The organism is Methylobacterium isbiliense (genome assembly GCF_022179325.1).
Lineage (GTDB): Bacteria > Pseudomonadota > Alphaproteobacteria > Rhizobiales > Beijerinckiaceae > Methylobacterium > Methylobacterium isbiliense.
The window spans coordinates 1-50,343 of sequence record NZ_BPQQ01000049.1 but is presented as its reverse complement, the minus strand read 5'-3'; the positions used below and the strand labels follow the sequence as shown (position 1 = coordinate 50,343).

Below are 50,343 nucleotides of genomic sequence, written 5' to 3'. Positions count from 1 at the left end.
GGCATCGACCAGACGCTCGCCCTCACCCACCCGGATCCACCAAACTCGCCGATGAACCACTCACAGGGGGGCGGATCAGAACCATATCCGCCTAAAATACAGTGCCTGCTGTGCATGCATCGCTCGCTGGATGCGCTGACTTCTCGTCATCAAGTCTCAATGCATAGAAAACGACCGTTTTTCATACACTTAGAGCTGTAAGGATTGCGTGTCACCAAATCAAAAACGGGCGTCAGCGGTCCCGTCCCTTCTGTCACGTCGGTATCGCGCGCGTAAGGGCGGCTTACGGAACCAGCTTCCGATCCTGTTATCTCACCGATGCTCATAACTCACCAGTTGTGAGCGACCGACCGGCCGACGCGCAGCCGTCCTCTCCCCAGCCCATAACTCAGGACCGGACCCCAGCCCCTCGCCCGGTCGGTATATTATGAGTGCTGGACCGCTTACCGGGCGGCGGGATCGTCCCCTGCCGGGTGGCGGTCTACCTTCTCACCGTCACCGAACACCTCGACCACTGGCGCGAGCAGGGCCAGCGCGATGCGCAGTGGGTCAGCAGCGAGGCGGCGGCCGAACTCGTCCAGAAACCAGATCTGGCTGCGCTGATCCGCGATCTCGCGCGCACGACCAATACGGCGGATCTCCCCATTCCGGAACCATGACAGCAACATCGTCGCGCTAGCTTTACGAAAGTAACGATCTGTTCATAATCAGCCAGCTGCCCGACGCCTTGCACAAATTCTGAATGAAACCACGCACGTGCAGTTCTCTTGGTTCATGATGTGCAACCCTATGGTGTAGATCGGCTGCTAATCGGGTTCTGAACGCTGGAGTCATCGACAGGTCACTCTTAATTAAGGTCTTGTGCTTACAGTTATACATATGGTCCAAAACGTGCGGCCTCGCAGCCGGAGACGTGTTTTGATCACTACCTGAGCCTCCGAGAACAGGTTCGATCCCTGTACCCGCGTGCTCGCGCAACCAGCCGAGGCGCTGCGAGCCATGGTGAGCAAGCTCACCGGATCACCGCGAACCGCCGGCTTATCAGCTCGTGACAACCGCTGCTGCTGACGCAAGGCAGAGCACATTCAGGAACGGCCGCCATGTTCGGGATATCGAAGCGGAGCACGGACCTCAGGGCGAAGTTCGACGCGCTCAGCCGCTCACTCGCCACCATCGAGTTCGCCCCTGACGGCACCATCCTCGACGCCAACGACAACTTCCTGGCCGCGATGGGCTATGCTCGCGATGAGATCCTCGGCCAGCATCACCGGATGTTCGTAGCTGCGGACGAGGCGGCCAGCCCCGCCTACGCGGAGTTCTGGTCCTCCCTGCGCGCCGGCCGCTTCCAGGCCGCCGAGTACCGGCGGCTGGCCAGGGGTGGGCGCGAGGTCTGGATCCAGGCCACCTACAACCCCGTCCTCGACAGCGCCGGCCGCGTCATCAAGGTCGTCAAGTTCGCCACCGACGTCACCGCCCAGAAGCAGCGTACCGCCGAGTACGAGGCCCAGATCTTCGCCATCAACAAGGCCCAGGCCGTCATTCACTTCAACCTCGACGGCACCATCCTGGATGCCAACGAGAACTTCCTGCACACGGTCGGCTACCCACTCGACGCCATCCGCGGTCAGCACCACCGCATGTTCGTCGACCCGGCCTACGCGGCGAGCCACGAGTACGCCGAGTTCTGGCAGCGGCTCAATCGTGGGGAGTTTCATGCCGGCGAGTACCGGCGCCTAGGGCAGGGCGGCCGGGAGATCTGGCTGCAGGCCAGCTACAACCCCGTGTTCGACGCGGCCGGCCGGCCGTGCAAGGTGGTCAAGTACGCCACCGACATCACCGCCCAGAAGCTGCATACCGCCGATGTCAACGGCCAGATCCAGGCGATCGGGCGTTCGCAGGCGGTGATCGCGTTTGCGGTGGATGGCACCATCCTGGATGCCAACGAGAACTTCCTGCAGGCGGTCGGCTACCACCTGGACGAGATCAAGGGACGCCATCACCGCATGTTCGTCGAGGCGGAGCACGCCGCCAGCCGCGAGTACCAGGCCTTCTGGGCCGACCTGGGCGCCGGCGAGTACAAGGCCGGGGTGTACCGGCGGCGCGGGCGGGACGGGCGCGAGATCTGGCTGCAGGCGACCTACAACCCGATCCTCGACATGAACGACACGCCGTTCAAGGTGGTGAAGTACGCCTCGGACATCACGGGCAGCATCCAGGCGCGGCTGGAAGCAACACGGGCAACGAAGCAGACGCTCGAGAACGTGCAGGCGGTCGCCTCCGCGGCCGAGGAGATGAGCGCCTCGATCTCGGAGATCAGCGGCAACATGGCCCAGTCCAAGGATGCGGTGGACGACATCCGCCACCGCACGCAGGACGCGGACCGCGCGACGGTGCAGCTGAAGCAGGCGGCGCAGGCGATGGACGGGGTGGTGCAGACCATCACCAAGGTGGCCGAGCAGATCAACCTCCTGGCGCTCAACGCGACCATCGAGTCGGCCCGGGCCGGCGATGCAGGCCGCGGCTTCGCGGTAGTGGCCACCGAGGTCAAGGCGCTGGCCAATCAGACCACCTCGGCCACCTCGCGCATCTCCGACCAGATCGTGGAGATGCAGCGGATGTCGGGCGATGTCGTCGGGCTGCTGGCGGCGATCAGCTCCACGGTCGCGACGGTGCAGGGGTATGTGACGGGCGTAGCCTCCGCCATCGAGGAGCAGAGCGCGGTGACGCAGGAGATTTCGGCCAGCATGCAGGCAGCTGCCGGGGATGTCGCGCGCATTGACCGCAGTCTAGGCCGGGTTGCCTGAACGGGCGCGCCGGCCCACACTCCGTCATGCAAGCCGCTCATCTTCTGAGTGGCCGCGGCCACTTGCTTCCTCAAAGATGGCGACGAGCACCATCCTCCTTCTGACCGACGCGCCGGAGCGCGGGAAGCGCCTCGCGCGCGACCTGGAACCGCTGGCGACTTGCCAGATCATCGACGTGTTGAACCTGGACGAAAGCCGCACGCAGGTACCCGGCCCTTCCGTTCGCTGCGTCGTGAGTGACGCGTCGCTGGCCAGCTCCGCCACAATCGGTGAACTCCGCTTCCACCTTGAGCGCCTGAAGGGCCGCAGCATTCCCTATCTCTGCCTGTTGCACGAGGACACACCGCGCAGCCGCATGCAGGCGATTGTCCTCGGCGCGACCGGGATCCTGCGGGCCGACGCGGCGCCCCAGCAGGTGCTCTCGGATCTCACCAAGCTGCTGCCACGCGAAGCGCCGCGTGGCGGCTGCCTGCCCCACGCCAACGCCGCACGATCCGTTCTCACGCGGATGTTCGAGATGGGTGGCCGTGGCCAGAGTATCGCGCCCGCCATCGTTGCCGCCGGCGCCCGAGAGGTCGAGCAGGCCGTGGTGCAGGCCGGTGTGCGCGAATGGCTCGACGTGGTCTGGCAGTTCGACGACGCCACCCACCAACACTGTCTGCTGGTGGCGGGCCTCGCCGCAGGGTTCGCGCGACAGCTCGGCTTCACACCCCCGGATTGCCAGCGCCTGACCCAGGCGGCGCTGCTGCACGACGTGGGCAAGTCGCGCGTGCCGCTGCACATCCTCAACAAGCCCGGGCCGCTGACGCCGGACGAGCAGAGGGTGATGCGCACGCACCCGGTGGCGGGTGTTACCCTGCTCGCGGGTGGCGATTTCGCGCCAGATCTGCTCGCAGTGGTGCGCTCCCATCATGAGTACCTGGACGGGTCCGGCTACCCGGACGGGCTGCGCGGTGGCGCGATCCCGGATCTCGTGCGGTTGGTGACGGTCTGCGACATTTTTGCCGCCCTGATCGAGCGGCGTCCCTACCGTGCGATGATGAGCGGAGATAAAGCCTACGCGCTCCTGACCGGCATGGGCGACAAGCTCGATCAAGCCTTGGTCGGCGCCTTCCGTCCGCTCGCTTCCGCATCGAGCTTCGCCGACAATTCTGCGCCAGCATAGGGCAATTTACGACTTCGACACCCTTCCTGCTTTAGTATTCGGCGGGAGCAAGCTCTCGACGAGACGGATGACCTTGAGCCCAGTTGTGCCCGGACGGCTGCATCGCTCATCGATGTCGGTTATCCCGGGTTTGGCTCACCCTTGCCGAGCGCGAAGCTTGCCATGATCCGGCTCTACGAATGCGTGGCGAACCAGCACGACCTGCGGCTCGTCGCAATCGCCGCCGTCATCTGCGCCTTAGGCACCTATTCGACCTTCGCCATGGGGCGTCAGGTCTTCTGCAACATCGCCCTGAAAGAGCGGCTGGCCTGGGCCGCCACAGGCATCCTCGCCACGAGCACGGCCATCTGGGCGACCCACTTCATCGCCATGCTCGCCTTCGAGCCGAGCCTGGCGTTCGGCTTCTCGGTCGGTCAGACCATCGCCTCCTTCCTCGTGGCGGTCCTGCTGGTCGGCTTGGGCGCCGGCACCGTCGTGGCACGGTCGGACCTGCCAGGGCGCATGGTCGGCGGCGCAGTCGTCGGTTTGGCGATCTCGGCCATGCATTATACCGGGATGGGCGCCTACCACGTCCAGGGCACCCTGCAGTGGGACCTCTCGACGGTCACGTGGTCGGTCCTTGTCGGCATGGCTCTCGCCAGCCTGTCGACCATCCTCGGCTTCAGCCCGAGGCGCAGGGTCCGGCGACTCGCCCCGGCGATCCTGCTCGCCGCGGTCTGCGGCACGCACTTCCTCGGCATGAGCGCGCTCACCGTCGTCTTCGACCCGCGGGTGGAGATCCCCGGCGGCAGCCTCGATGGCACGGTCCTGTCGATTATCGTTGCGAACGCCGCGCTCCTGATCGTCGGCCTCTCGCTGGCGGCTCTGCGACTGTGGCACGTCAACCGGCAGCGGCATGAGGCCGAGAGTCAGCGCTTGCGCGACCTCGCCGACATTGCGGTCGAAGGCCTGATGATCTGCGACGGCAACACCATCACCGGCATCAATCACAGCCTGGAGCGCGTTCTCGGATTGCCACGCGAAGCCCTGATCGGGTCTCCCCTGCAGCGGATCCTGCCGGGCCTCGCCGTCGAGCACATTCCGACGGCGCAGGAGGCTGACGCCGTGCTTCGGGGTGGCAACGAGGCTAGCATTCCGGTCCGGGTCATCGCCCAGACGATCACGATCCAGGCCAAGCCGCACACCGTGGTCGCCGTCCGCGATCAGCGCGAGCGGCTGCGCGCCGAGGCCGAGATGCATCGTCTCGCCCATCATGATGCCCTGACCGGGCTGGCCAACCGCCACCAGTTCAACGCGGCGCTGGACGCGCGCTTTGCCTCGCGCCGCGCTGAGGACGCGAGCTTCGCCCTGCTGATCCTCGACCTCGACCGCTTCAAGGTCGTCAACGACACGCTCGGCCACGGCATGGGTGACGAGTTGCTCCGGCGCGTCGCCAAGCGGCTCCTGTGCGCCCTGCGCGACGAGGATCTGGTCGCCCGCCTTGGCGGCGACGAATTCGCCATTCTCAAGGCCGGAGGCGTCGACCTGGCGGCAATCCAGGCGCTGGCGGAACGCGTGATCGACATCCTCGCGCGTCCGTTCCTCATCGATGGGCACATCCTGAACATCGGCACCAGCATCGGCATCGCGCTCGCCCCCACCGACGGCGACCGGGCGGAGGTGCTGATGGGCAACGCCGACATGGCCCTCTATGGCGCCAAGGAGGAGGGACGCGGCCGCTACCGGATGTTCGAGGCCAGCATGAACGCGCGCATCCAGGCGCGACGCTCGCTCGAGCTCGACCTCCGCCGCGCCATCGCCCGGCAGGAGTTCGAGCTGTACTACCAGCCGCAGGTCGACGCCCGGACCGGCGCCTTCGACGGCGCGGAGGCGCTGATCCGCTGGCATCATCCCGTGCGGGGCATGGTCTCGCCCGCCGAGTTCATCCCGATCGCGGAGGAGACCGGGCTGATCGGCAATCTCGGCGAGTGGGTGCTGCGCACCGCCTGTACCCAGGCGCTGTCCTGGCCGGAGCACCTGACGGTGGCTGTCAACCTCTCGCCGGTCCAGTTCCGCGACGGCCGGCTCGCCACCACGATCCGCAACATCCTGGCGGAGACGAACTTCCCGCCGGCCCGGTTGGAGCTGGAGATCACGGAAGGCTCGCTCCTGCAGAACGAGCAGCGCACGCTGGTCATCCTGCGGGAGTTGCGAGCGCTCGGCATCCGCATCTCGATGGACGACTTCGGCACCGGCTACTCGTCGCTCAGCTACCTGCGCCGCTTCCCCTTCGACAAGATCAAGATCGATCAGTCCTTCGTGCGGCGCACGCCCGACGACAAGGAGAGCGCCGCAATCGTGCGGGCGATCGCGATGCTGGGCGCGAGCCTCGGGATGAAGACGACGGCGGAGGGGGTCGAGACGGACGCGCAGTCGAGCTTCATCACCGGGGAAGGGTGCGACCAGATCCAGGGCTACCTGATCAGTAGGCCGGTGCCGGCGCGGCAGATCGAGGCACTGTTCACAAGGCCAGAGCCAGTCGCCTTGCGCGCCTAAGGAGATACGCCATGCCCCTTCACCGCCTGCTCTACAGGAGTGAGGTCGACCTCGTCGGTTCCGCAGCCGACGTGCAGCAGCAGATCGTGGAGATCGTTCGCAGCTCGGAGGCGCGGAACGCGGCGGACGGTCTGACAGGCGCCCTGCTGCACACGCGAGGCGTGTTCATCCAGGCGCTGGAAGGGCCGCTGAGCGCCATTGAGGCCACGTTTGAGCGGATCTGCTGCGACCTTCGCCACCGGCGTGTCGAGCTTCTCGAGCTAGCGCAAGCCGAGAAGCGGGCCTTTGCGGAGTGGTCGCTGGCGCGCATCTCGGCCGATGAGACGATGGAGCGGCTTTTCCCCTGCCTGCCGTCGACCGAAGATCAGGTCGTGGAAGCCACCTCCGCCCAGGCCACGGTCCGGCTGATGCGCGCGCTTCTGGTCACCTCACCCACGGAGGCCCCGGCACCGCAGACGCTGATCCGTGCGTGATGGACGCAGCTTCGTACTGGTGCGCGTATTTTGCGGGATCAAGTCGATTTATTGTGCGAGCAAGCTCGGACGCAAACGTTCTGAACCGTCCTGCGCGCCCGCCGGATCGAGAACGGTGAGGCTGGCCCCCAACGTGAGGAGTGCAATGCCAAAGGCCATGAGGCTGACGGCTTGGCGACGTGTGAAGCCCTGAACTCGAAGTCTGTGATAGATACGCATACGCTACTCGCGATCCAGAATGATCGTCGTGCGTCGGTGTCGAATGTGCGCACGAAGAGGGCAAAGAACAAAGCAGAGTAGCGAATTGAAGAGTGTGGCAGCGCGGCAGGTAGTCGGCGCTGCCCCGCTCCTCTCGTTGCGTTGGGGAAACCCTGCTCGGCTTGCGAGCATCATCGGACTCAACGGTTAAGGTGTGGTGTCACACACATGATGCTGTTCTTCATAGGCGGTCATCAACTCTCAGCCGTGAGCCGATCTGGGTTGCTTGCAGCTCTCCCGATCTGCGATTGGCTTGACCGGTCTAACGTGTCCAGAAAAGGACCGTTTTCCTAACAGCGTGCACGGGCGCCTCAGCTGACCTGCCTGACGCGAGAGCGCGACGCGGCTGTGGATGTCAGGAAAATGTGCCAGGAAAACAACTGCCAGGAATACGTGCCTCAGCTACTATCCTGACATGCTCGTCGGATATGCCCGCGTCTCCACCCAGGACCAGAACCTCGACCTCCAGCGCGATGCCCTCACTAAGGCCGGCTGCGAGCGCCTGTTCGAGGAGAAGAAGTCCGGCAAGGCCGGCAACAAGCGCCCCGCGTTCGAGGCGGCCCTCGCCTTCCTGCGCCCCGACGACGTGCTGGTGGTGTGGAAGCTCGATCGGCTCGGGCGCTCGCTTGTGGAGATGATGCGCACCATCGACGGCCTGCGTCGGCAAGAGATCCACTTCCGCTCGCTCACCGAGCAGTTCGACAGCCACACCGCTCATGGCCGCTTCGCCCTGCAGGTGCACGGCGCCATGGCCGAGTACTTCCTCGACCGCAACCGCGAGCGGACGATGGAGGGTCTGAAGGCCGCCCTGGCGCGCGGCCGCAAGGGTGGGCGGCCCAAGGCCTTGTCCGAGGCGGATCTCGAGGTCGGCCGCGCGCTCCTGGCCGCCGGCAACATCTCGGTGGCCGAGATCGCCAAGCGCCTCGGTGTCAGCCGCTTCACCTTTTACAGCTACTTTCCACAGGCGCGGACGCGCAGCCAAGCGGCGAGGAAGGGCTGAGAGGATGCCGATCCGGCGCGAGCACCGCGGCTTCTACCCGATCGACTGGCCCCAGCTCTCGGCGGTGATCCGCTTCCGCCGCGCGGGCGGGCGCTGCGAGGGCTGCGGGCGACCACACCTGCAGCGCGTCGTCTGTCTCTCGGATGGGAGATGGTGGGATGCGCAGGCCGGGACCTGGCGCAGTGGCCGGGGCCGGCCTCTGCGGCGCAGCCCGGCGGTCGACCTGCTGACGGAGGTGCGCACGACGCGCGTGGTGCTGGCAGCCGCGCACCGCAACCATGACACCTCCGACAACGCGGACGCCAACCTCACGGCGCTCTGCCAGCGCTGTCACATGCTGCACGACAGGCCGGAGCATCAGCGGCGGCGCTGGTTCACGCTGTTCCGCCGCAAGGCCTCGGGCGACCTCTTTCGCGGACCCTACCCCTCCTGATGCTTCGCCAAGCCCGCGATCCGCGGCGTCACCGAAGCCCCAGTCCAGTCCCCCACGTCTCTCCGCTGAGTTCGTCCGTCACCCTTGCGCCGGTCTCGGGGCGGTTCGGGCCGGCGTCCCACTGCTCGCGCCGGTCCTCGACCCGCGCCCTGCGCAGTCGATCGACGGCCGCGTCGATGGCCGTCCAGCCTTCCAGGGCGAGTTGCGGCCAGTGCGCGAGCACGATCTGCCGGTCGCGGAGCCGGGCGAGTTCGAAGAGAATTCCGCGCTCAGCTGGCCCCGGCTCGGCGGCCTCGCGTTCGCGCAGCTCCTTGTGGGCGATAGCCTCCCGCTTGATCTGCTCGTGGAGCTGCCGCCGGGTCTCGAAAGCTTCCTTTCGTTCGGCACGGGCTTGCGCGAGCGCGTCTGCTGCCGCCTGGGTCTCCGCCTCGCCCCGCGTCATCCCGCCCGTCACACGGGCGAGCGCGTCACGGACCCGCGCTCCGACACCGCGAGGCGCGGATGCCGACTTTTGCGCTTCCCGCAGGGTGGCCTGTGCGGCTCGTTCCGCGGCCGAGGCCGCATCGAGCCGCGCCTCGGCTTGGCGGCGCTCGACGTGCCGGCACGGCGGTGAGCTTCCGCCACGCAGTTCGGCGAGATCCTCCTCCAGAGCATCCCGCTCGCGCTCGATCAGATCCAGGCAGATCCGCGCGGCGTCCCAGGCGTGATCCTCGGCGTCGAGTCGACCCGGCTCGTCGGTGTGAGCTGAAGCGCCCCCGGCGCTCCCCTCACCATGCGTCGCAGGCAGCTGCGGTGGCACGGAGGGGCTGAAGGTGTGGCTATCCGCGCTGCCCGCCTGCCGCTCCGGCTCCGCCGCAGGCATGGCGGTGCAGTCCAGTTCGAGCTTCTCGACGGGCGCCGTCAGGCGCGCCGCGACCTCGGCCCGGCTCCGGCCGACGAGCCGGTCCACGGCGCCGACCACGTGACCGTCCTGGCGGACGAGCCAGACGCCGGGAGTGTCGCCCGGCAGCAGGTCGAGGGCGAACTGCTTCAGCGCCGCCTTGAACCCGGCACCCGTGTCGCTGCGCTCGTAGGCGGTCATCACCCGCGCCCGGACCTGCGGGGCGGAGATCCCGACGCGGGCGAGGCGCGCGCGGGTGGCGCTGGTGAGGCCCGAGCGGGGCAACGCATCCGGCGCGGGCCGGATCGCCTCGACGGCCGCGGCCACGTCGGCGCGGCCCATCGCGCGCAGGCGCCGGGCGACCGCGTCCGTGCGCCGGCTAGCCGTCAGCCGCTCCTCGAAGTCGAACTCGCAGGTGGCCCGGACCGCCTCGAGGCACGCGTAGAGATGGCTGGTGTTTAGAGCCCGACCATGCGGGCCGACATGCGCCACGACGAGGTGACGATGCGTGTCGCCGCTCTCGCCCCGCGCGCGCGGCTTGCCCGCGTGCTCGACCACCACGTGGCCGTGCCGCTCGGCGCCGAGCGCGCGCAGGATGCGGGCGACGGCCTCGTCCCACTGCTCGCGGCTCCACGGCCGTGCCGGGCTCAGGGGCAGGTGCAGGAGGGCCACCTCGGCCCGGGAGCCGTCTCGCAGGCGCGTGAAGTCGGCGAGCGCCGCAGCCAGGGTCCGACCGAGGCTGCCGCGGACGCGCACGAGGCGGACGCTCTGGCCGCCCTCGGTCGACAGCAGGTGGGCGACCAGCCTCGTGGTGGCGCTCGCCGTACGGCCGTGAAGGTGACAGTTGATGATCACCGGCCGGCCTCGATCGCGCGCGTGACCTCGTGCGTGACCTCGTGGTGGATGTCGCGCAGGCGCTCGAGCAGCTCGGCCAGGGCCGCCGACATCGCCGCGTCGGCCGCCCGAGCGTCCGAGAGGTCGGTGATCTTGTCGGCCAGCTCGCCCATGAGAGCGGTCCAGCGCGCCAGGGCGAGATCGCGGAAGCGACCGCCGCCGGCAGCCTGCCTGGCCGCCTCCACGGCGGCGAGACGGACGAAGGTGGACGGGCCGATGCGCAGCGCGGCACTCGCCCGCTCGATCGTGCGCCGCTCCTGCGGGGTCAGGCGCAGGCTCGTCGTGCGGGAGGTCCTGCGGGTCGATGAGGCGGACATGGATCGGGCTCCCTGGCCCGGACCGGCGGTAGCACAAGCGCAGTGCTGGCCCCCACGTCGATCCGGCATCGGCAGGAGCCTGGCGACGGGCCATGAAAATCACCAACGCGGGCAGGTGCGCCTTGCAGGAGAGGCGCGCTCGGCGATCACGCGGCTGGCTCCTGCCGCTACCGGATCGAAGGCGTGAGGGGGCTGCGCCGACGAGGCGAGGACGCACGTCATCGACCATCGGGCTTCGCGACCGTCGCGCCCTACGATCACGGTCCGGCGTCCCGCCCGGACACTTGACAGAAGGAGAGTACCCGCAAGGGTCCCGCGGACCGTCCGGGGCTTGCCGAGGGCGCAGCCTCGCCGGATGGAAACGAAACAGGGCCGGAGATTGACCCGGCTCTGTTTCGTCGTGCGCCCGTCGTCGCATCAGCGCGGACGGCGTCCGTCCTCCGGGATGCCAATCAAGGCTCGAGGTGCATCGGATCCGGCGACGAACGCTGTTCGTCCGCTAACGCGGCACCGTCATCACGTGACCGCGTGGACGCGTCTCCACCCGGTCACGTGATGACGTGACAAAGCACGCCAGCGGCCACAGGTGATGGTGCGTGCCAGCGCGCTAGCGTCATCACGTGACCGCGTCGCCACGCGCTCACGTGATGACGCGCCGACGAGCTCACGAAGCGGCCGGTTCAACGGCCGGCCCCGCGAAGCGCTCCGCCAGCCCCGGCTCCGCAAGCTCAAATTCGTTGCCAGGTGCTCTTCGCCAGCCAATCCCGAGTGTCCGTACACACATCTCCGGCGTCGATCCGAATGCCGGCAGGCTGCACGCCTGCTTCGACCCCGATTTGCGATTTTCGTGACTTCCCATTCTCTTGTTGGCGGCGGGCGTCATCACGTGACGACGCCGTCACGCAGCCACGCGAACACGGTCTCACGCCGAGGTTTCCTCCCATGCATGTGCTCACGATCGCCGCCCAGAAGGGCGGCTCTGGTAAAACGACCCTGGCCGCCTCCCTCGCCGTCGCCGCCGCTCAGGCCGGCGAGATCGTCGTCGGGATCGACATCGATCGCCAGGGTTCACTGTCGGCCTGGGGCAGCCGCAGGCTCCAGACCCGGACCGACATCACCTTCCGGCCGGTCGAGGCGGCGGGCCTGCTCGCCCTGATCGACCGGATCCGCGCGCACGGCAGGGCCACGCTCTGCATCGTCGACACGCCCGGCGTCTTCGGCGACGAGGTGATCACCGCCCTCCAGGCCGCGACGCTCTGCCTGCTGCCGGTGAGGCCCTCGATCCTCGACGTCGATGCGACCCGCCGCACGGCCCAGGCGCTCCACGACCTCAACCAGCGCCACGCCTTCGTCCTGACCCAGGTCCAGGCCGCCAGCCTGGGGCGAGCGAGGGACGCGGCGGAGGCGCTGGTCGAGCTGGGGGAGGTCTCGCCCCAGGTCATCGGCCTGCGCACCGACCACCTCGACGCCGTCCTGCTGGGACAGGGTGTGACGGAGTGGCGGCCCTCCGGCGCGGCCGCCAAGGAGATCAGCAGCCTCTGGGACTGGCTGCGCACCGAGGCGCTGCACACCGAGATGACGGGGAGCTGAGGCCATGGGGCGCCCGAGCATCGCCAAGGTCGCAGCCCTCGGCCTCGTCCGGCGCGACGCGCAGGCCCTGGAGGCCGGCAGGGATCGGACCCCGACGCGGGATGACGTGATCGGCCCCGAGCGCGATGACGTGATCGCGTCGCCGCGTGAGGACGCTCCAAGGGCGGCGGCGGCCGTCGCCGCGAGCCGGCCTGCCAGGGCCGACGCCGCCCGGCGCGAGCCGCCGCTGCCGCACGCCAGCCTCTACGTGCATCCGCGGGTCCTCAGAGCGCTCAAGCTCGTGGCCCTGGAGGCGGGCGTGAAGCAGCAGGACGTGCTGCGCGAGGCGGTGCGGCGCCACCTGGCCGAGAAGGGACACCCCTTCGATGACCTGACAGCGGGAACTTGACGGGTGTGGGCAGGGGCAAGCGGGGATTATGCCGGAGATCCTGCACCACGCTTCGGGTTCGGACCGGCGAGCATCCCGGACCGTTGGACACGGTCCGGGGTCTCGTCGCCGACGCCATGCGTTTCGCCCGCCGTCCTCTCAGCGAGGCCGCGCACCATCCGGTGCGTTCACGCCCGCCAGCCAGATCGGGGCCATCTCCTGCTCGTGCATGTCCGCCAGGATGTGCCTGGGATCGACCTCGGCGATCTCCGGAGCCGTTCCGGGCCGTGCCCGGACGCGGAACCGCCTGTGGCCGGCATGGCGCGCGATCCGGTAGGCGATCTGCTGACCCCGCGCATCCGTGTCCGAGACCCTCCCACCGAGGGCGTCCCGGGTGAAGGCGAGCAGGGCCTGAGCCTCGCCCACGGGATCGATGGGGTCGCCCTCGTCCTGAGGCATCTCCCGCACGTCGCGCCGCAGGACGTACTCGATGAACCGGCCGTCCTCGCAGACGACGATGCACAGGCCCCAGGCGACGGGGCCCGGCACGCGCATCAGGCCGCAGCGCCGCAGGCTGTCGCGCGTGGGCAGTCCGTTGCCGTCGAAGTGCCTCTCCCCGTCGAAGACGAGCGCCCGGAGCTTGGTCAGGCCGTCCGCGAGAGCGTGGAGGACGCCCGCGTCGGCCCCGTGCAGCTTCTCCACGAGTGCGCCCGTGTCGACCGACAGCTGCGCCATGACGTCCGCCAAGCCGCCGTCGGCGCGCGACGCCGCCGTGACGCGGACCGGCAGCGTGTCGACCTCGATCTCGTGCCCGTCGAGCGCCAGGAACAGGTACATGCACTCGTCCGGGGTGAAGAGAGCGCGCATCGGCGGGTAGTAGGCCTCGAGCAGCGCGAAATGGTTGGCGAGCGCGGTCTTGACGTACCGCGCCTGACCCTTGGCGTCGGCGCGCTGGCTGATCTCTCCGAGCAGGTGGCCGGGGCGGAAGCCGATGTAGTCGGTGGGCTTGGGCATGAGTGACTCCGGGTGGACACTCCATCCATACAATCGACAACGTGTGACAACAAGTGTTTTTGCGACGGAGCGAGCGCCCCTGATGGCGCCCGAGGCTCCCGGACGCCCTCGTGGCTGACCGGGTCCTGACCGCCTCCCGCCTGATCCAGGAGCGAACGGCTGTGCGGGCCGTCAGTGACGCGGCAGGCCCAGCTCGCGGGCCGCCACTACCGCCTCGACCAGGCGCGTCAGCCGTCGCAGCGACCCGCCGCGCCAACTACGGCGCACCAGCCGCAGCTCCGCCCCGCTCAGAGCCGGCAGCCAGGCCGCGTCAAGACCGCGGCTCGCCGCGACCCCGGCCAGGATCGGTGCGATCAGGGCTTCGAGGTGGTGCGTCTCGGGCACCGGCATCTCGACCACCCGGAGTCGATCGCGCAGCGGACCCGGCAGGCTGTGCACCGAGTTGGCGGTCGCCAGCCACGACACCCGGCTCAGATCGACCTCCGTCTGGAAGGCCGGATCGGGGTAGGCCGCCGCCGTCTCCGGCTCGAGCATGGCCAGCAGCGCGTCCCAGAGACGGCCATGATCCGTCCTGGTCGCGCTCTTGTCGATCTCGTCGATGAGCATCAGTGGGTTGGCGATGTTGTGGCGCGCCATCGCCATCAGGACATGGCATGGCTCGGCCGTCGCCCAGCGCCGATCGAGCCCGCCGATGCTGGACCCCATGTCGCGCGTCGCGTCCACCCGCCACAGACCGAGGCCGAGGTGATGCGCGATCCGACTGACCAACCGGCTCTTGCCGCAACCAGGCGAGCCGACCAGCACGGTCGGGCGCAGCACCGCATGCGGGCGGCCGACCAGATCCGTCAGCAGACGGTCGATCGTCGCCGTCGCGTACGGGAACTCGACAGCCAGCGCCGCCCGGACCTGCGCCAGATCCGGGGTCCGGGCGAGCGGCAGCGGCTTGCCGATGATCGCCTCGTAGCCCTGGCTGACGCTCCGGCCCCGATCGCCGCCCGTCTGCTGGACCGAGGCCACGACCAGGAGGTGGCCCTCGGGCACCGCCGCGAGCGTGGAAGCCGGGGGAGTGCCCCCTCCTGAGCCGCTCGGGGCGGCACTCGCCTTGCGCCGCTCCCGGGCCTCGTGCCTCAGCCGCTCTTCGAGCAGCAGGCGCTTGCGCATCTCCCCGGCCCTGGCCTGCTCGTCGATCGCCCAGGTCAGCCGCTGCCCGAAGTCGGTCAAGGCCCGCAGGAGCAGCGCTCCGTGGACGAACGCGTCTTCATGGCCGCAGCCGAGGGCCGACGCCGCCACGGCCGCGGCGCTCGCCTCGGCGCTCAGCGCCAGCAGCGCCGCCTCGAGCGCCTCGGTCCAGGCGTCGCGATGGGCGCAAAGGTCGGTCACACCGCCGTCGTCGACCTCCTCCGCCTCGCCCGAGGCCGAGCGGCGTCCGAAGTCGAGATCGGCCTGCGCCGCGGCGAGCGCGGCCAGGCGATCCTTGAGGCCGGCGAGACGCTCGACCTCACCCCACAGCGGCAGGGCGAGCCGCGCCGCGGCGGCCCGGTCGCCGCCGTCGCTGGACAGCAGCGTGATCATGTCCGAGAGCGCCCGCGCGGCGGGCTGGTCGCGCTCGACCGCGTGGCCGTCGAGCGCCCGCATCAGCCCGGTGCGGGCGTCCGTGAGGGCGGGATCCTGCCACGGATCGCCGGCCTGGCTCGCCGCCGCGATCCAGGCCGCGGCGAGCGGCGCGGCGGCCGGGACCAGGGCGCCGATCTCGGCGGCGAGGCCGTCGCGCGCCGCGACCAGCCGCAGGGTGGGATCCAGGCAGGCGCGCAGGCGGCGCGGCAGCAGGGGCACGAGCAGGGCGCGGGCCGCCTCGCGGCTGATGCGCGGAGTGGAGGAGAAGGCCATCGTGTCCTCCTCAGCGACCGGGAGCCGGCGGGGCGAGGCGGCCAGGACCGGAGCGGCGGCGCCAGCCGTGGGCGAGGCGCAGGGCGTCGAGGTCGGCCCGGCGCCGCGCCCGCCGGCCGTGCACGTGGGCGAGCAGGTCGGCGCAGGCCGGGTCGCCCAGCGCGGCGCAGAGCAGGACGGCGGCCATCGCCGGCTCCAGGTACCCGGGGCGCACCGAGGCGTGGGAGAGCGCCGCCACGGCGGCGCGGACGGCCGCGGCCGGGTCCGCCCGGCAGGCCTCGGCCCAGCCCGGCAGCGGCAGGGGCGGCAGGGCCAGCAGGGCCGCGCGCAAGCGGCGCTGGGCGGCCAGATCCAGTGCCCCAGGCGGCAGGCTGCGCCACCAGGTCAGCGGCGCCTCGCCGAGGCAGGCGGAGGCGGGCACGGCGGCCGCGTGCGGCCGGGAGGAGTCGAAGTCGGAGGTCATGCGGACAAGCCTGGAGAGCGCGTCGGCGCAAGGCACGCGACGGCGAAGCGAGAAGGGCTGGGCGAGGAGCCGGGCCGCGCTGCGCCCCGGCGGAAGGGCCGCTAGGGTGAGCCGGGCAGGCGGTGGGAGTCGTCGGCACCGCCGACGCTGACGTGCGCGGCCTCGACGAGGTCGGGCAGCACCGCCCGCAGACGGGCGGCGAGCACCGCCGTCACCGTCGCGAGCGCGTCCGCGACCGGCACCCCGAAGAGTTCGTCGAGGTCGGCCCCCACCACCGTGAGGTCCTCCGAGAAGCCGGCGCGCCCGTAGACGTCGATGAGCACCGCCCGCGCGCTGGCGACCTGGAAGCCGAGGCTCGCCGCGAAGCTGCGCCCCTGCAGCTGAGCCGCCCGCAGGATCCACTCGACCTGGTCGATCTTGCGTTTTTCGCTCTTGCCGCTGCCGCGCTTGATCTCGGCGATGATGGCGCGCCGCTCCCACGTGTCGATCGCCACCAGGTCGAGGAAGACGGTCTGGGCCACGCTCCCCGCCAGCGCGATCGACCTGCCGCGCAGGAGGTCAGGCGAGCGGTCGCGCAACAGCTCCTGGGTCGGTTCGGTGATCGGCATGGCGACGCCGCGGAGCACGAGGTAGCGGCCGCTGCGCTCGAGTGCTTCGGCGATCGCGGTCTCGAGCAGGAGCCCGTGCCTTTTGACGATTGAGGCCACCACGGAGGCGAACTGCGACAGGCCCGGTCCGAGCAGGGGATCGGGGATGAAGATCGCGTCGAGGGCGCTGTCGACGGCGGCCTCGGTCGCGGCGAGGAGCTCGGGCGAGCAGGCGGAGCGCACGATAGCGTCGGTCGGCGCCGAGCCCTTCATCGCGCCCCGGCCGAGCGGCACCGGGATGGGCGCGGTTGCGGGAGCACCGGAAGCGGGCGGGGCGGCGCGCAGCCGACGCGGTCCGCCGCGAGCGGCGGGATGGGCGAGAACGTTGGTCATCGAGGGTCGTCCGTCCAGAGGACGCGCGCCCGCATCCAACCCGCGTCGGGAGGCGCAGCGGGCAGGGCGGAGCCGGGCCAATCGGCGGCCGGCATGGTCGCGTCGATTGCAGGAAAGCGAGGTGGGCCGGCGTCGGTCAGGACGCGCGGGTCGGCCTCAGCGGCTCATGCGGGTGGGGTGGACAGGCGACCAGTCCGGCTCGGCGCTCGCGCCGAGGAAGAAGGACGGTTTCGCGGGCGGCACGGGGCCGCTAAACAGGCTCTCAGCCATGGTCGGTATCCCTGGTCGATACGGGTCGTGGTCAGGCCAGCGCCGGTGCTAGGAACACCGGTGCCGGCCGCCCCTAGGAAGAGCGGACGGCACGTGCGGGTGGACTGCCACGCTCGAACCTGGCCTGGTCCCGCCACCTTGGAAAGAGGTCCGGCAGGCCTCCCGCGCGCCAATCGCCGGCATGGTTAACGCGCCGGCCTCCAGAGCCGAGCCGGTCAGCAGGCGTGTGCGGGGGACGCCGTTGTCCCCATCCGACCGCCGCTTCGGCGTTGACCGCCAGCGCACCGCCGGCAATGGTCCAGGTGCTGCCGACGCGCAGCATCTCCCCCGGTTCGGGGGGTGAACCCACATCGAAACGGCGCGGGGCTCTCCAGCCACAAGCCTGATCGAACTCGCAGTCTCGACGGGCCCAGCCCGGAGAGCACGAGGTAGCGACCCCGCTTCGGCGGATTGAGACGCCCCCCGCCTTGTGCGGAACGACACGAAGAGCCCGGCCCAGGCCGGGCTCTTCGCGGTTCTGGCGCGGTGCCAACCGCAGCCCCTGTCAAGGTGCGGCGGACGCCACCCGGTCGTGTCCCTGCTGATGGTGTAGCTCGACGGTAGCGAGAGAGCCCGCCTGCGCGCCCTTCACAGCGCTGGAGCAGGCGGGCTCTCTCGCGGGGTGGTCATCGGCGGTTGCCGGGTAGGGTCGGGTTGCGAGCACAACCCCGAACCCGAGAGACCTCCGATGACCGACGAGATGATGAGCCTGCGCGGCCTGCTGGAGAAGAGCGCCGACGCGGACCTGCTGCGCGAGATGATCGGCTTTGCGGCCGAGCGGCTGATGGAATTGGAGGTGGGCGGCCTGACTGGGGCGGCTCACGGCGAGAAGAGCGCCGAGCGGCTGGTCCAGCGCAACGGCTACCGCGACCGGGACTGGCAGACGCGGGCCGGTAAGGTGGAGTTGCGCATCCCGAAGCTGAGGAAGGGCTCGTACTTCCCGAGCTTCCTGGAGCCGCGCCGCTTGGCCGAGAAGGCGCTCACGGCGGTGATCCAGGAGGCCTACTTCCAGGGCATCTCGACCCGGTCCGTCGATGACCTCGTCCAGGCCATGGGCGGCACGGGCATCTCGAAGAGCCAGGTCTCACGCCTGTGCCAGGAGATCGACGAGCGCGTGGGCGCGCTCCTCGACCGGCCCATCGAGGGCGAGTGGCCCTATCTCTGGATCGACGCCACTTACGTGAAGGTGCGCCAAGCCGGGCGCATCGTCTCTGTCGCCGTGATCGTGGCGGTGGGCGTGAACAGCGACGGCCGCAGGGAAGTGCTCGGCATGGACGTCGGCCCCTCCGAGGCCGAGACCTTCTGGACCGCGTTCCTGCGCAAGCTGGCGCGCCGCGGCCTGCGCGGGGTCAAGCTGGTGATCTCGGACGCCCACGCGGGCATCAAGGCCTCGGTCGCCAAGGTGATGAACGCCACATGGCAGCGGTGCCGCGTCCACTTCATGAGGACCGTGCTGGCGCATGCCGGTCGGAGCGGGCGGCGCGTGGTGTCCGCCTTCATCGCCACCGCCTTCGCTCAGGATGATGCCGAGGCGGCTCGCCTTCAGTGGCGGCGCGTGGCCGACCAACTCCGGCCCAAGGTGCCCAAGCTCGCAGCCCTCATGGATGAGGCGGAACCCGACGTGCTGGCCTACATGGGCTTCCCGTCCGCCCACCGGGTCAAGCTTCACAGCACGAACCCGCTGGAGCGCCTCAATGGCGAGATCAAGCGGCGCACCGAGGTGGTCGGCATCTTCCCCAACGAAGCCGCTATCACGCGCCTCGTTGGCGCGATCCTGCTCGAACAGAACGACGAGTGGGCCGTCCAGCGCGCCCGCTACATCACCCTGGAAAGCATCGCCCCCATCGGCGATGATCCGCTCGTCAGCCTGCCCACCCTGGCAGCCTGATCGTCCCGGCCCCAGCCGGTGAGCGTGGTGACCACGCCGAAGCTACACCACAACATGGGGCACGACCGCTCCACCCAGCGCGCCCTGACATTCGACGTCCTTCGGGTGCACCTATGAGGCTGCCCGCGAACCAAGCTGGGGCTATGCCAGGGCGTGTCGGTGTAGGAGTTCGGGATATGATCGCCGGCGAGGCCTACAATGCGGGTCATAAGGCGTCTCGTTTGGTTCTAGACCACCGCAACGTGACGTTCAGCAACTCGAAAGCAACCCGCTTGAGACGAGGAAGGTGTCTCACACCTCCGTCTCGTCCGGGTATACCCATCCGAGACGCTTCAACGACGCCGCGACTGCGAAAAGAAAGGCCGCCCTTGCGAGGCGGCCCGAAGTCTAGGGAGGAAACGCCCACGAGGGGCAAATCTCATGTGGGGATGCCCCCAGTGCCGCGACGTGCGCAAGCGCACACGGCCGACCTCCCTCCACCGATTAGGTCGATGTCGTCGTGCGATCAGAAATCTTGGTCGAGGGTGGATCCCGCTGCATTGAGCGCCTCGGCCCATCGCTCGTCGAGCCACGCGTGGATCGCGCCGATCCCGCGTCTGTCGAGCCGGTAGATCCGGCGAGTGCCCTGCGCGGTTTCCGTGACCAGACCAGCCTCCTTCAGAACGCGAAGGTGCTGAGAGACAGCGGGCCGGGTGACAGCCATGGTGCTGGCAAGCTCACCGACCGGACTGGGTCCGTGAGCCAGACGCTCGAAGATCTGCCGCCGCGTCGGATCGCCCAGCGCCGTGATGGCGAGGAGGGCTTGTGTGTTAGCCATCACTTACTGTAAGTCTTAGCTAACGCATTGTCAACTCCCACACCATCGTTGATGCTGGAGGCACCCGCGCCCTGCTCGGCGCCTCGAGAAAACCGGGTCACGAGAGGGGCTTGAGGACAGCATGTCGGACAGAACGCCCAGCAGCTTTGGTACGCCGGAGATCGTCATGGTGTCGCCCAGCATCACCGCCGTGGAATGGGGCGAGATGTCCTTCGCGGAGATCCCGCAGTTCCAGCGAGAAGCTCGCGCGCGGGTCGATGCGGTCCTTGCTGCCCGGGGGGTCGAGAAGACAGGTCTGGAGGTGACGTTCTCCCTCCCACCGTCGGGCGACCGCATCCGCATCGCGGCGGGCTCGACCATTGCCGGAGGCTTCCGAGCGACCGATCGCGTGACCGTGCAGGAGATCCCTGGCGGTCGTGCAGGGCACCTGCGCTTGGAAGGACCATACACGCAGCTACCAGACGCCTGGCGGGCGCTGATGGCCTGGGTCGTCGAGCACGGCCACGAACCGGCAGGGCTGAGCTGGGAGGCTTACGGCGATCCTGCCGTGCCGGTCACCGACCTCTACGCCCTGCTCACGTCGCGCTGAGCGGGTCTTGGCTGCTGGGGCTCTGACGAGAGGTTGGCATCCGCCGGGAGCCGCGATTACGCGGGTAATAGGAACTCGGAGGGCCGCCCAGCTCGGACACGCCCCGGCGGCCTCGGCCCCACGATGAGCTGCCGCCAAGCCTTAACGGTTTGTTGCCGATGTCCTTATAGAAAGCTTCAATCTCTGGAGGATCTCCGACATGCGCGTACTGCTGATCGAGGACGACGCTTCGGTCGCGGCAAGCGTCGAGCTGATGCTCAAGTCCGAGAACTTCAACACCTACACCACCGACCTCGGCGAGGAGGGCGTCGATCTCGGCAAGCTGTACGACTACGACATCATCCTCCTCGACCTGAACCTCCCCGACATGTCGGGCTACGAGGTGCTGCGCTCGCTCCGGGTCGCCAAGGTCAAGACGCCGATCCTGATCCTGTCCGGCATGGCCGGGATCGAGGACAAGGTGAAGGGCCTCGGCTTCGGGGCCGACGACTACCTCACCAAACCTTTCCACAAGGACGAGCTCGTCGCCCGTATTCACGCGATCGTGCGCCGCTCGAAGGGCCACGCCCAGTCGGTCATCACCACGGGCGACCTCGTGGTCAACCTCGACCAGAAGACCGTCGAGGTCTCGGGCTCGCGGGTGCATCTCACCGGCAAGGAGTACCAGCTGCTCGAACTCCTCAGCTTGCGGAAGGGCACGACGCTGACCAAGGAGATGTTCCTCAACCATCTCTACGGCGGCATGGACGAGCCCGAGCTGAAGATCATCGACGTCTTCATCTGCAAGCTGCGCAAGAAGCTGGCCAATGCCAGCCAGGGCAAGAACTACATCGAGACCATCTGTTGCCGCGGCTACGTGCTGCACGACGGAATGGCCGAGAAGCAGGCCATGGCTGGCTGAGCCCTGGACACATGACATCGTGGAGCATGGATGCCGATCCGGCGGGAGCATCGCTACTTCTACCCGATTGACTGGCCGCAGCTCTCCCACGTGATCCACTTCCACCGCGCACGAGGGCGTTGCGAGGCGTGCAACCGCCCACACCTGCAGCGGGTCTTCCACCTCGGCGACGGCCGCTGGTGGGACGTCGAGAGCGGCTGCTGGCGTGATGGCCAGGGACGGCGCCTCCGCGGGCGCCTGAGGAAGGCAAATCTCCTCGCAGGCGTGCGCACGACCCGAGTGGTGCTGGCGACCGCCCATCACGTCCATGATCCGAGCAACAATGCCGACCAGAACTTGGCAGCGCTTTGCCAACGCTGCCACATGCTCCACGATCGGATCGAGCACCAGCGCCGCCGCTGGTTCGCGCTGTTCCGGCGCAAGGCGATGGGTGACCTGTTTCGTGGCCCTTATTAGGTCAGAATACTCATTCTGATGGTGAGGCCCATCATCCCGGATCTCGGCCACCCACTCGTCCGTGAACGGAGGCGTCGTCGTGTCGAGCAGGAGACGCAGCTACTCGCACGCCGTCGCCTGGGTGTCCGGACTGGCATGGGCAGCAGGCTGCCTCACGCCGGCTTTGGCCGAGGGCAGAAGGCATCGCGTCGGATCAGCCGACATCGCGGTGAACGAGATGGGTAGCGCCGGTCCGGTGGTGGTCCTCGAGGCCGGGCGCGGTAAGGACATGCAGAGTTGGGCGCTCGTCGCACCTGCACTCGCCTCGTGCATGCGGGTCATCCGCTACGATCGGCCGGGTATCGGGGGCAGTGCCGCGAGCGCCCCTGATCAGGTCGTTCTCGCCGATACTGTTGCCGATCAGCTCCTGGTGCTGCTGCGCACGCTGGATCTGGCGCCGCCCTACATCCTCGTTGGCCACTCGCTCGGCGGCCTCTACGTCCAAGCCTTCGCTCGCCTTCATCCCACAGCGACGGCGGCGGTCGTCCTGGTTGATGCCACGAGCCCGGCTGAGCCGCCCGGTGTCTTCGTGTCCCCGACCCCGCCGGCGAGCGGCACGGTTGCGGCCGCTGAAGAGGCGGGGGTGCCACCGAGCATCGCAGCGATGAATTCTGGGCCGCCGTTCCCGCCGGTTCCGCTGATTGTGCTGGCTGCGACCGACCATGGGGACACACTGGAGCGCGAGGCGCTCTGGCGCGACGTTCAAGTCCGGACCGCGGCGCTGTCACCGCGCGGGCGGCTGATAGTCGTCGAGGGCAGTGGCCACTTCGTCCAGCAGGACAAGCCCGCAGCGGTGATCCAGGCCGTCCTCCAGGCTGCCGAGATGGCTGGGTTTGACACGTCTGACTGCCGCGCTTGAAGCGGGAGGTGACGAGCAGACGCGTTTGGCGCGCCCCGCTCGCGCACCGAGGAGTGTGTGCGCACTCCTGTCCGGACGCAGCATCGAAAAATCATAAGGCAGCACTGGACAGGCTATAGCGTCACGCCTACCTTGTACGAAGCCGCAAATTGGTGCGAGCTGACCCAGCTATCCAACCATCCAGGACAACGATGACACGCAATCGCGTGCGGCGGTCGTTCACCGTCGAGGTAAAATCACGGAGCCGCTTCGGTTCGAACCTTCATGAGGCTACGAAGTCGTCTTCTCCGCCACCGTCGGTGCTCTGGGCAGGCACCGACCTGACCCAGGAGCTGTCTCGGCTTGTCGAGGAGCCGGTGGACGCCGCCCTCCCCTCCCCTGCCAAGCAGCCAGTCACAAAGGTCGAGGCACGCCGCGTCCTCCCAAGCCTGCTGGTGGTCGAGCCGATCGCCGTCGAGACTGCGCCAACTCCTATGCGCGAGCCGCGCCTCCCGCGGGTGCGACGCGCTTCTGAGCGCATGAAGGCGAAGCCGAAGCCGTCGGCAAGCGAGACGGCGACAAACTCGGCGCTCATCCGGCTGCCAGCTTCGGCGCATCAACCTCGAACTCTGGCAGCAATGCCAGTTGCGGGGACAAGCCCAGCGCCGGCGGGCAGGCCACGGGCTGTGAAGATGCGCGGCAAGGTGGGTCCGAAACTGAAGGCAGGCGAGCGCTGGAAGCGGCGGCTGCCTCGCGCCTGCTGGTAAGACGCTGCCGGAGGTGCAAGACCTCCGGCCGCCATCGGCTCAGGGGAGATTAGCCGCCCCAAGTGCCTTCTCGAACGCGGCGACCTGTTCAGCGGTATCGAACGAGAAGCTTACCTCGAGGTGATCATCGTCTCCAGACTCGCAGTCATAGTCGCAACCATTCAAGCCAAGCTCCTGGATTACAGCTTCGTACGGCTCAAGCAACGCAACGATTGCGAGTTCCTCGAAATCAATATTCGCCTTGACTTCTTCGAAAGCACCCACATCTTGACTATTAATCAGGAGCAAATCCCGAATGTCAGTATTCGTCCGGCGAGGGCCACCTTGCTGGGAAGCGGGATGACGTGACGTCCTAGGCGTAATCCTAGGAGCAGCCCTATGACCACGTCGCGAGTGGAGGTGATCACCTCGGTCGAGCGCCGCCGGCGCTGGCCGCAGGCCGAGAAGGAGCGGCTGGTCGCCCTGTCGCTCGAGCCGGGGACCTCGGCCTCGCAGATCGCCCGATCGGCCGGTGTGCACGTGAGCCAGCTCTTCCGCTGGCGCAAGCAGCTGTGCGAGCGGATCGCACCTGAGGCGCCGGTCTTCTTGCCGGTGAGGATCGAGACGCCGGCGGACGAGCCTGCGGCCTGCGCCCACGACGTGCCGCCGCGCAAGCGGCCCGCACGCCGCACGGGCGGCATCACGATCGAGCTGGTCTCGGGCGATCGGGTGCATGTGGAAGGCGCGGTCGACAGCCGCGCGTTGCGCGAGGTGATCGCTGCCTTGAGGGCGCGATGATCCCGGTTCCGCTCGGCGTGAAGGTCTGGCTGGCGACCAGCCCCACCGACATGAGGAAGGGCTTCGCCTCCCTGACCTTGCAGGTGCAGGAGGTGCTCAAGCGCGATCCCCCGAGCGGCCACGTCTTCTGCTTCCGCGGCCGGCGCGGCGATCTGGTCAAGATCATCTGGCACGACGGGCAGGCGGCCAACCTCTATGTGCGCCGCCTCGAACGCGGGCGCTTCCTCTGGCCCTCGCCGGCCGACGGCGTCGTCGCCATCACGCCGCCGCAGATGGGCTACCTGCTCTCAGAGCCTGTTTGACTGGGCAGCACAGTCGCGCGTTGGCTTTGTGAGGAGAAGCCGATGTGGACGGATGCGGATCGTCAGACTTACCGCGATCAAGGCGGTCGCTACCCGAGCGACCTGACGGATGCACAGTGGGCGACGGTCGCGCCGCTGCTGATCAGCTACGATCCGCTGACGGCGGACCTGCGGGAGATGGTCAACGCCTGCCTGTACCTGGAGAAGACGGGTTGCCCCTGGCGCTACCTGCCGACGGACTTCGGTCCCTGGGAGACGGTGCGCACCTGACACGACCGCTTCCGGGCCGAGGGGATCTGGTCGGAGATCGCTGGCTTGCTGACGCGGGCGGTGCGAGCGAAGCACGGGCGTCCGGCCGAGCCCAGAACCGCGATCTTGGACTCGCAGAGCGTGGTGTCCGGGCCGCAGGTCGGGGTGCGGGGCACGGACGGCAAGAAGAAGGTCCGAGGCAGCAAGCGCCACGTCCTAACCTGCTCGCGCGGCTTCGTTTTGGCGGCTCTCGTCACGGCGGCCAACATCCACGACACCCAGGCTGCAGGCTGGCTGTTCGACCGCGCCGCTCAAGCGGGTTGGGCCCCCGAACGAGTGAAGGTGGATGGCATCTACACCGGGGCGCGCATGGACGAAGCGGCCGCTCGTCACGGCCTCGACGTGCAGATCTCGACCCGCCCACCCGAGACCAAAGGCTTCGAGCCGTTGCCGCTGCGCTGGCGCATCGAGGCCACCTTCGGCACCCTCTCCACGCGCTATCGTCGCCTGACACGGCACTGGGAGCAGAGCCCGGCGGCAGCCGAGGACGCCATCAGCATCGCCAACTGCCACCGCCTGCTGCGTGCCTATCACCGCGCCCAAGACTGCCCGGCATAGTCAAACAGGCTCTGAGAGGCTGGCGGGGCATCCTGCAGGCCGACGCCTATGGCGGCTACAACGGGCTTTATGATCTGGGGCGTGCGGGCGGGGCGGTCACGTCGGCGCTCTGCTGGGGGCACGCCCGCCGCGGCTTCTTCGAGTTGGCCGACATCGTCGCCCGAGCGCGCCGCGGCTCCGGTGCCGCGCCCGTGTCGCCGATCGCACTCGAGGCGGTGGAGCGCATCGACCTCCTCTTTGCCCTCGAGCGCGAGATCAACGGCTTGAGCGCGGACGAACGCCGCCGGGTTCGGCAGGAGCGCAGCCGGCCGGTGGTGGAGGACCTGCACGCCTGGCTCGGCGAGCAGCGCATCAAGCTCTCGCGTTCGTCGGCGGGCAACCCATTGACTACATGCTCAAGCGTTGGATGCGCTTTGCCGCGTTCCTGGATGACGGGCGGATCTGCCTGTCCAACAACGCCGCCGAACGCGCGCTCAGAGGCTTTGCCCTTGGACGACGAGCATGGCTGTTTGCTGGCTCGGACCGTGGCGCGGCGCGGGCCGCGGCCATGGCGACGCTGATCACCACGGCAAAGCTCAACGCGGTCGACCCGCAGGCTTGGCTGGCCGACGTGCTGGCTCGCCTGCCGGCTCACCCCGCCCGGCGGATCGACGAACTCCTGCCCTGGACCTGGGCCCCTCCCCAGCAGACCCAGAGTGCCGCCTGACCTCGTGCCCGCGCAACGATCCCAGCTGCGGCCCTCACCGAATGCTCACGGAGAAGGCGCAATCGTACGCGGTAGTTCAGAACCTCGCGAGCCGCCTACTCGATGCCCGCGCCACAATCGAGCACGTGCTCCGAAATGCGGAGCGAGAGGCTAGCGAATTTCGTCAGCTCGTCTCCGCTGACCAAACCAGCCACCTTCCAGTGAGGAAGTTTTCAACAGCCCAAGCAGCCGGTGCCCGCCATGCAGGAGCTTTTGAAGTCGGCACCCCCGAGGGAAGCGGACCTGTCGCGCACCTTTGACCGGATGTTCAACGACGACGCGAAATCGCCGGCGAGGGAGCGCTGAGCCCCCTGCCCTATCGCTTCTTCGCCTTGCGCTTGTCCTCGACCAGATCGGCGTCATCGAGCCGGTAGCCGGCCGCTTGAAGTGCCTTGGCGACGAGGTACTGCTTCGTGACCCGCTGCTCGGCGGCGCGGATCGCCAGCTCGCGGTCCAGATATTCCGGCACCTCGATCCGCAGGGACGCCAGCGGCACCTTCGGATGCTCCGGCGCCGCGACCGGGGCTTCAGCCTTCGGAGCAGGTGCAGGTGGCGGGCTGGGCTCGACCGGCGTCAGGCTGGTCTGGGCACCCCACTCGGTCCCGATCTTACGGCTGTTCTCGGCGACGGCCGCATCATCGACCGCCGCCGGACGAATAGCCTTGAGGTCGACGCGCTTACGAGGCGCCAGGTCCTCAGTGATGGAAGGAAGGGCCGCCTTGGTCATGCTGCCTCCGCCATCCGCTCAAGCTTGCCGAGCAGTTCGGCCGTGATCGCCGCGACGTTCGCGGACGCCGCCGACTTCTCATCCATCTGCCGGGGCACCCGGCCCGTGACGTGCATCTCGCGGAAGGCCGACAGTTCGCGCTGCTGCGTGGTGAACACCGGTAGGCCGGTCTGCTCGATGCTCTCGCGGACGTGCTTCGCCGAGCGCGACTCGTACCCGGGCAGGACGCGGGTCCAGATCAGCGAGCGGGCAATCTTCACTCGGCTCAGGTCCTCGGCGTCGGCAATTTGCTCCATCGTCTTCACGGCGTCCTTCACGTCCGGAAGGCTGGCCTGACACGGAACGATGACGAAGTTGCTGCGCTGGAGCGCCTTGAGGGCTAGCGTCGAGGAGCCGCCGGGCAGATCCACGATGACCATGTCGGCGCCCTCCTCCGCCTGACGCATCGCGGACAGGACGTTCTGCTCCACGACGGCCGGGATCACGGTGAGGTTCGGGATATCGGCCTTGGTGCCGAAGGCCGAGGCGTGCTGGTTGAGGTCGCAATCCAGGAGCGCGACCTTGTACCCGTCGAGGGCGAGATCCGCGGCAATGAGGATCGACAGGGTGGTTTTGCCGACCCCACCCTTAGCGCTGGCAGTGGCCATAATCGCCATGCTGACATCCCTCCATGCGCCGGCCTGAGAAGGCGGCAGCCTGTAAGCCCATCAATCTGAGCCACTGCCGTTTACGGCGGGTTAACACTCCGCCACCTCGGCATATGGCCAAGCGGCGGGTCTTACGCATCGGCGGATGGCTGGATCGCAATCCGTACATCTCGGCAACCCGTGAAGTTCGCATCTCGCCGGGGCCGGCAGATGCCATTTCCTCCTCACCGGTTCAAGCCGGAAATCCGGCATGGCTTCATGCCTGGAACGCGACTTCGAAGGGCTGCCATCCCGACAGTTGGCAGGACCGACTGATCGGCGAGTGGCGGAACGCCGACATTGGCAAGCGCCCTCCCCTGCTCCTTTACATCCCGGAACACGTCGGTACCGGATCACGCCGTCATGGCGTCCAGCCGATCATACGTCATCGGCACTCGGCCGGATACCGGTACCGGTACTCTCTGGCTTAGCGACCTGAACGCATGGGCACCTTGGATCATGCCGCTATCGCCATCTACCGTTGAGCCGATCAGGACGCATGTGAGTGTCGCTTCACCGGAGGACACCAGCGTGTCGGCATCAGCATCAGTGCATATGACGTCCTGTGAGAACATCCATCTCGTAATCTAGCAAGGCACCGGTGTTCCGACCTGCCGTCTTCGCTTCTTCGACACACTCCGTTGCGCCAATGCTTCGGCCTGTCAGCAAGGCAGTCCTGCAGCATGGCGAGATTGAGGCACGGCAGCACCTGCGCTTCGCCATCTACGAAACTGGCAACCTGATTGAGTGCCGATGTCGCCCTGAAGTCAGACCGCGGCTTGCCGATCCCAGCATCATCCGGCTTGGAGGGGAAGATTGTTTCCGACCTGTCCATCCATCTAAGCCGGCACGGGAGGAGGTGTGAAGGTCGCCATGCCGACAGGACGCGAGATGTGAAAGCATGGGCTTGCCAGTCCTCCAGTACCGGCGTGACGGAAGCTTCCGAAGCGGTCAGATACCGAGATGGCGGTCTGACGGGGTGGCAGCTTGTGGGCATGGCCTTCCGCACATCCTGCGGCAATGAGGTCCAGCCATTCTGTCGGATGCCGGAACGGCGATTACGGAGCCTTTACAGGCCTGCGCATATCAGCTTGCCGGCCATACGACTTGCCGTTCATGGCGCATGCTGACCCGCCGTTCTTCTGGCATCGGAACTTGTACAAATTGATTTGATCCAGAATGTGCCGCTCGGCTCGGTATGGCAGGACGCGGCTCGGCGTGCCACAGGCATATCCACGGGGATCATACGACTACCACCGGAACGAGAGGGGAGGGGCCTTATTATGAGAGATTCGGGGACCAGCACGATAGCCGTTTCAGGGCAGGGGAGGGCGGTCCAACTATGAGGAGTTCGGGCTCGGGCCGAACCGGAAATGCCCCTTCGCAAGTCATTGTCACCACAGTAGTTTTCTCGCCCCGATTCCTTCATAGTTCGATTTCTGTGAGGAATTTGGGGAACTATCTGTGAAGCGGTACGGCGCTCGCTTTCATTTTTTCAGGGCCAGGCGTAGCTTGCGTCATGGCCGAGAAACAGCTCACCCTGACCTTTGATTTGAAGCCGCGTGCGGGCGAGGCGATCAAGCCTGCAGAGTTGATTCAAATCACCGGGCACCACGAGCTGACCCTCAATGCTCGGCGGGCGATCACCATCCTTTGGCACTCTGCCCACATGCAGGGGATCAAGGAGGGCAGGGATTACACCGTCGAGATCGACGACTTGAAGCCCGACGGCCACAAGGGGTTCGAGATGGTCGAAGAGGCGGTCGAGGCGCTGATGCGGGCGCTGATCGTTATCAAATTGCCCGACGGCAAAACCCGCCGCGTCCAGTTCCTCGGCGGTAATGACATGGACGATCCAGACCGTCCGGCCGGCGTCATGACATACAGCTTCGACAAGCGACTGATCGACCTTCTCCAGAAATCTACCATCTGGGGCAAGATCGCGATCCCCGTCCTGATGTCGTTTACGTCAAAATACGCAATCAGCCTTTATGAGAACGTCGCCCAGCTGGTGAACCTGGATTACAAGCACAGCCATAAATACACGCTTGAAGAATTCCGCGAGATGCTGGGTGTTCCGTTGGAGAAATACAAGACCTTTGGCGAGCTGAACAAGCACGTTATCAAGCCTGCGGTGGACGAGGTCAATGCTTTGGCGCCGTTCGGAATGACTCTTCAGCCACTGAAGCAGGGCAAGAAGGTCACCGAGATCGCGATCGGCTGGTGGCAGAAGGACGAGGAGGCGCTGAATGCTGCTTGGGAAGAGATCCAGCGCAGTAGGGCAGGGAGGCGGTCGCGAATCATGACGATCGAGCATGCTCCCCCGATAGCCTCACCGAACCGGCTCGCTCGGAAGGCTCGGAAGCGTCCAACCCCGAAAACCTCATAGTTGGATTCGGGTATTCAACATCTTCAAAAGATTCAAGATTCCCGGTCGGATTTCCGTTAACCATCAGTGGCTTGTAGTACAAAGTGTGAGAGGTTCGGGGGCTCCACTGAGGGGTTCGGGGCGAAGAGCCCGGTTGCGATGAGGCCTTCGGGGCATAATGTGAGGATTCCGGGTCGCTTTTATGAGGGATTCGGGGGTTGCGTAGGCGACGAAAGCGGAAGGTGGCCTTGAGCCTGTCTGTAGCAGGCCGCTCTAGCACATTTGGCTCAGCGTATCGGTCTGAGGAGGCTCAGCTCTGAGACCAACCGCCTTCCTTGGAAGCTGGTGCCCATGATCGGACTTGGGCCGTGAAAAGAGGAAATCCGCTAATCGGAGTAATCAGGCTCGATTTTGCAGTGTCGCAAGCTCGAAGGCGGCACCGCGCTGCGTCCTGAGCCGCTCGCCGTAGCGGGCTGGCATAGCGGGCGTCTTCCAGGAGCCCGCCTGCATGACCTCGAGCAGCTCGAACCTGGCCGCGAACATGTCTTGCGCCGCCCCGACTTGGGTCGAATGTTCGGACGGGGAGCGGGACAGCTTGATGCCCGCAGCTGTAGCCCAGCCAGAGCTTGAGCACAGCCGCATCAGGTTGGCTTCCGAGCGCCGCCCGTTCTCGCCGTGGTACCGCGCCGTCGCAGTCCGCCGCCACGTGGCGTCCGCCATGGAACAAGGCGAGGTAGGCTACTTCCTCCTCGGGCAGCACGGGCAGGAGATTGGCGAGGGCCGTGAGGATCGTGAGACCCACACCCCAGCCGTCGCGGTTGCGCGCCCCGAACAGCGCGATTTGCCGCACGACGTCAGCCCGCGCCACCTCGGCCGCGAGCTGACCTTGCACAGCCTTAGCGATGACGAGGCTGAGGTCATGGGCCAGGCCGTCGGCCAGCCGCTGCTTCCAGTGGAGTGCCGGGTCGGCATGGGCGAACTCGGTCTTCACCCAGACCTCTCCGTCACGCACCTCGACCAGGTAGACTGGTACATCGTCCGCCCACAGGTCGAAGGTGCAGCCGCTTTCGACAGCGAAGCGAGCGTGGTGCCAATGACAGGTCAGGATGCCATCTTCGACGCTGCCGCGCTCGAGCGAGAAGCCCATGTGAGGGCAACGATTGTCAAGGGCGACGACGCGTCCGCGGTCGTAGATCACGAGGATCGGACGATGGTGACCGTGCATCACGATCCGCCCCTTCGCCCTCAGCTCCTCGAGACTGCCAGCGAAAGAGAATTCCGTGTTCGGCGCCTGCATGAGCTTGCCTCCCACAGCTGCGCTGGTGTTCTGAAGCAGACGATTGTAGCAACCATCCACACTCGCGAGGCGCTTGGGCTGCGCTTCAGTCAAGGCAGTCTGCTAAAGCAAGGTCTCACCGGCGCGGTGATTGGAATGTGAGGTGGCGTAGTCTCCGAGATGCATCATCGCGGGAGCTGAGCTGCAGCTACAGGAGGGGAGGGGGCTTACGTACCTTAGGCCGCTATCGTAGCCCTCCACCGAGCATGCAGCCTGCGCATCGAAGGCAAGAGCTACACCAACGCCTTCGCGAAGCTGACTGCTGCTCACGCTTTCTTCCATACGACGTGGATCAGTTCGAACAGCAAGGAGGCCGGGCAGCAGACTGCCAACTCCGCTGGAGGGTTCAGAGCGGGTTGGCCCGCGTTGTTCTCGAGTTCGCGAGGTCCGAAGTGGTGGGCTCAATTCATCGCACTCGGATCTCCCAGTTACGAACGAAACGGACCAGACCTCAGCCGGATCGCAGGTAGGTCACCAGCGCACCTGCTTATGCAAATAAGCTCAGCAATAAGTTAGGCAGAAACCAGCTCCGCTTCCAACAATGCTAAGCTAGTTAACGGTTTGTTAACTATCAGATCTGATCATTGAGCCTCTTACAGGAGGCGGCGATGACGCGGTCTCAAAAGCTTCGGCTCAAGCGCTGGATCATGCGAGAGCTCGATCGAGCTCTGCCCAAAGCACCTGTTGATTCTTCGCAGTACGCTCACGTGGCTGCGCCTGAAAATCCAATCTGTAGTCGGGACGAACCTGCTCGGTAACCCGCACGAGGAATACACGTCGTCGACCTGGTGCTTGCCGGAAGAAGATCGACAATCACTATTAAGTTCCCGTAAGAGCGGTCACCCTCCGCCTCCAATGAGGCCAGCTTTCACGGGCTTGAAAATTTCCGTCCTATAGTTTGGCAAACTATGCTATGATCGCTTGGCTGTACGAGGAGGTTGACCATGGCCTCGGAAAAGAAGCGCGGTAATCGCGAAGCCAAGAAGTCGAAGAAGCAGGCGCCCAAGGTCCTTGCAGCAGCACCATCGACGAAGGACGTGGTCAGCGCTGCCGTGAATTCAGCCAAGCAGAAATAGGCCAAGCACCCACCTCGCGCGTGCGGCACGCACCTGATGGCTCTCGACGGCTGCGTCGAGGGAGGTACCACTCTCCGCCCGTAGATGCGCGGTTGTCCAACTCTACGGCCACGTGGCTGCTTGACGACGGCGCGTACACCTGGCGATCTTGATAGATCTCCGCCTCTTTGCAAAGCATCTTAGCACTCCAGAGAAATGAGTGCTGACGATCAGTGGTTGGCTTCGACAAACACTTCTGAGCTGCACGTCTTGAATGACGCTGCTTGCATTGTCGCGCGAAGCAGGGGCAAACGGGCTTGAGCCGGGATAGGGCAGGGGCCTCCCAGCCGGTCTCCGACACCCTGCACCAGTTCCCACCCGAGATCGTCCGCCGCGCCGTCTGGCTCCGCCTTCGCTTCACGCTCAGCGACCGCGACGTGGAGGAACTCCCGGCCGAGCGCGGGAGTGGCGTCGCCTCCGAGGGTGTCCGGCGGGGAGCGGCTCGTGATCTGCTGCCAACCACGCTTGCGTCAATGACATCAGACGGCGAGGCCGAGCTGGCGCGGGCCCTGATCCCCGGTTAGCTCAAGCGATGAGAGCGCAACCCCGATGAGACGCACACTGCGCCGCAGCGGGAAGGCATCGCGCAGCAGCCCGAGGCTGATCGCTGCCAGGGCTGTGCGGTCCAGCACCGGCGCGCCGAGCGACCGCGCCCGCGTGATCTGCGCGAAGTCCGAGAACTTCAGCTTTAGCGTCACCGTCCGCGCGCTCACCTCCTTCGCCCTCGCCGTCGTCCACACCTTGTCGATCAGCGGCTGCAGACGTTCGGCCAACGCCGCGAACTCGGCTGTGTCCTCGGCGAAGGTCGTCTCAGCCCCGATGGACTTGCGCTCGCGGTGCGCCCGCACCGGCCGCTCGTCGATGCCCCGCGCTACCCTGTGATAGTACTCGGCCGCGCTGCCAAAGGCCGCCCGCAAGTCCTCCAGGGAGCGGGCCTTGAGGTCGCCTCCGGTGTGGATGCCAAGCCGCTTCATCTTCGCCTCGGTCACCGGGCCGACGCCATGGAAGCGGCCGATGGCCAGCGTCTCGACGAACCCCGGTCCCATCGCTGGCGTGATCACGAACAGCGCGTCGGGCTTCTTGTGGTCGGAGGCGACCTTGGCCAAAAACTTGTTGTACGAGACGCCGGCCGAGGCCACGAGCCCGGTGCGAGCCAGGATCGTCGCGCGGATGTCGCGGGCCACTTCCGTCGCGGTCGGCAGCCTTTTGCGGTTCTCGGTGACGTCAAGGTAAGCTTCGTCGAGCGCGACGGGCTCGATGATCGGCGTATGCTCCTCGAACACCGCCCTGATCTCGGCCGAGATCGCCTTATATACCTCGAAGCGCGGGCGAACGAATACGAGGTCGGCACATAGGCGGCGTGCAGTGGCGGACGGCATGGCCGAGCGGATGCCGAAGGCACGGGCCTCGTAGCTTGCCGCCATGACAACGCCACGCTCGCGCGAGCCACCGACGGCAATGGGCTTGCCACGCAGGCTCGGGTCGGCGCGCTGCTCGACGGAGGCATAGAAGGCATCCATGTCGATGTGGATGATCTTGCGCACCACCGGCAGAGGCGCGTCGCTGGAGCCAATCGGGTGAGGCATGATTTCAAGGATCAGCGCATCGCAACAAGTTCTCTCTTTGTTCGCATCTCGGCCGTTTCGGTCAAGCTACTGAGCGCCGGCCTCCACCGCTTTCGCGTCTCACGGTTGCGCGGACGTGGCCCACGCAGGCGGACGATGGCACCAAACATTTAATCTGTAGGTCCTGGGTTCGAATCCCAGAGCGCTCACCATCACTTAGCTCAATCCACCGTTCCTGCAGGAACGGTTCTTGGACGGTGGACTTCCGGGAACTCTCGGGAGACCCCGTGAGCGTCTCGATGGGCTGCGGGGGAGGGGAGGGCCGTCAGAGCTGGTCGGCCGGTGCGACGGCTAGAGAACTCCGCTCTCGCGGCCATCGAGGCCTTCCGCTTAGCGCCAGAAGCCGCCCTTGGGCTCGCGGAGCCTGAACCGCCGCTTTCGACCCGAAGCGGCGCTGTGCAATGCCTAAGACGAATTCTTAGTCGCGATCGTTTTCGAGTTCCTGATTTTCAGATAGATTACCTTCGTGGAGCCTGTGCCGGCCTGCCTTAGCCTGCAAGATCTCATCAGGCTTATGGAAAAGCGGGGGAATGCCAGCATCAGCTTATTAATGCATCAGCCATAGCAACGCATTCATTCATAGACAAATCACCGCACCCGTACAGATCGTCGTCAATCACCTCACCGACTAGGGGAGACGATGGCCATGGACCGACGGCGACTTATACTTTCGGCGATTTTTGGATTGGCGCCAACTCCGAAAGGGCTTGCTCAGACGCGGACGATCAAAAGGATTGGAGTGCTGTGGCACGCAACGCCCGAAGAGGAGGTGATTTTCGCTGACCCCATACGGAAGGGATTGGCGGATTTCGGCTACATCGAAGGTAAACACTATGAGCTGATCGAGACTTACGCGGCTGAACAGTACGAGCGCTTCGCTATCAACGCTGCGAAGCTTGTGGAGAGCAGGGTCGACATTATCGTCGCCGTCACCAGTCCAGCTGCCGCCGCCGCCCAACGCGCGACAGAGACGGTGCCGATTGTGTTTCTCCTCGTTCCTAATCCAGTCGAACGGGGTTCCGCCCGAAGCCTGTCGCGTCCTGGCGGCAACCTTACTGGGCAGTCTACCGTCTCGGTCGACCTTAGCTCGAAACGCATCGAGTATCTGCAGGCACTGGTCCCTAACTGTCGGCGGGTGATCCTGTTCGTGAACGCAAAGGATGCAGCCTTGAGCCACTCAGTGGCCAATCAAACCCGGGCTGCCGGCATTCTCACAAACGTCACCGTCGATGTGATTGAGATCAAGGACCCCGAAGACCTTGACGGAGCGCTTGCCGCTGCCGCACGGAATGACATCAGAGGCGCAATTTTTATGCAGGATCCTTTGTTCTTTAACGAACGCAAACGGATCGCGCGCTTGGCCATATTTCATGGGGTTGCCACCATGGTCGCAACCTCCGTTATGGTCAAGGATGGGTGCCTGATCTCTTATGGCGCAAACTCTGCGGCCCAGTTCCGCCGTGTAGGAGCCTTCGTTGACAAGATCTTGAAGGGCGATAAACCCGGCGATATCCCGATAGAACAGCCGACCCGGATCGAGCTTGTACTGAATATGAAGACTGCAGCTGCGCTCGGCTTGGACGTTCCGGATGCGTTCATCGCTCAAGTCGACGAGATCATCGATTGAGGCATCGTACGGCCTGGTGCGGGACAGCACCGACCGCTTTCCACCCCGAGCGGTCCTTCGTCGGGTGCGGCTCAAACGTCCGCTTCGGGTCAGTCGGGGGCATGTAGCCACCACTCTTCGTGAGCGCCGCGGCGAGTGTGACCGCGGCGCCCATTTCAGATCTCAGTCTGCTCGGACAGGACGAGGGCGTCATCCACTTCGATGCCGAGATATCGCACCGTGCTCTCCAGCTTCGTGTGACCGAGCAGCAACTGGCAGGCTCGAATGTTGCCCGTCCGCTTGTAGACCAGCGCCACCTTCGTGCGGCGCAGGCTGTGCGTGCCGTAGGCGGACGGGTCGAGGCCGATCAGCGCCACCCAGCTGTCGACCAACCGGCTGTACTGGCGCGTCGTGAGGTGCCGGCCGCGGCGGCTGCGGCTCGGGAACAGCCAGTCGCCCGCTCTCAAGCTGCGGGCGGCCAGCCAAGCTGTGAGAGCCTCACGCGTCGGCTCGGTGATCTCGAACGGCACAGGCCTGCCTGTCTTCTGCTGCGAGACCGTCGACCGCAGCCGCACGGCGTCGCCGAGATGAACATCGGTCACGCGCAGCCGAACGAGATCGCAGCCGCGCAGCTTGCTGTCCACGGCGAGGTTGAAGAGCGCGAGGTCGCGCGTGCGGTTGGCGAGTTGCAGGCGCGTTCGTAGGGCCCAGATGTGCTTGGGCTTGAGGGGCGGCTTGGGGCCGACGATGCGGCCGCGGTTCCAGGGCGCACGGGTATTGGCTGATGTGGTTGTGGTGTCTGACATGGCGAGCTCCGAAGATGCGGAACTCGTCGACGGCGGCACGCCGCTGCCGGCCAGGGTAGCTACGCGCACCCAGCAGCAACGCGCCAGAAGCCGCCCTTGGGCTCGCGGAGCCTGAACCGCCGCTTGCGACTGATTGTGCTAAAAAACTCAGACTGCAACAGAAGCGATGCTCTGTACCAGCCCGTGCAGAGAAAATCTTCCGATCTTGCTCGCGTGGATTGGCTCAGAAGGAAGTGTACGACGTCGGAAAGAGAGGAAGTTTCGTCAGGACGAGGCAGCAGGCGCCGCCTCTGAGTTTTTCAACACAATCCGCCACTTCCGGACTTTCGGCCATAGACGCCGGAATGCGCTCCATTTTCGCAAGCTGCCACTGCACGGAATGGTCGAGCCGGAAGGTCACAAGGTCCTCGTGCGAGCGCGCCTGTCGGGGAGCCTTCGTGCATCAGGATCGAAAGCGCAGAGCCTCAACCACGACCTCGAAGGCGGGTGAGTGCTGGCGACGGCCTGGGTAGTACAGGTGATAACCCGGGAACGGCGGGCTCCAGTCCGCCAGCACCCACGTGAGGTCCCCGCGGTCCAGATAAGGCTGCACTTGGTCCTGAGGCAGGTAGGCGATGCCGAACCCGTCTAACGCCGCCCGCAGGATCATGCTGACGGTGTTGAACACCACCTGACCCTCGACCCGCACCCGGATCTCTCGGCCCGCCTCCTCGAACTCCCAGGCGTAGAGGCCGCCATGAGTCGGCAGGCGCAGGTTGATGCAGGTGTGGCCCGTCAGGTCCTGCGGGGTGCGCGGCAGTGGCCGGCGCGCGAAGTAAGCCGGCGCGCCGACCGCCGCCATGCGCATGTCTGGGCCGATGGGCACCGCGACCATGTCTTTGGCCACCACCTCGCCGAGCCGCACCCCTGCGTCGAAGCGCCCGGCCACGATGTCAGTCAGGCCGAAGTCGGTGACCAACTCCACCCGGATGTCCGGGTAGTCGGGCAGCACCTTTCGCAGCGCCGGCCACAGCACCGCGTCGACCGCGTGCTCGTCCGCATTGATCCGGACGGTGCCGGCGGGCTTCTCCCGAAGCTCGGTCACCGCGAGCAGGCCGGCCTCGATCTCCGCGAACCGGGGCCCGATGGACCGCATGAGCCGCTCGCCGGCTTCGGTCGGGGCGACGCTGCGCGTGGTGCGGGTGAGCAGCCTCAGGCCCAGGCGGGCCTCAAGCCCGCGGATGGTCTGGCTGAGCGCGGATTGCGACAGGCCGAGCTGCGCGGCCGCGCGGGTAAAGCTGCGCTCCCGGGCGATCGCCACGAAGGCAAGCAGGTCGTTCAGGTTCTCCCGCGCCATTCATAAGTCCAGGGCATAGCCTCATGTGCATTTCACCATCTAATCGCAGTGCCGTCGCCCGGCTAGTTTGGGGCCACGTCCTTCGCAGGAGTTCGGTGATGGAAATCAAGCGTGCCGGTTCCCAGCCGCCCGGCAAGGGCCCGGCGAACTGGTTCACTGGAGCGGTTGGCATCGACCCGCTGTTCGGCCCGCCCGAGCCGGCCAGGGTCTCCGGCGCGCTCAACACCTTCGAGCGGGGCGCCCGGACGAACTGGCACACGCACCCGCTCGGCCAGACCCTGATCGTCACCGCGGGCTGCGGCCGGGTCCAGCGCGAGGGCAGACTCGTGGAGGAGATCCGGCTGGGCGACGTCGTCAGGTTCGAGTCCGGCGAGAAGCACTGGCAGAGCGCCGAGCCCGCAATGGGCATGAGCCACATTGCCGTGCAGGAGAAGCGCGACGGCTCCGCCGCCGACCGGCTGGAGCGGGTCACCGACGAGCAGTACGCCGCGGGGGACGGACGATGACGCGCCTCGCTGCCACGACGCTTACCTTCGCCCTCCTCGCCGGGTCGGCCGCGGCGGAGGGCATGCAGGTCTTCCCGAACGGCTCCCGACCTTCCGTGAAGGGGCCGGAGGCGAACTTCACCGGTGCCGTCCGGGTCGACCCGCTCTTCACCGCGCCCGAGCAGGGCCGCATCTCGGCCGGGCAGGTGACCTTCGAGCCCGGCGCGCGCTCCGCCTGGCACACCCACCCGGCGGGACAGGTCCTGATCGTCACCTCGGGTACCGGCTGGGTGCAGGAGTGGAACGGCCGGAAGCGCGAGATCAAGCCTGGCGACGTGGTCTGGACGCCCCCCGGCGTGAAGCACTGGCACGGCGCCACCGCCACCACCGGCATGAGCCACACCGCCATCCAGGAGAGCGTCGACGGCCGGAACGTCGAGTGGATGGAGAAGGTCAGCGACGAGCAGTACGGCCGCTAGGTCGGAGCCCCGCTCGTCTCAACGGGAACGGAACCACGATGAACCTGTCGTTCGACAACAAGGTCGCCCTGGTGACCGGGGCGGCCATGGGCATGGGCCTGGCAACCGCCAGGCTGTTCGCCGATGCGGGCGCGGCGGTGGTCCTGGCCGATCGCGACGAGGACGCCCTCGGCACGGCCGTCGCCGGCCTGGAGGGCGATGGCCGCAAGGTGCTCGGCGTGCGCTGTGACGTCTCGGACGAGGCCGAGGTCGCCGCCATGGTCCGGCGCGCAGTCGAAACGTTCGGCCGCCTGGATGCCGCCTTCAACAATGCCGGCATCCAGATCCCGGCCAACGACGTCGTCGACGTGCCGGGCGCCGACTACGAGCGCGTGATGGCGGTCAACCTGCGCGGCGTCTGGAACTGCATGCAGGCCGAGCTGCGGCAGATGCAGGGGCAGGGTAGCGGTGCCATCGTGAACTGCTCGTCGATCGGCGGGCTCATCGGCAACCCGGGCCTCGCCGCCTATCACGCCACCAAGTACGGCGTGATCGGGATGACCCAGAGCGCGGCCCTGGAGAGCGCGGCGCGCGGCATCCGCCTGAACGCGGTCTGCCCCGGGACCATCGACACGCCGATGGTGGCCAGGATGCTCAAGGAGCAGCCCGAGGCCATGGACGTGATCATGGCCAAGCAGCCCAACAAGCGGCTCGGTCGGCCCGAGGAGGTCGCCGCGGCAGTGCTGTTCCTCTGCAGCGACGCCGCAAGCTTCATCATCGGCGCAGCCCTACCGGTCGACGGCGGCTACACCGCCCAGTGAAGCTTCCCCGAACCCGTCCGGCTGTTCAAGCCGGACGGACCGGACGGCAGCAATGGGCCGACCGGTCGACATCTCACGACAGGAGCCGGAGATGAAGAACCTCGCCGCCACCTTCGCGTCCTTCGCCCTGATGGCGAGCGCCTCGGCCGAGGCGCAGCAGCCCGACGTCGCGCTTCGCAGGCTCTCGTCGGAGGACGTCCGCAGCGTCGCGCCCGCCCTGGAGCGCTACACCCAGGAGACCCTCTACGGCGACGTCTGGAACCGGCCAGGCCTGTCGCGGCGCGACCGCAGCATCGTGACCCTCGCCGTGCTGATCGCCCGCAACCAGGGCTTGCCGCTGCACTCCTACATCGGTCGGGCGCTGGATAACGGCGTGAAACCGGCCGAGGTCTCCGAACTCATCACGCACCTCGCGTTCTACGCGGGGTGGGCGAACGCCTTCGCGGCCATCGGTCCGGCCAGGGACGTCTTCGCCCAGCGCGGCATCAAGCCCGACCAGCTCCCGCCGGCCTCGCCCCCGCTCATGCCACTCGACCAGAAGGTCGAGGCGGAGCGCGCGGCGCGGGTGCAGGAGAGCGCCGGTCCGGTTTCGCCGGGGCTGGTGAAGGACACGGGCGACGTCCTGTTCAAGGACCTGTGGCTTCGCCCGGGCCTCGCGCCGCGCGACCGCAGCCTCGTGACGGTGAGCGCCCTGATTGCGGGGGCCCAAGTCGCGCAGATTCCCTACCATCTCAATCGGGCCATGGATAACGGGCTGACCAGGGAGGGGGTGCAGGAAGTCATCTCGCACCTCGCCTACTATGCCGGCTGGCCGAACGCGTTCTCGGCCGTGCCCGTCGCCAAGGGCGTGTTCGATGGGCGCCCCAAGTAAGCCGCCGGCCTGCCATGACGAAACGAGCGATGCCCGCCGGGATCATGGGCTCGGCAGCGGCGGGCCGTTCCATGATCCTGTTGGCACTCCTGCGCATCATGGGTCGGTGTTCGTGGCCTTCGTGGCGATCGGCGGCGCGAGGCCGATGCTGCCGCTTCACGTCCCGCCAGCCTCGGCTTCGGGCCTGTCATTGTAGGGCTGGTCACCGGAAGCCAGTTCGCCGCCGCGCTGACCGTCCGTGGATGGGCGGCCTGCCGGCCTGCCGCTGCTCGGAGCGCGGCTGGCATGCTGAAACCACCATCGAGACCGTCTCTCGATGAGACGCATCATGCAGTGGAGGACGCTTGCGTTCCTCGCGGCATCCCTGCTGGCTGGGCTGGTCCTGGCCGGGGCTCCGGTCGCCGGCGAGGCCCCGGGCCCCTACGTGCGGCTCGCCGAGTTGGAGGTCGACCCGGCCCAGCTCGACCGGTTCAAGGCTTCGGTGAGCGAGGAGATCGAGGCGTCCATCCGTCTGGAACCCGGCGTCCTGGCGCTCCAGGCCGTGTCGTTGAAGGATGATCCGGCCCAGGTCCGCGTCTTCGAGATCTACAGGGACATCGCCGCCTACGCCACGCACCTGGAAACGCCGCACTTCAGGAAGTTCAAGGCCGAGACCGAGGGCATGGTCAGGTCGCTGAAGCTCTTTGATACGACACCGCTCGCGCTCGGGACCAAGGCTGATGGATACCGCACCCGATGACCCGCACCGGTCGCGCCCGGCGGGCGCCCGAGGGCTGGCGCGCCGACGACGCGGTGCGGCCGTGGCGCTCGCGATGACGGCCGCCATCGCCGCCTCCGGTCTTGCCGGAGCCGCTCCCACGACCCAGCAACGAGGCGAGTTGATCCGAGAGTGTCCCGCCATGACTTGGTCCACCGACGAGCTCCGGAAGATCATCGAGGCCGACGACCTGAAGGTCTCCCCGTCCAGCGAGGACGGCATGACCTACGGGACACCGACCTGGATCTGGTGCGTCGCGGTTGACTGTGCCCTCTACGTTCGCGCCTATAACGGGCGCAGCTCCCGCTGGTACCAGGCGGCAATCCGGCAGAAGGGCGGGCGCATCATCGCTGCCGGTCGGACGACCGAGGTTCGCTTCGAGCCGGTCGAGGGCCCGATCAACGACCGCATCGATGACGCCTGTCGCGCCAAGTACCGGGGCAGCCGGTACCTTGAGCCGATGATCGGCTCCCGTGCCCGCGGGGCGACCGTCAAGGTCGTCCCCACGACGTCGCCCCCTGACCTCCCGCCAGTTCCCTCAGCCGTTGTGGCGCAGGACATCGACCAGTAGGGCGAAGGCGGGCGTGGGCTGACGCCGGCTCGGGTAGTACAGGTGGTAGCCCGCGAAGGGCGCGCACCAGTCGGCGAGCACTCGTACGAGCCGGCCCTCGGCGATGTCCTCCCGGACGATGTCGTCGGGCATGCAGGCGATGCCGAGACCGGCCAGGGCCGCCTTCCTGGCCAGGAACACGCTGCTGAACGCGAGGGGACCTTCCACCCGGACCCTGAACTCGCGCCCGTCCTTCTCGAACTCCCAGGCGTAGCGGCCCCCATAGCTGGAGAGGTGCAGGTTGATGCACCGGTGAGCGGTCAGGTCCTGCGGTGCGCGCGGCCGCCGGTGCTTCGCGAAGTAGGCGGGCGTCGCCACGATGGCCATGCGCATCTCGGGCCCGATGCTCACCGCGACCATGTCCTTCTCGACTTGGTCGCCCATGCGGACCCCGGCATCGAAACGTTCCGAGACAATATTGGTCAGGGCGTTCTCGGTGATCACGTCGACGGCGATGTCGGGGTAGTCGGGCAGCAGCCTCTCGAGGGCCGGCCAGAGGATGGAGGCGGCCGCGTGCTCGCCCGCCGTGATCCGGATCGTCCCCGCAGGCTTCTCCCGAAGTGCGGTGAGTGCTGAGAGGTCGTCCTCAACGCCCTCCAGGTGCGGGCCCACGCTCCGTAGAAGGCGCTCGCCCGCCTCGGTCGGCACGACGGCGCGAGTGGTGCGGGTCAGGAGCTGGACGCCCAGGCGCTTTTCAAGGCCGCTCAGGGCGCGGCTCAACACCGGCTGGGTCACTCCTAACTTAGCGGCAGCTCGGGTGAAGCTGCCCTCACGAGCAACCGTCACGAGGACGACGAGGTCGTTCAGGTTCTCGCGCAGCATTCACAACCCTGCGGCATAGTCCGAACTGGAATTTAGCGCCTGGTCGGGTCGCCAGGCAGGCCTTGGACTCATTCCCATATGGGCGGGGCTAGCGTCGACGGGTGCAGCTCCGACCGGAGCCGCGACGAAGCCTGCCGCTGCTCTTGGGGGCCGTGCGGTCATGGTCGTCAATGTGCCTGAACCCGCTGATCCGATGACCACCGCCACCAAGTCTGCTTCCTGCTCCAGAGCCGACATTCAATCGAGCAAGGAGGAAGGTCCGGAAAGGGTCAGGAGTTCGCGTTCAGCTGATTCGGCAATGCGCCACTTCCGGACCTTCAACGACGGCCATGAGAATGGCCGCTCTTCACCCGACAGCGGACCCGCCGGCGGCCAACGACCATACCCGCTCGCACAGCGCACAGTTGCATAAGGTCGGCGTATGGAACCAACGATGCCGTGCCACCCCTGCGCTTGTCGGTGCGAGGGAGGACCGGCGCCGTGGGCCGCCTTGGCGGCCGCTATGAGCCCTCGTAACCTTCGACAAGCGTTCTTCTCGATGGTTTTGGAGGCAGTATGTCGGGTGCTGCTGAACCGCCTCTCCTGCCGTCGGAATGGTGCGCGGTCGCCGAGAGCGCAGCCGCCAACCTCGGCCTGGGGCGCGATCTCCCCAAGCTCTCGGCCGAGCACTGGCAGAAGGTGCTGGCCGCCGTCGAAGCCCGAATGCGGCTGAAGGGGGCTGATTTACCCGCAAACTGGCGTGAGCAGCTGTCCCGGCAGGCCGGACGCAGCGAGGCCATTCCGAACGCTGCATCGAGACCACAGAGCGCGTCTGTTCGAGTTCTGGACGGCAGGATGTCGGACGTCGACAGCCTCGTGGCGCGGTACGTCCGTGAGGCGCACACGATCGCGAGTGCGATGAGGATGGTACCGGCTTCCGAGCCAACTGACCGCGTCTTGGAGTGGGCGCAGATCGTGAAGCAGCACGCCGACACCATGCCAGATGGCCAGGGTCCAGCGCTTCTGGCCCGCATCGCTAGGCGGCTGAGAGACCTCGCCGCCTCTGCCGCGAAGGAGGACGATCAGCGTGAGCACATTTTGCAGCTGCTCGCCCTCCGCTTGGACGACAAGCCAACGTTAGGGTGAAGCTGATGGTACCTGACCGTCTCGCGCTGCCATCCCCCATGCCGCTCCCTGAATTGGGGGAGGCTGGCGCCCTACCGGTCGAGGCTGCCGCCCTCGTCCAGGCGTACCAGCGCGCCAGCAAGGCCGACGCGACCGTGCGGGCCTACCGGGCCGACGCCGAGGCGTTCGGAGCGTGGTGCGCCCCGCTACGGCTTCCGATCGCTGCCGGCCAGCCCTGAGGCGGTCGCGGCCTTCCTGGTGGCGGACGCCGAGGCCGGACGGGCTGCTTCCACCATCGGTCGGCGCTGCGCCGCCATCCGCTACGCGCACAAGCTCGTCGGCGCGCAGGACCCAACCGAGGACGAGGGCGTGCGCGCGGCCGTGAACGGCATCCGGCGCAAGACCGGGACGGCGCCGACCCGCAAGGCCGCGGCCACCGTCGATGTCGTGGCAGCCATGCTGATGCACACGCCGCAGACCCTCACGGGTAAGCGGGGTCGCCCGCTGCCGACGCTCGGCTTCGCGGCCGCCTTCCGCCGCTCCGAGCTGGTGGCGCTGAATGTCGAGGGTTGAACCAATTCGCGATGGAATGGCCGGCGACCGGTCAGGAGGTGCGCCGGAGCATTAGAATTACTATCATTAAACTGTCATATCCGATCTGCCATCTCCCGGGTGCCACCGAGGGGGTGGTGACCCGAGACCCTTGTCATGAACGCCACCGGGCCATCGACGACGCAGTCGCCCTATCTCGTTCCCACTAACAGCGACGTCAGCTTCACCTCCATCCTGAGCGCGGGCGACGCGGTCGCGGGCTCGACCCGCACGGGCGGCGCGCCCTACCGGATGGTCGGCGTGCCGGACGGCCTAGGCGCCGTCGACAACGGCGACGGCACCGTCACAGTGCTGATGAACCACGAGATCGGCCCGACGGCCGGCGTTACCCGAGCACACGGATCGGCCGGCGCGTTCGTCTCCCGCCTCGTCGTTGATAAGTCGACCTTGCGCGTGACTTCGGCGAGCGACCTCGGGCAGACGGTCTTCACCTACAACGCCGCGACCGGCGCCTATGTGCAGGGCACGACCGCCTTCGCGCGACTGTGCTCGGCCGACCTGCCGGAGGTCTCGGCCTTCTACGACGCCGCGAGCGGGCTCGGCACGCAGACCCGCATCTTCATGAATGGCGAGGAGACTGGCGCCGAGGGCCGTGCCTTCGCGTGGATCGTGAACGGCCCCGAGGCCGGGCGCGTCTACGAGTTGCCAAAGCTCGGCAAGTTCTCCTGGGAGAACTCGGTCGCGAACCCCTTCACCGGAACGAAGACGGTGACGATCGGCACCGACGACGCGACGCCGGGCCAGCTCTACCTCTATGTCGGCGACAAGCAGGCGACCGGCAATGAGATCGAGAAGGCCGGCCTGACCAACGGCAAGCTCTACGGCATCCGCGTTCCGGCCTTCGCTCTGGAAACTAACGCGACTGCGGTCGCGGCGGCCGGCACCGCTTTCGCGCTGCAGGAGATGGGGCCGAACGGCGACGCCTCGCGCCTGACCGGGGCTCAGCTGCAGGCCGAGAGCGCCGCCGAGGGCGTGACCGAGTTCCTGCGGCCCGAGGACGGCGCCTGGGATCCGACCAACCCGAACCGCTTCTACTTCGTGACGACGAATGGCGCGACGAGCCCGTCGCGCTTGTGGGCGCTTGAATTCACGGATGCGGGGCGGCCGGAACTCGGCGGTGTAGTCAAGCAGGTGCTCACCGGCCTCGAAGGCCAGGTCATGTTCGACAACATGACCGTCGACGCGGACGGCAAGGTCTACATCCAGGAGGATCCGGGCAGCAACGCGCGCCTCTCGAAGGTGTGGCAGTACGACCCGGCGACCCGCAGCCTGACCCAGCTCGCCGAGCACGACCCGGCGCGCTTCTCGGGCCTGACCCCACCCTTCACCCAGGACGAGGAATCCTCGGGTATCCTGGATGTCAGCACCCTGTTCGGCGGTCCGGGCCGGCAGGCCTTCCTGCTCGACGTGCAGGCGCACTATCCCTTCGGCGAGACCGAGATCGTCGAGGGCGGACAGCTCGACCTGATGACGATCGACCGCTCGATCGAGGGAACGTCCGGGGCTGACAGCCTCGCCGGCAGCCAGATCGCCGATCTGATCTGGGGCCGGGAAGGCAACGACACCATCACGGGCGGCGGCGGCAACGACTACCTGTCGGGCCTGCAGGACAACGACTCCATCGCTGGCGGCGCGGGCAATGACACACTGTTCGGCGATGCCGGCGACGACCGCGTGGATGGCGGCCTCGGCAACGATCAGGTGCGGGGCTACCTCGGCAACGACACGCTGTTCGGCAGCGCCGGCAACGATGCCCTGTACGGCGAGGAGGGCGACGACTTCCTGGGTGCCGGCAGCGGCAACGACTACCTGACCGGCGGCCTGGGCAACGACGCCCTGTTCGGCGAGGAGGGCAGCGACCTCCTGTTCGGCAACGCAGGCAACGACTTCCTGACGGGCGGGGCGGGGTCCGACATCTTCGCCCTCGGGCAGGGGGACGGCCAGGACACGATCCGCGACTTCGCCGTGACCGGCGCTGAGCGCGACGTGATCGCCTTCAACGGCGGCGGCGTCACGTCTTTCGCGGGCGTGCAGGCAGCGAGCCAGCAGGTTGGGGCCGACACCCTGATCCGCTACTCCGCGACGGACTCGGTGCTGCTTCAGAACGTCCAAGCGTCGAGCCTCACGGCGGCGAATTTCACCTTCGCCTGATCTCGGCCCCGCCCGGAGGTATCCACCTCCGGGCGGTCCGTCTCGGGCGTGTTCTGTCCGATCACGGGCGCTTACTCGCCAGCGTGGCCGAGACCCTCAGGCGGAAAGAGTCGCAAGGAGGGTCTGCTGCCGCGCACGCCCACCCACCACGTCACCAAGCACTTGCAGCAGGGGATCGAGAGCGACCACGTCCGGGTGAAGCGGGCAATGCCGCGGGTGGGCGGGTTCCGCTCGTTCACCACGGCCCGGCGCACGATCTGCGGCTTCGAGGCGATGCCGTGGCTGCGCAAAGGCTTCGGGTTCGCGGGTGCTTGGACCGTGCGGGAGCAGAACCAGCTGCTCGCCACCTGCTTCGGGCTTCCCGTCGCGAACAAAGCATAAAAGCAGGGGCGGGCAGCTCCTTCTGCGGCCTGAAATCGAATTTGCGACAGGCCCCGGTTGAGGCAGGGTGTCGGTGCATGAAGCGTCGAGGCCAGCGGAACCGTCGCAAAAGCTGCCGGGGGCAGGGTCGCAGTCGGATCTGCGCCACCTAAAAATGCACCAGCGCCATCGCGGTCGGCCTGTAGCGCGGATTACCCTTTACTCAGTCGTCGCGTGTTGGCGCGGACCTTGCGGCGGTAGCCATGGACAACATGGCCGGGCGATTTGCCCGTTGCGATCTGCATGGCGGTCTCTCCGGCCGCAAGCACCTTCTCGCTGACCATGAGATGCGCTTCCGCCATCGCGGCCGGGCCACCCAGCGCGATCTTGGCGAGGCGCATGCCGATCACCGTCTGGGCTTCAAAGCCGAGCATGGTCATGTCTACGCCGAGCTTCCACATCGGTCCGTACATCGGGGTCCTTCCGTGATGCCTTGAGGGACCGCTTCGTGCCATCCCCGGTGCGTACGGCTTCAGAGCGAGCCGAGCGGTGCTGGCCGAGTGGGTTCGATGTCGGCAGGATCGGGAACGTACGCGCACCAAGCACACCGGCCGCTGGACGCCACCGTGGGTGCATTACGCTGTGAGCATTCGGGGCAGACGTGCAGGACAATGCGACCTTGCACGAGAGAGGCGTCGCCGCGACCCCGGAAGGTAATGCCCTCGTGCGACTTCTCTTCCAGTGTAGACTCCGCCATATGCCCGAGCGTAGCAGTTAGCTCGTTATCAAAAAAGGCCGTCCTTGTGGGACGGTCTAAGTCTGGGAGGAAACGCCCGAGGAGGGCAAAGAGGCAATGGGGCAATCACTACCTCACAAATGCTTTCTACGCTGCACCGCAACATCTTGAAAGCTCGAAATTTGGACATGTCGCATGCATCTTGTGCATGTATCGTACCTTAGTACAAGCGGAGCATGAGGCGAACGCATGAGATGACTCCCGCCCGAAGCTCGGGTGTGGCTTCTGGCACGCCTGAGGCCAGCTCATTCGCGTAAGCAGTAGTCTGGGAAGCTAGTGCACTGACGCCAACAAAACGTACAGCGCGCAGCGCGATTTCTCGTGCCTTGTCGGCCCGTTAGCGCGCGAGCGCCTGGTGCGTTCGTCCGCGTCAGTGCACTAGATGTGGGCTGCGCGGGAGCACCACCGAGCATTAACCACGGCGCGCCACACTGCCGGTGAGCCGAGCAGGTCCACCCGGATCGGCGAAGCGGCGGCCGGACCAGGTACCTGTCGGTCCGGCCGCTGCCCGCTCGTCATCGCACCCTGCGGATCCAGAGGCGTTCGGCGCGCGGATGAGCGGCGGCAACGAGCGCCAGGGCACCCGCGGCGCCGGCGAGCATCACGATCAGTGCGGACATGGTCTCGACCCCCTGTCCGCAGGATGCGTGAGGCCGGCAGCCCGGCCCATGTGACGGCCCGCCGCGAGACAATCCGGCTCGCGTGTGCAGCGTCCAGATCCGGCGGGCAGGGCGGTACGATCCTCTGTCCTGGGTGAATGCTCCCACCTCGGCCGTTCGCTAGGCCGATCGCGGATCGTCATCGCGTCGGGACGCCCATGCAGACTCCGTCGACCAACAAGGCGGCCGAGTACCGGCAGTGAGCCCGGAAGGCCCGCGAGCGGGCGGAGTGGCTGTCCCTCAACGAAGCCCGCGAGCACCTGCTGGAGCAGGCGCTGCAGCTCGATCTGCTGGCGGAGGCGGAGGAGCGATGGGTGGCACGCGAGCCCCGCGCCCGCGAGGGTGAGGCGCCGTGATCTCCTCGGGTCGAGGGGGCTGGCGAGCACGGACGCGAGCAGGCCAGCGGGGCTCGCAGGGCTTGTGTGATCCACCTCACAGTTCTCCGGGCGAGGTACCGGTACGCCTTGGTCATCGGCCGAGACGACGAGGCCGGACCACCAAGGCGGGGCGCTCGAACTGGCACCGCCTCTCACCCCGAAGGAGACCGTGTCATGTTCAAGAAGACCCTCACCGCCGCCGTGGCCGCCCTCACCCTCGCCACCGCCGTCACCCCGGCTCCCGCCCAGGCCGGCAGCCTCGGCAAGGTCGTGGCCGTGGGCATCCTGGGTGCCGCGGTAGGCGCGATCGCCGGGGCCGCCGGCTCCAAGGCGGCCCGCGCCGAGGACTACGACCGCCGCGAGTACGATCGCCGCGGCGACGACCGCTCCGGCTACGGCTACCGCGAGGCCGGCTACACCGCAGGCCGCCGTGCCTACGGTGGCGAGTGCGGCGTCGAGCGCCGTCCGGTGTTCGACCGCTCGGGCGAGCAGGTCGGCTGGCGCCGCGTCCCAGCCTGCTGATCCCTGATCCCGGATGCGCCGAGCGGAAGCTTCGAGCGCCCCTCTGTCTCGGCGTACCGGCCCCGTCTCCCCCCGAGGAGGCGGGGCCGTCTCGTGCCGAACGCCCTCTCGCGTGATACCGCCGCCCGTTCGTGCTGACGCGTTCTCCTCGCTACCCGCATCTCTCATGAACGGATCAGGGCAATCGCGCGCCGGTATGAGACTGGGGCGTCCGCGCGTAGCAGGCTTGGATCGCGTCGGACCGCGAGCCGGGTGCCTGAACCTCTCGTTCGGGCAAACAGGAGCCCGGCCCGTGCTGCACCTCCTGTCCTGATCTTGGTCAGGGAGCCGCCCCGTGGGCTGTGCGAGGCTCTCCCCGTTCCGCACGGTCCATGCGCCCCTGCTGCGGGACCGCGAGCCGGGTGCCGGATCCCTCCCTTGTGACACCCGGCTCGTACCTCTCCCCCTTCAGCGCGCAAAGGAACGCCGGCGCGGGGCGTGCCCGGCCGGCGCTCAGACAGACTTTCAGAGGCGGAAGGTCAGAAGTTGCACTTCGCAGCCGGTACAGTGATGAAGCGACCCGTGTTGGGGTTGTAGATCGCCTTCTTGCCGACCGCGCAGGCCCGGCCGTCGAGCCGGCCGTCGTCGTAGATCTTCTTGCCGCTCTGCCCGTCATAGATCGCCATGCGATGCGAGGGACGAGCGAAGCTTTCCGTGGCCATCGCCGTGAAGGCAACAACACCGAGGACGGCAGCGGTCGTGATCTTCTTGAACATGGCATTTCTCCATTGAAGCGCGGTTGAGATGCTGTGATATGAACAGCAAGCAGCAGTTTTAGACGCCAATCGATGATAGATAATCGATGTTATGAGCGCTTTTGTTTGCCGCTTGATGGGATGATGTTGCGGCTCACAAAATTAACGACCTGTGAATGATCCAGATCACTAAAGCCCAATTTGCCATGTCTATGTGCGCCTAAGATCCCGTCTCATAACGGGC

General features: G+C 67.0%; 47 protein-coding genes and 4 pseudogenes. 35 read left to right on the top strand and 16 right to left on the bottom strand.

What is annotated here, in order from left to right; all coding sequences use genetic code 11:
- Nucleotides 1–473: 473 nt before the first annotated feature.
- The 7 genes from MFF61_RS20920 to MFF61_RS20890 all read left to right on the top strand — a co-directional run bounded on the left by MFF61_RS20920 (nucleotide 474) and on the right by MFF61_RS20890 (nucleotide 8,668).
- On the top strand, nucleotides 474–659 hold the full coding sequence (locus tag MFF61_RS20920) for an NUDIX hydrolase (RefSeq protein ID WP_238237809.1): 186 nt from the start codon (nucleotides 474–476) through the stop codon (nucleotides 657–659).
- 441 nt (nucleotides 660–1,100) lie between these two features.
- Nucleotides 1,101–2,804 (top strand): methyl-accepting chemotaxis protein, encoded by a 1,704-nt coding sequence (locus tag MFF61_RS20915; protein WP_238237806.1) that lies wholly within the window; start codon nucleotides 1,101–1,103, stop codon nucleotides 2,802–2,804.
- A 76-nt stretch (nucleotides 2,805–2,880) separates the two neighbouring features.
- Nucleotides 2,881–3,969, top strand: coding sequence for an HD-GYP domain-containing protein (locus MFF61_RS20910; RefSeq protein WP_238237804.1), 1,089 nt, complete (start codon nucleotides 2,881–2,883; stop codon nucleotides 3,967–3,969).
- Between the two features lie 162 nt (nucleotides 3,970–4,131).
- Complete coding sequence (locus MFF61_RS20905; RefSeq protein ID WP_238237801.1) at nucleotides 4,132–6,504, top strand: bifunctional diguanylate cyclase/phosphodiesterase; 2,373 nt, start codon at nucleotides 4,132–4,134, stop codon at nucleotides 6,502–6,504.
- Between the two features lie 11 nt (nucleotides 6,505–6,515).
- On the top strand, nucleotides 6,516–6,977 hold the full coding sequence (locus MFF61_RS20900; protein WP_238237798.1) for a BLUF domain-containing protein: 462 nt from the start codon (nucleotides 6,516–6,518) through the stop codon (nucleotides 6,975–6,977).
- Between the two features lie 673 nt (nucleotides 6,978–7,650).
- Nucleotides 7,651–8,235 (top strand): recombinase family protein, encoded by a 585-nt coding sequence (locus tag MFF61_RS20895; RefSeq protein WP_238237796.1) that lies wholly within the window; start codon nucleotides 7,651–7,653, stop codon nucleotides 8,233–8,235.
- A gap of 4 nt (nucleotides 8,236–8,239) precedes the next feature.
- Entirely contained in the window at nucleotides 8,240–8,668 is a 429-nt protein-coding gene (locus tag MFF61_RS20890) for a hypothetical protein (RefSeq protein ID WP_238237786.1), read from the top strand.
- 28 nt (nucleotides 8,669–8,696) lie between these two features.
- Here the strand turns inward: MFF61_RS20890 and MFF61_RS20885 are convergent, their stop codons facing one another.
- Both MFF61_RS20885 and MFF61_RS20880 read right to left on the bottom strand, forming a co-directional pair.
- Nucleotides 8,697–10,403 (bottom strand): relaxase/mobilization nuclease domain-containing protein, encoded by a 1,707-nt coding sequence (locus MFF61_RS20885; RefSeq protein ID WP_238237776.1) that lies wholly within the window; start codon nucleotides 10,401–10,403, stop codon nucleotides 8,697–8,699.
- The gene (locus MFF61_RS20880) at nucleotides 10,400–10,759 is read right to left on the bottom strand and encodes a type II toxin -antitoxin system TacA 1-like antitoxin (RefSeq protein ID WP_238237774.1); all 360 of its coding nucleotides are present in this window, start codon (nucleotides 10,757–10,759) and stop codon (nucleotides 10,400–10,402) included. Before MFF61_RS20880 ends, MFF61_RS20885 begins: the two co-directional genes overlap by 4 nt.
- Before the next feature lie 942 nt (nucleotides 10,760–11,701).
- Here MFF61_RS20880 and MFF61_RS20875 point away from each other — a divergent pair.
- Together MFF61_RS20875 and MFF61_RS20870 are read left to right on the top strand one after the other, a co-directional pair.
- Complete coding sequence (locus tag MFF61_RS20875; protein ID WP_238237772.1) at nucleotides 11,702–12,349, top strand: nucleotide-binding protein; 648 nt, start codon at nucleotides 11,702–11,704, stop codon at nucleotides 12,347–12,349.
- 4 nt (nucleotides 12,350–12,353) lie between these two features.
- Entirely contained in the window at nucleotides 12,354–12,737 is a 384-nt protein-coding gene (locus MFF61_RS20870) for a hypothetical protein (RefSeq protein ID WP_238237770.1), read from the top strand.
- 138 nt (nucleotides 12,738–12,875) lie between these two features.
- Here MFF61_RS20870 and MFF61_RS20865 read toward each other — a convergent pair whose 3' ends face one another.
- The 4 genes from MFF61_RS20865 to MFF61_RS20850 form a co-directional block, all read right to left on the bottom strand.
- Nucleotides 12,876–13,730 (bottom strand): hypothetical protein, encoded by an 855-nt coding sequence (locus MFF61_RS20865; protein WP_238237767.1) that lies wholly within the window; start codon nucleotides 13,728–13,730, stop codon nucleotides 12,876–12,878.
- A 171-nt stretch (nucleotides 13,731–13,901) separates the two neighbouring features.
- Nucleotides 13,902–15,617 (bottom strand): AAA family ATPase, encoded by a 1,716-nt coding sequence (locus MFF61_RS20860; RefSeq protein WP_238237765.1) that lies wholly within the window; start codon nucleotides 15,615–15,617, stop codon nucleotides 13,902–13,904.
- A gap of 10 nt (nucleotides 15,618–15,627) precedes the next feature.
- Nucleotides 15,628–16,080, bottom strand: coding sequence for a hypothetical protein (locus tag MFF61_RS20855; RefSeq protein ID WP_238237762.1), 453 nt, complete (start codon nucleotides 16,078–16,080; stop codon nucleotides 15,628–15,630).
- 101 nt (nucleotides 16,081–16,181) lie between these two features.
- Entirely contained in the window at nucleotides 16,182–17,060 is an 879-nt protein-coding gene (locus tag MFF61_RS20850; protein ID WP_238237760.1) for a hypothetical protein, read from the bottom strand.
- A 997-nt stretch (nucleotides 17,061–18,057) separates the two neighbouring features.
- Between MFF61_RS20850 and MFF61_RS20845 the strand changes: the two genes are divergently transcribed.
- Complete coding sequence (locus MFF61_RS20845; RefSeq protein WP_238237757.1) at nucleotides 18,058–19,257, top strand: IS256 family transposase; 1,200 nt, start codon at nucleotides 18,058–18,060, stop codon at nucleotides 19,255–19,257.
- A 505-nt stretch (nucleotides 19,258–19,762) separates the two neighbouring features.
- Here the strand turns inward: MFF61_RS20845 and MFF61_RS20840 are convergent.
- Nucleotides 19,763–20,074: an ArsR/SmtB family transcription factor gene (locus MFF61_RS20840; protein ID WP_238237755.1), complete on the bottom strand. Its 312-nt coding sequence runs from the start codon at nucleotides 20,072–20,074 to the stop codon at nucleotides 19,763–19,765.
- Between the two features lie 121 nt (nucleotides 20,075–20,195).
- Here MFF61_RS20840 and MFF61_RS20835 point away from each other — a divergent pair, with 121 nt between their 5' ends.
- The 9 genes and pseudogenes from MFF61_RS20835 to tnpC all read left to right on the top strand — a co-directional run.
- On the top strand, nucleotides 20,196–20,663 hold the full coding sequence (locus tag MFF61_RS20835) for a GyrI-like domain-containing protein (RefSeq protein WP_238237743.1): 468 nt from the start codon (nucleotides 20,196–20,198) through the stop codon (nucleotides 20,661–20,663).
- 199 nt (nucleotides 20,664–20,862) lie between these two features.
- Nucleotides 20,863–21,564, top strand: a complete 702-nt coding sequence (ctrA, locus tag MFF61_RS20830; RefSeq protein ID WP_238237740.1) for a response regulator transcription factor CtrA — start codon at nucleotides 20,863–20,865, stop codon at nucleotides 21,562–21,564.
- A 30-nt stretch (nucleotides 21,565–21,594) separates the two neighbouring features.
- Nucleotides 21,595–22,020, top strand: coding sequence for a hypothetical protein (locus MFF61_RS20825; RefSeq protein WP_238237721.1), 426 nt, complete (start codon nucleotides 21,595–21,597; stop codon nucleotides 22,018–22,020).
- 217 nt (nucleotides 22,021–22,237) lie between these two features.
- Complete coding sequence (locus tag MFF61_RS20820; protein ID WP_238237827.1) at nucleotides 22,238–22,918, top strand: alpha/beta fold hydrolase; 681 nt, start codon at nucleotides 22,238–22,240, stop codon at nucleotides 22,916–22,918.
- Nucleotides 22,919–23,784: 866 nt separating this feature from the next.
- Nucleotides 23,785–24,012, top strand: a complete 228-nt coding sequence (locus MFF61_RS20815) for a hypothetical protein (RefSeq protein WP_238237719.1) — start codon at nucleotides 23,785–23,787, stop codon at nucleotides 24,010–24,012.
- Nucleotides 24,013–24,042: 30 nt separating this feature from the next.
- On the top strand, nucleotides 24,043–24,441 hold the full coding sequence (gene tnpA / locus MFF61_RS20810; RefSeq protein WP_238237715.1) for an IS66-like element accessory protein TnpA: 399 nt from the start codon (nucleotides 24,043–24,045) through the stop codon (nucleotides 24,439–24,441).
- Nucleotides 24,438–24,743 (top strand): IS66 family insertion sequence element accessory protein TnpB, encoded by a 306-nt coding sequence (gene tnpB, locus MFF61_RS20805; protein ID WP_238237713.1) that lies wholly within the window; start codon nucleotides 24,438–24,440, stop codon nucleotides 24,741–24,743. The genes tnpA and tnpB overlap by 4 nt, the downstream gene beginning before the upstream one ends.
- 42 nt (nucleotides 24,744–24,785) lie before the next feature.
- Nucleotides 24,786–25,610 (top strand): annotated as a pseudogene (locus MFF61_RS20800) (IS5 family transposase).
- A pseudogene (tnpC, locus tag MFF61_RS20795) lies at nucleotides 25,562–26,316 on the top strand (IS66 family transposase); the annotation flags it as partial. The pseudogenes MFF61_RS20800 and tnpC, both read left to right, overlap by 49 nt.
- Before the next feature lie 355 nt (nucleotides 26,317–26,671).
- Here the strand turns inward: tnpC and MFF61_RS20790 are convergent.
- Together MFF61_RS20790 and MFF61_RS20785 are read right to left on the bottom strand one after the other, a co-directional pair.
- Entirely contained in the window at nucleotides 26,672–27,082 is a 411-nt protein-coding gene (locus MFF61_RS20790; RefSeq protein ID WP_238237711.1) for a hypothetical protein, read from the bottom strand.
- Nucleotides 27,079–27,738, bottom strand: a complete 660-nt coding sequence (locus MFF61_RS20785; RefSeq protein WP_238237709.1) for an AAA family ATPase — start codon at nucleotides 27,736–27,738, stop codon at nucleotides 27,079–27,081. The genes MFF61_RS20790 and MFF61_RS20785 overlap by 4 nt, the downstream gene beginning before the upstream one ends.
- Before the next feature lie 1,549 nt (nucleotides 27,739–29,287).
- On the opposite strand from MFF61_RS20785, the gene MFF61_RS20780 reads away from it, so the two are divergent.
- A complete protein-coding gene (locus MFF61_RS20780) occupies nucleotides 29,288–30,157 on the top strand; it encodes a replication initiation protein (protein ID WP_238237706.1) in 870 nt (289 codons plus the stop codon).
- Nucleotides 30,158–30,446: 289 nt separating this feature from the next.
- Here MFF61_RS20780 and MFF61_RS20775 read toward each other — a convergent pair whose 3' ends face one another.
- Nucleotides 30,447–31,361: a Rieske (2Fe-2S) protein gene (locus MFF61_RS20775; protein WP_238237825.1), complete on the bottom strand. Its 915-nt coding sequence runs from the start codon at nucleotides 31,359–31,361 to the stop codon at nucleotides 30,447–30,449.
- A 1,055-nt stretch (nucleotides 31,362–32,416) separates the two neighbouring features.
- Between MFF61_RS20775 and MFF61_RS33905 the strand changes: the two genes are divergently transcribed.
- On the top strand, nucleotides 32,417–32,548 hold the full coding sequence (locus MFF61_RS33905; RefSeq protein ID WP_283206022.1) for a hypothetical protein: 132 nt from the start codon (nucleotides 32,417–32,419) through the stop codon (nucleotides 32,546–32,548).
- A gap of 341 nt (nucleotides 32,549–32,889) precedes the next feature.
- Nucleotides 32,890–33,021, top strand: a pseudogene (locus tag MFF61_RS34135) (IS6 family transposase); the annotation flags it as partial.
- A 45-nt stretch (nucleotides 33,022–33,066) separates the two neighbouring features.
- On the opposite strand, the gene dinB reads toward MFF61_RS34135, so the two are convergent.
- Entirely contained in the window at nucleotides 33,067–34,173 is a 1,107-nt protein-coding gene (gene dinB, locus MFF61_RS20765) for a DNA polymerase IV (protein ID WP_238237703.1), read from the bottom strand.
- Nucleotides 34,174–34,858: 685 nt separating this feature from the next.
- On the opposite strand from dinB, the gene MFF61_RS20760 reads away from it, so the two are divergent.
- Nucleotides 34,859–35,839 carry an ABC transporter substrate-binding protein gene (locus tag MFF61_RS20760; RefSeq protein WP_238237689.1) on the top strand — a complete coding sequence of 327 codons (981 nt, stop codon included), beginning with the start codon at nucleotides 34,859–34,861 and terminating at the stop codon, nucleotides 35,837–35,839.
- A gap of 155 nt (nucleotides 35,840–35,994) precedes the next feature.
- On the opposite strand, the gene MFF61_RS20755 is transcribed toward MFF61_RS20760, so the two are convergent.
- Together MFF61_RS20755 and MFF61_RS20750 are read right to left on the bottom strand one after the other, a co-directional pair.
- Entirely contained in the window at nucleotides 35,995–36,624 is a 630-nt protein-coding gene (locus MFF61_RS20755) for a tyrosine-type recombinase/integrase (protein WP_238237687.1), read from the bottom strand.
- A gap of 442 nt (nucleotides 36,625–37,066) precedes the next feature.
- Complete coding sequence (locus tag MFF61_RS20750; protein ID WP_238237684.1) at nucleotides 37,067–37,960, bottom strand: LysR family transcriptional regulator; 894 nt, start codon at nucleotides 37,958–37,960, stop codon at nucleotides 37,067–37,069.
- A 98-nt stretch (nucleotides 37,961–38,058) separates the two neighbouring features.
- Between MFF61_RS20750 and MFF61_RS20745 the strand changes: the two genes are divergently transcribed.
- The 6 genes from MFF61_RS20745 (at nucleotide 38,059) to MFF61_RS20720 (ending at nucleotide 41,923) form a co-directional block, all read left to right on the top strand.
- Nucleotides 38,059–38,466 carry a (R)-mandelonitrile lyase gene (locus tag MFF61_RS20745; protein ID WP_238237681.1) on the top strand — a complete coding sequence of 136 codons (408 nt, stop codon included), beginning with the start codon at nucleotides 38,059–38,061 and terminating at the stop codon, nucleotides 38,464–38,466.
- Nucleotides 38,463–38,924: a (R)-mandelonitrile lyase gene (locus MFF61_RS20740; RefSeq protein WP_373324775.1), complete on the top strand. Its 462-nt coding sequence runs from the start codon at nucleotides 38,463–38,465 to the stop codon at nucleotides 38,922–38,924. Before MFF61_RS20745 ends, MFF61_RS20740 begins: the two co-directional genes overlap by 4 nt.
- Before the next feature lie 38 nt (nucleotides 38,925–38,962).
- Nucleotides 38,963–39,724: an SDR family NAD(P)-dependent oxidoreductase gene (locus MFF61_RS20735; RefSeq protein ID WP_238237679.1), complete on the top strand. Its 762-nt coding sequence runs from the start codon at nucleotides 38,963–38,965 to the stop codon at nucleotides 39,722–39,724.
- 91 nt (nucleotides 39,725–39,815) lie between these two features.
- Nucleotides 39,816–40,595, top strand: coding sequence for a carboxymuconolactone decarboxylase family protein (locus tag MFF61_RS20730; protein WP_238237676.1), 780 nt, complete (start codon nucleotides 39,816–39,818; stop codon nucleotides 40,593–40,595).
- A 328-nt stretch (nucleotides 40,596–40,923) separates the two neighbouring features.
- Nucleotides 40,924–41,334 (top strand): putative quinol monooxygenase, encoded by a 411-nt coding sequence (locus MFF61_RS20725; RefSeq protein ID WP_238237674.1) that lies wholly within the window; start codon nucleotides 40,924–40,926, stop codon nucleotides 41,332–41,334.
- A 160-nt stretch (nucleotides 41,335–41,494) separates the two neighbouring features.
- Nucleotides 41,495–41,923, top strand: a complete 429-nt coding sequence (locus MFF61_RS20720; protein ID WP_238237819.1) for a DUF2255 family protein — start codon at nucleotides 41,495–41,497, stop codon at nucleotides 41,921–41,923.
- On the opposite strand, the gene MFF61_RS20715 is transcribed toward MFF61_RS20720, so the two are convergent.
- Entirely contained in the window at nucleotides 41,891–42,784 is an 894-nt protein-coding gene (locus MFF61_RS20715; RefSeq protein ID WP_238237671.1) for a LysR family transcriptional regulator, read from the bottom strand. The genes MFF61_RS20720 and MFF61_RS20715 overlap by 33 nt on opposite strands.
- A 555-nt stretch (nucleotides 42,785–43,339) precedes the next feature.
- Here MFF61_RS20715 and MFF61_RS20710 point away from each other — a divergent pair.
- The 5 genes and pseudogenes from MFF61_RS20710 to MFF61_RS20685 form a co-directional block, all read left to right on the top strand.
- Entirely contained in the window at nucleotides 43,340–43,909 is a 570-nt protein-coding gene (locus MFF61_RS20710; protein WP_238237669.1) for a hypothetical protein, read from the top strand.
- 5 nt (nucleotides 43,910–43,914) lie between these two features.
- Entirely contained in the window at nucleotides 43,915–44,127 is a 213-nt protein-coding gene (locus MFF61_RS20705; RefSeq protein WP_238237667.1) for a hypothetical protein, read from the top strand.
- A 19-nt stretch (nucleotides 44,128–44,146) separates the two neighbouring features.
- Nucleotides 44,147–44,461: a hypothetical protein gene (locus tag MFF61_RS20700; RefSeq protein ID WP_238237655.1), complete on the top strand. Its 315-nt coding sequence runs from the start codon at nucleotides 44,147–44,149 to the stop codon at nucleotides 44,459–44,461.
- 135 nt (nucleotides 44,462–44,596) lie between these two features.
- Entirely contained in the window at nucleotides 44,597–46,651 is a 2,055-nt protein-coding gene (locus MFF61_RS33900) for an alkaline phosphatase PhoX (protein ID WP_283206021.1), read from the top strand.
- 93 nt (nucleotides 46,652–46,744) lie between these two features.
- Nucleotides 46,745–47,032, top strand: a pseudogene (locus MFF61_RS20685) (DDE-type integrase/transposase/recombinase); the annotation flags it as partial.
- A 191-nt stretch (nucleotides 47,033–47,223) separates the two neighbouring features.
- On the opposite strand, the gene MFF61_RS20680 reads toward MFF61_RS20685, so the two are convergent.
- Nucleotides 47,224–47,484 (bottom strand): hypothetical protein, encoded by a 261-nt coding sequence (locus MFF61_RS20680; RefSeq protein WP_238237652.1) that lies wholly within the window; start codon nucleotides 47,482–47,484, stop codon nucleotides 47,224–47,226.
- 1,533 nt (nucleotides 47,485–49,017) lie between these two features.
- Between MFF61_RS20680 and MFF61_RS20670 the strand changes: the two genes are divergently transcribed.
- Complete coding sequence (locus MFF61_RS20670) at nucleotides 49,018–49,365, top strand: hypothetical protein (RefSeq protein WP_238237648.1); 348 nt, start codon at nucleotides 49,018–49,020, stop codon at nucleotides 49,363–49,365.
- A gap of 518 nt (nucleotides 49,366–49,883) precedes the next feature.
- On the opposite strand, the gene MFF61_RS20665 is transcribed toward MFF61_RS20670, so the two are convergent.
- Nucleotides 49,884–50,120 (bottom strand): hypothetical protein, encoded by a 237-nt coding sequence (locus MFF61_RS20665; RefSeq protein WP_238237645.1) that lies wholly within the window; start codon nucleotides 50,118–50,120, stop codon nucleotides 49,884–49,886.
- Nucleotides 50,121–50,343: the final 223 nt, after the last annotated feature.

What these genes read in the sequence shown, in the direction of transcription:
- MFF61_RS20755 (WP_238237687.1), bottom strand. Translation starts at nt 36,624, where the DNA reads ATGTCAGACACCACAACCACATCAGCCAATACCCGTGCGCCCTGGAAC.
- MFF61_RS20905 (WP_238237801.1), top strand. Translation starts at nt 4,132, where the DNA reads ATGATCCGGCTCTACGAATGCGTGGCGAACCAGCACGACCTGCGGCTC.
- MFF61_RS20820 (WP_238237827.1), top strand. Translation starts at nt 22,238, where the DNA reads ATGGGTAGCGCCGGTCCGGTGGTGGTCCTCGAGGCCGGGCGCGGTAAG.
- MFF61_RS20865 (WP_238237767.1), bottom strand. Translation starts at nt 13,730, where the DNA reads ATGCCCAAGCCCACCGACTACATCGGCTTCCGCCCCGGCCACCTGCTC.
- MFF61_RS20900 (WP_238237798.1), top strand. Translation starts at nt 6,516, where the DNA reads ATGCCCCTTCACCGCCTGCTCTACAGGAGTGAGGTCGACCTCGTCGGT.
- ctrA (WP_238237740.1), top strand. Translation starts at nt 20,863, where the DNA reads ATGCGCGTACTGCTGATCGAGGACGACGCTTCGGTCGCGGCAAGCGTC.
- MFF61_RS33905 (WP_283206022.1), top strand. Translation starts at nt 32,417, where the DNA reads ATGGCCTCGGAAAAGAAGCGCGGTAATCGCGAAGCCAAGAAGTCGAAG.
- MFF61_RS20890 (WP_238237786.1), top strand. Translation starts at nt 8,240, where the DNA reads ATGCCGATCCGGCGCGAGCACCGCGGCTTCTACCCGATCGACTGGCCC.
- tnpB (WP_238237713.1), top strand. Translation starts at nt 24,438, where the DNA reads ATGATCCCGGTTCCGCTCGGCGTGAAGGTCTGGCTGGCGACCAGCCCC.
- MFF61_RS20915 (WP_238237806.1), top strand. Translation starts at nt 1,101, where the DNA reads ATGTTCGGGATATCGAAGCGGAGCACGGACCTCAGGGCGAAGTTCGAC.
- MFF61_RS20680 (WP_238237652.1), bottom strand. Translation starts at nt 47,484, where the DNA reads ATGTACGGACCGATGTGGAAGCTCGGCGTAGACATGACCATGCTCGGC.
- MFF61_RS20825 (WP_238237721.1), top strand. Translation starts at nt 21,595, where the DNA reads ATGCCGATCCGGCGGGAGCATCGCTACTTCTACCCGATTGACTGGCCG.
- MFF61_RS20850 (WP_238237760.1), bottom strand. Translation starts at nt 17,060, where the DNA reads ATGACCAACGTTCTCGCCCATCCCGCCGCTCGCGGCGGACCGCGTCGG.
- MFF61_RS20705 (WP_238237667.1), top strand. Translation starts at nt 43,915, where the DNA reads ATGGTACCTGACCGTCTCGCGCTGCCATCCCCCATGCCGCTCCCTGAA.
- MFF61_RS20750 (WP_238237684.1), bottom strand. Translation starts at nt 37,960, where the DNA reads ATGGCGCGGGAGAACCTGAACGACCTGCTTGCCTTCGTGGCGATCGCC.
- MFF61_RS20880 (WP_238237774.1), bottom strand. Translation starts at nt 10,759, where the DNA reads ATGTCCGCCTCATCGACCCGCAGGACCTCCCGCACGACGAGCCTGCGC.
- MFF61_RS20730 (WP_238237676.1), top strand. Translation starts at nt 39,816, where the DNA reads ATGAAGAACCTCGCCGCCACCTTCGCGTCCTTCGCCCTGATGGCGAGC.
- MFF61_RS20860 (WP_238237765.1), bottom strand. Translation starts at nt 15,617, where the DNA reads ATGGCCTTCTCCTCCACTCCGCGCATCAGCCGCGAGGCGGCCCGCGCC.
- MFF61_RS33900 (WP_283206021.1), top strand. Translation starts at nt 44,597, where the DNA reads ATGAACGCCACCGGGCCATCGACGACGCAGTCGCCCTATCTCGTTCCC.
- MFF61_RS20735 (WP_238237679.1), top strand. Translation starts at nt 38,963, where the DNA reads ATGAACCTGTCGTTCGACAACAAGGTCGCCCTGGTGACCGGGGCGGCC.
- MFF61_RS20790 (WP_238237711.1), bottom strand. Translation starts at nt 27,082, where the DNA reads ATGACCAAGGCGGCCCTTCCTTCCATCACTGAGGACCTGGCGCCTCGT.
- MFF61_RS20710 (WP_238237669.1), top strand. Translation starts at nt 43,340, where the DNA reads ATGTCGGGTGCTGCTGAACCGCCTCTCCTGCCGTCGGAATGGTGCGCG.
- MFF61_RS20720 (WP_238237819.1), top strand. Translation starts at nt 41,495, where the DNA reads ATGACTTGGTCCACCGACGAGCTCCGGAAGATCATCGAGGCCGACGAC.
- MFF61_RS20725 (WP_238237674.1), top strand. Translation starts at nt 40,924, where the DNA reads ATGCAGTGGAGGACGCTTGCGTTCCTCGCGGCATCCCTGCTGGCTGGG.
- MFF61_RS20745 (WP_238237681.1), top strand. Translation starts at nt 38,059, where the DNA reads ATGGAAATCAAGCGTGCCGGTTCCCAGCCGCCCGGCAAGGGCCCGGCG.
- MFF61_RS20910 (WP_238237804.1), top strand. Translation starts at nt 2,881, where the DNA reads ATGGCGACGAGCACCATCCTCCTTCTGACCGACGCGCCGGAGCGCGGG.
- MFF61_RS20875 (WP_238237772.1), top strand. Translation starts at nt 11,702, where the DNA reads ATGCATGTGCTCACGATCGCCGCCCAGAAGGGCGGCTCTGGTAAAACG.
- tnpA (WP_238237715.1), top strand. Translation starts at nt 24,043, where the DNA reads ATGACCACGTCGCGAGTGGAGGTGATCACCTCGGTCGAGCGCCGCCGG.
- MFF61_RS20845 (WP_238237757.1), top strand. Translation starts at nt 18,058, where the DNA reads ATGACCGACGAGATGATGAGCCTGCGCGGCCTGCTGGAGAAGAGCGCC.
- MFF61_RS20870 (WP_238237770.1), top strand. Translation starts at nt 12,354, where the DNA reads ATGGGGCGCCCGAGCATCGCCAAGGTCGCAGCCCTCGGCCTCGTCCGG.
- MFF61_RS20775 (WP_238237825.1), bottom strand. Translation starts at nt 31,361, where the DNA reads ATGCACGGTCACCATCGTCCGATCCTCGTGATCTACGACCGCGGACGC.
- MFF61_RS20665 (WP_238237645.1), bottom strand. Translation starts at nt 50,120, where the DNA reads ATGTTCAAGAAGATCACGACCGCTGCCGTCCTCGGTGTTGTTGCCTTC.
- dinB (WP_238237703.1), bottom strand. Translation starts at nt 34,173, where the DNA reads ATGCCTCACCCGATTGGCTCCAGCGACGCGCCTCTGCCGGTGGTGCGC.
- MFF61_RS20835 (WP_238237743.1), top strand. Translation starts at nt 20,196, where the DNA reads ATGTCGGACAGAACGCCCAGCAGCTTTGGTACGCCGGAGATCGTCATG.
- MFF61_RS20670 (WP_238237648.1), top strand. Translation starts at nt 49,018, where the DNA reads ATGTTCAAGAAGACCCTCACCGCCGCCGTGGCCGCCCTCACCCTCGCC.
- MFF61_RS20895 (WP_238237796.1), top strand. Translation starts at nt 7,651, where the DNA reads ATGCTCGTCGGATATGCCCGCGTCTCCACCCAGGACCAGAACCTCGAC.
- MFF61_RS20715 (WP_238237671.1), bottom strand. Translation starts at nt 42,784, where the DNA reads ATGCTGCGCGAGAACCTGAACGACCTCGTCGTCCTCGTGACGGTTGCT.
- MFF61_RS20740 (WP_373324775.1), top strand. Translation starts at nt 38,463, where the DNA reads ATGACGCGCCTCGCTGCCACGACGCTTACCTTCGCCCTCCTCGCCGGG.
- MFF61_RS20840 (WP_238237755.1), bottom strand. Translation starts at nt 20,074, where the DNA reads ATGGCTAACACACAAGCCCTCCTCGCCATCACGGCGCTGGGCGATCCG.
- MFF61_RS20780 (WP_238237706.1), top strand. Translation starts at nt 29,288, where the DNA reads ATGGCCGAGAAACAGCTCACCCTGACCTTTGATTTGAAGCCGCGTGCG.
- MFF61_RS20760 (WP_238237689.1), top strand. Translation starts at nt 34,859, where the DNA reads ATGGACCGACGGCGACTTATACTTTCGGCGATTTTTGGATTGGCGCCA.
- MFF61_RS20855 (WP_238237762.1), bottom strand. Translation starts at nt 16,080, where the DNA reads ATGACCTCCGACTTCGACTCCTCCCGGCCGCACGCGGCCGCCGTGCCC.
- MFF61_RS20785 (WP_238237709.1), bottom strand. Translation starts at nt 27,738, where the DNA reads ATGGCGATTATGGCCACTGCCAGCGCTAAGGGTGGGGTCGGCAAAACC.